Consider the following 57,512-nt stretch of genomic DNA (forward strand, 5'->3'; position numbering starts at 1 on the left):
CCGGGGCGACGCGGCGCGCGATCTCTATTTCGAGATCGAGAACCTGGTGGGCACCCGGTTCGACGACCGGCTGACCGGCAATTCCGGGCGCAACCAGCTGTCTGGGCTGGAAGGCGACGATTTCCTGTTCGGCTACGAGGATGTGGATTACCTCAAGGGCGGCGCCGGCAATGACACGATCGACGGCGGCACCGGCTCGGATTACGCGCTGTTCGACGGCGACCGGGCCGAATACACCCTGACCCGCACCGCCGACAACGCGGTCACCGTTCGCGGCCCCGACGGCACCGACCACCTGATCGACGTCGAGTATTTCCGCTTCGACGACGGAGACGTCCGCATCTGGGACCTGACGATCTGACAGGGCGGCTGCGCTCAGAACAGCGCGGCCAGTTCCATCACATCCGGCGGCGTTGCCGGCCAGTTGCCATCGGCGCAGGCGGCCCGCATCGCCTGGATCCAGGTCAGCCCGGCGCGATAGGTCTGCATCTGCGCCGCATCGAGCAGGCCGGCGCTGGCGGCGGCGGCCAGGTTGATCTGTGCGATTTCATCGCAGACCGCGAAGATCCGCATCCGGCATTCCGCCTTGCGGTCCTGCAACAGGATCTGCTGTTGCAGCGCGGCCTTGTCCTCGGTGGTGACGACGCGCGAAAAGTCGATATTTGCCATGCTCTCAGGCCTCCATTTCATCTGCGGGGTCTCCCGAAAGCGGGACCCGGCCATCCCCGGCCTCGACCGGGGCGGGAAACAGCCGCTCCGGGGTCGCATCGGCCCCATGCGGCAAGATCAGCGTCAGGTGGATCACGCCCCCGATCCGCTCCACATCCGATGTCAGCCAGTCGCAGCTGACCGCATCGCGGGGCAGCACCGCCCCCTCGGGCAGAGCGAAAAAATCGAACTCCTCGCCATTGATCGTCAGGACATCGCCCTGTTTGACAAGCTCCAGCCGGTCGTCCCGGCGCATCGGGGTGAATGAAATATGCATCTTCGCTTCGTCCTTGAGGCATGCGCTCGGACGCGGGACCGGGCATGCGATATCCAGAGGGTTGGAGGGTGGGGCGTGAAGCAGCGTTTGACCGCCGCTAGGTCCAGCGTCCGACCGCGATCAGGGAGATGCCCGCCGATGTGCCGTTGCCATCCTTGTCCCAGACCCGGATGGAGGCATCCTGATAGCTCGAGGACAGGCCGGTGACGATCCGGGCGACGGACACGCTGGTCGAGGTTCCGGTGATGCTGATCGTGGCCTGGCCGCCGCCAAAGACCGCCGGAAAGATCCAGGTTTCCACCCCCGGACCGATCACCCAGTTACGGCGCCAGCAGATCTGGGTGCCATCGGCAAAGCGGGTGTAATAGCCGTTGGCATTCTCACCGTGTTCGAGCACCGCGCCGGTCGGCGCCGTTCCGGTCCCCGATACGGTTCCGACCACGTTGCCGGTGTCGATCACCCGGCGCCAGGTTCCGACCACGCCACCCTGCTTGCCGCCCCACCACAGGGCCTGATCCGGCACCTTGGGAATGGCCAGGGCCACGGCCTCGCCCGCCTGCCGCGCAAGCTTGGCCACATACCAGTCGCCTGACGCGGGTGTGTCGGCGGCCCCGGCATTTGCGACCGGACGCGCGAAATGGAACCCGGTCCGCACCCCGTCGGCAAAGACATCGCCGCTCAGGTCCGGCAGGTGCGCCCCAAGACCGAAACCGCCAACCGTGATCACGCGCCCCGGCGTGCTGTCCTGGGCATCGGCCTGTACCGCGGTTCCGGTCAGCGGCGCATCCAGCTGCAACGCGCTGTCCGACAGCGTGGCCCGGACGGACTCGGACGGGGCCAGGCTGATGGTCCCGGTTCCCGGATCCAGCCGCAGCGTCTCGGACCAGTTGCTGCCATCGGCGCTGGTCTTGATCGCAAAGGCGGTATCGCCTGCCAGCCCCATCTCCGCATGTCCGGTCCAGTCGGACTGGAACAGCAGGCTCGCCGTATCCCCGGCAGATGCCTTGTTGATCTTGAGCTGATGTCCCGCACCCGCATGGGTAAAGAGGCTGCCGGCCGAGGCCACGGCCAGACGGTTGCCGGCATCGGCGGTCGTGGCAACGCCGACCAGATCGGCATTCTGTATCTGGTCCAGTTCGGCGCTCCAGCCGCTGTCGGTATGGACATGCGCCTTCTGAGAGCTCAGGTCATAGGCCCGCCAGCCCTCCGCGGGAAGAATGAACTGCCAGCTGCTTCCGTCCCACAGCGCCAGCTTGCCCTGCTCGCCGGCCCAGGCCCCGGTCGGGCCCGCCCCCAGCGCATGGATATCCCCCGCGGCGGGGTCGGCGGGCGGGGTTTCCGACCCGATCGCCACGACAGTCAGCTGCGCCAGGGCATCCAGCCTTTGCAGGGCTTCGTTGTGAGTGACATGTTTCTGAGCCTGCGACGGTTGCAGATAGGGCAAGCTCAGTCGCGGTGATGTGTCGGGCATGGGCGCATCCTACGTCTCTGATCTGGCGCCGGACTATGCAGGTCAGATTTCAAAGAAACGCCAATGCACCGGTCGCAACCACGCTCAAGGACGCAACACCCGCGGGGAACCCAATATGCCGCGCGACCGCAAACAGCACTGGACTTTCGCCACGACTATTTGCGATGCATGGGGCGCACCCCTTGGACGAGATCAGCAGCCAGGTTCCCGATCCGCCATGATGTCAAACACATCTCCCTCTTTGGAACGGCCCGAAATCTGTATCCTGCTGGCGGTCTATCAGGGGGCCCCCTATCTGCAGACACAGCTGAACAGCTTTGTCGCCCAGACCCATCGCAACTGGTCCCTGATCGCCTCCGATGACGGATCGTCGGATGACAGCCCCGCGATCCTGGAACGGTTCAGAGAGGCGCATGGCACCCACCGGATCAGCCTGCTGCAGGGGCCGGGCAAAGGGTTTGCCCGCAACTTTCTGTTTCTGCTGCGCAAGACCCCGCCAGAGACCGCCTTTGCGGCCCTGTCCGACCAGGATGACATCTGGTTCCCGCACAAGCTGGACCGCGCCGTCCGTCTGCTGTCCGAGCTGCCACCGGGCCAGCCGGGGCTTTATTGCGCGCGCACGATGATCTGCGCCGAAAACCTGGCCCCCATCGGCCTGTCCCAACAGTTCCGCCATGCGCCCGATTTCAGGAACGCGCTGGTGCAGTCGATCGGCGGCGGCAATACGATGGTGCTCAATCACGCGGCGCTGGCCCTGGTGCAGGAAACGCTGGACGAGACCACCGCCCCCGTGGCGCATGACTGGTGGCTCTACCAGATCATCACCGGCTGCGGCGGGCAGGTCATCTACGACCCCGAGCCGATCCTGTCCTATCGCCAGCACGGCGACAACCAGATCGGCGCGAACCTGTCGCTGCGGGCCAAGCTGTTGCGGTTTCTGGCGCTGGCGCAGGGGCGTTTTCAGGACTGGAACGAAATCGGCCTGCAAGCACTCGAGAAATCCGTGCACCGGTTCACACCGCAGGCCCGGGAAACGCTCGATCATTACAAGGCCGCGCGCAGCGGCCCGATCCTGCAACGCCTGAAATCCCTGAAAGACTCCGGTGCCTATCGTCAGAGCGCGGCCGGCACCATCGCGCTCTATATCGCCTGTCTGCTCAACCGGATCTGAGCATCGCCGCAAGGCGACCGATGCCCGGCGACAGCCGGCCCCCGGCAAGGGGCCGCGCCGGTTCACAACAGAAATGTCCGGTTGCCGCGGTCCTGACGGACAGGCTCTAGCCGACGGCGCTCAGCGGCTGGTGCTGCGGCGCATAGGTCGCGGCCTCTATCTCGTTGACGATCGACTGCATCACACCGTTCAGCAGCCCCTCGTCCTCGCTCTCGCCCATTACCCGGATCAGCGGTTCGGTGCCCGATTTGCGGATCAGCAGACGGCCCTTCTTCTGCAACTGGGCATTGCCCTGGGTGATCGCCTGCTGCACGGTCAGCTGTTCCAGCGGTGCGGTCCCGGGCTTGATCTTGATGTTGCGCAGCATTTGCGGAACCGGTTCGAACTGACGGCAGATCTCGCTTGCCTTGCGCCCGCTTTCCTGCAGCGCGGCCAGAACCTGCAGCCCCGCGACCAGGCCATCCCCGGTGGTGGCATAATCGGTCAGCACGATATGGCCGGATTGCTCTCCGCCCATGTTGAAGCCGCCGGCCCGCATCTTCTCGACCACGTAGCGATCCCCGACCGGGGTCCGCTCCAGCCGCAGGCCATGCCGGTGCATGTGCCGCTCCAGCCCCAGGTTGGACATCACCGTGGCCACCAGCGTCTTGTTCCTCAGCCGGCTCGTCGCCGCCCAACTGGTGGCCAGCAAGGCCATGATCTGATCACCATCGACCACGGCGCCGGTCTCGTCGATGATCGACACCCGGTCGGCATCGCCGTCCAGGCAGATACCCACATCGGCCTTGTGCTCCAGCACCGCCCGCGCGGCCCGCGCCGGAGAGGTCGACCCGCAATCCTCGTTGATGTTGTAGCCGTTCGGCGTGACCCCGATCGGGATCACCTCGGCACCCAGTTCCCACAGGACTTCCGGCGCGATCTTGTAGGCGGCGCCATTGGCGCAATCGAGCACGACCTTCAGACCATCCAGGCGCACCCGTTCCGCCAGGGTGGTCTTGACATATTCCACATAGCGGCTGACCGCATCGTTGAGGCGGGTGACGCGTCCGACATATTCGGCATCGACCAGGGGCAGGTCGCGCATCATCAGCTCTTCGATCTCGGCTTCGGCCTGATCGTTCAGCTTGTAGCCATCGGGGCCAAAGAACTTGATCCCGTTATCGTAATGCGGGTTGTGCGAGGCCGAGATCATCACCCCGATATCCGCCCGCATCGAGGGCGTCAGACGGCCCACCGCCGGCGTGGGCATCGGCCCCAGCGCGAACACATCCATGCCTGCGGCGGTGAACCCCGCGGTCAGGGCGTTTTCCAGCATGTAGCAGGACCGCCGCGTATCCTTGCCGATCACCACCCGGTGACGCTTGTGGTCGCGGCCGAAATAATGCCCGACCGCTGTCGCGAGGTGAACAATGGTTGCGGCAGTCATGGGATAAACATTTGCGCGGCCACGCACGCCATCGGTACCGAAAATCTTGCGGTTCATAACAAAAATTCCTTTGATCCAGCTCTTGCAACAAGATCTGACAGTCTATTAACGATAATTATCCGGGTTGTTTGGCACAACGCGTCATGCGTCGTGTATCTTCTTGCCCCCCAGCACTCATGATCCAAAACACCATATTATTCTACACACTTTTTTACGTGACCAAACATAAAGTTTCCACCCCTGGACACAGCAGGGCACCTATCGGCGGATTCACGCGACTTCTGATCATTCGATGGGCACATGTCACCGGGGCCGCTTGGCATCCGTAACGGTCCGACCCCCTAAAGCTTCAACAACCGTTCCGCGCAGCACTCCAGATCGTGACATGCCACCATCCGGGACAAGTCCGCGCGCCGGGCCGGTTCATCCGCATCGGTTGCAAAGGCGATCACCCCGGCGATGGCATCTTCCATCCGCTCATGGACATACCCGTCAAACAGGGACCGCGCGCCGGGCCAGTCATGAACCACCGGCAAACAGCCCGAGGCCATGCCCTCGATCACCGCAGTATGGCAGCCTTCGGTGTCGGAACTGGACAGGATGGTCCCGATGCCGCGATACCATTCCTCCATGTCCGGGCCAGCCGGGTCGAACCGGATCGCCCCGGCCAGATCCGGATCCGCGAAAATGCGCGCGAACTGGGCCTCGAACCGGGCGCGGGTGTCGTCCTGCCGGCTCCAGACCCATTCGATCTCCCATGGCATGGCGCTGCGCACCGCCAGCTGGAACCGGGGGTCGCGGGCCCGCAGGGCCACCAGAAAGTCGATGGCCCGGTCAAAGCGCTTGTGCTCGAACGGGTTGATCCCCACCAGGCCCAGGGTAAAGCGCGCCTCGGGCAGCTTGGGGCGCTGCAATTCATGCCAGTCGATATATTGCGGCATCACATGCACCCGTTCGGGCGCCACGCCGAACCGCGTCACCATCAGGTCGCGGAAATACTCCGACACCACGATCAGCGCGTCGACATTGTCCCACTGCACCCGTTCGGGAAAATCCCGGAAGGCCTCGAACCGGTGCAGCCTGACAAGCAGCCGGGTGCCCGGACGCTTGTTGTGGCTGTGCCAGACGGCGTTTTCGCAGCACCATTCGCACAGGACCGTATCCACATCGGCGGGCACATGCGGCTGCCCCGAGGGCTTGACGCTGCTGGCCCAGGTCTCCCAGCTCAGCCGGATACCCGGATCGGCCAGCAGCCGGTCGGTCATCTGGCGCAGGAATTTCCGCTCGTGGGTGGCGATCAGGATATGGCGCGGCGCGGGGCTCAGGCTGACGCCCGGCCGCCCATGCCCGCGGATCGCGCGCCCCAGCTTGGCGGCCAGCGCCGGAGCCGAGAACCGCCCGGCGATCTGCAAGGCGCGGTCGCGGGCCAGATCATGGGTCGGGGTGCCCCGCTGCTGCACGATCCCGCGGATCCGCGCGACGATATCGCCCTGCGAGATATCGACAAGATAGGGATAATCCGCGCCGAACAGCGACCGGTTGAACTCGCTGTCGTTCAGGATCGGCGGCACCCCCATGGCGCAGAACTCGACAATCTTGGTCGAGATCTCGATCACGTCGTCATAGCGGTTGTGACGCAGGCAAAAGGCGAAATCGGCCCCTGCCATCAGCGCCTTGGCCTGCACATGCGGCAGGTTCGAATGCAACTCGACATGCGCAAGATCGCCCTGGGCGACCCGGGCGCGCAGCCGGTCCATCCCGGCAAAGAAATCGGGATGCGCCTTGCGGCGGGTATCCTTGCCGGCGATCAGGCGCAGGCGGACCTCGCCCTCGGTGGGGGGACGGGTCTCGAGATCGGCGCAGAGATCGAGCAGCCAGTCGAGACCGTATTGCAGATCGATCTTGCCCGAATAGCACAGCGTCGCCGGCCCATCGCGCCGGGCCTCGGGCGCGTCCTCCTGGAACACCACGGGTGGGACCGCATGCACCACATGGGCGGGATAATCCGAAAGCGTTTCAAGCGCCCGTTTGGCGGTTTCGCTCTGCACCACGACCGGCATCCGCCGCTGTCGCCCGAACTGCACCCATTCGGGTTCGGGCTGGGTGACATCCGGGATCGCATTGGGCGCATAGCCCACGATCCGGTCGCAAAAGGCCGGCTCGTCCAGCAGCCGGGTCAAGAGTTCGGTACCGCGCACGAAGATCCGGTCATAGGCGCCGTGCCGCGCCTCCCAGGCCAACACGATCCCGGGCAGATCCGCGATATCGAGCCCGCCTTCGGCCAGCGGTCCGGGCCGCCCCGCCGCCGCGCAAAGCGCCTCTGCATCGCGCAGGGTGATCCCGGCGGGCAGCTCATCCGCCAGCAGCCGGGTGGTCAGCCTGTGCCGCAGCAACAGGTCGGTGTCGAAATCCGGTTGCAGCGCCAGCAGCTTGCAGGTGTTCAACAACCAGATCGTCGAGCCGTCGATCAGGTTGAAATTCTGCTCGGCCAGAACCGCAACCCTCATTGTGCCGCCTCCCGGATATCGGCCTGCCCTTCTTCGGGCAGAACCTCTTCGAAGACCGCGCTCACCGTGCGATAGAGCGGTGCCTGCCCCCGCCGCACCGGCCCGGTGACCTGCAAACGCCAGCCACGGGCCACCGCGATCCGGCAGGCATCCATGATCTGCCGGTTCAGGCGCATGTTCTGCATCGACCACAATCCGTCCCACTCACCGGGTGCCTCCTGCAACCCGCACCAGTCGATGATGAAATGTCCCACCGGCCCGGTGGCCAGCTCGGCCAGCAGCGTGTTCCGGGTCAGACGCCGCAGCTCGCGCCCGGCCAGATGGGCGCAGGGTCCGATCGCGGCGATCGGCCCCGCCAGGACCATATCCCTGAGCGCCGCCTGCGGCACGCTGGCCAGGTCGAAACCGGGCACGCCGCCCGCCAGATTCCTGTCGCCCGTTTCCGGGGCCAGGGGCAACGCCGGCACCGACCGGGCGACGCGTTGCAGATGCCGCGAGATCGGGGCCACCCGGCGCGACCAGAGCAGTTCGGCCGCCAGCGGCTGCGTCCGCGCCGGATGCGCGCCCGTTTCCAGCATCCACTTCACCTGCCCGGCCAGGGTCTCGATATCGCCCTCGGGGAACAGGACCGCGTGAATGTCGCCTGCGATCTCGGCCAGCGGGGCGATATCGCTCATGAAGACCGGCAGCCCATGGCTGGCGGCGGAATAGGGTTTGAGCGGAGCGACCAGTTCGGTCACCGCATGACAGCGGCGCGGCATGATCATGGCATCGGCCAGAGCGTAATACGCGGCCATCCGCTGCTGCGGCACCCGGGGCACCAGATGCAGATGACCGGCAACGCCCAGCGACTGGGCCAGCGCCTTGATCCGGCTCTCGGTCCCTGTCTCGCCAGCACTGTCGATCAGCCCCTTGGCGGCACCCGACCCCACGATCATCATGGCCACATCCACCCCGTCCTGGCGCAGCCGCGCCAGCAGGTGGATCAGGTCCTCGCTGCCCTCATATGCACTCAGCGACCCGAAATAGCCCAGCAGATGGCGCGCGCCGCAGCCGATACTCTCCCGCGTCACCTCGCCGGCCGCGCCCCGGCTCTGAGCCGTCAGCGCCGATACCCCGTTCGGCACCAGCTCGATCCGGTCACCCGGCACGCCCTGCCGCACCATCTCGTCCCGCATGGCCGCGTTCAGGGTGAACACCGCCTCGGCCCGCTGCGCCACGCGCAACTCGTTGCGGCGGTCCCGCTCATAGTCTTCGGTCCGCTCATACCCCGGCTCGCACACGGCGCGCGACAATTCCCAGAATCCGCGCTGCTCGTAGAAGAACGGCACCCCCCAGCGGCGGGCCGCGTTCTGGGCGGGTTCTCCGGTCTGCCAGTTCGATGCCGCCATCACCGCGGCGGGGCGAAATATCCCAAAGGCCTCCATCAGCCCTCGTTCAGCACCGCGCATCCGGTCGCGAAAGCCCCGACCCACCCCCGCGGGCATCGGCAGGAACACATAGCGCACGCCATCGATGACCTGTTCGGGAGAAATCCGCCGGCGCCGGGAAAACCCGTCGATATCCCAGGGACGGCCCGGGCGGTTGATCACCACCACATCATGCCCCAGCTGACCCAGCGCACGCGCCACCTCATGGGTGCGCACCGCATAGCCATTGCTGGAATAGGGGTAGCTGTGACTGACCACATAGGCCAGACGATCCGGCAGTTTCCAGGATGAATTGGCCATCCCTATCCCTCGGACAACATGCCGGGACGGATGGCGCGCTGCTCTTGCCAGCCGACCGTCAGGTAATGCCACAGGGGATTCAGACCGCTGGCGGCGATATCCGGATAGGTCCGCAGATAGAACATCGTGTTGAAATGCGGGCCCGGATCGCGCCCCTCGCGGGCGCCATGTTCCAGGAAATGCGCAACCGGATCGACGCCCGCCGTGCGCACATCCGGGTTGCGGCGCAGATACCAGGGCGCATCGAACAGGCCGCAATCGCGGATCGCCCGTGCCTGATAGCGGCGGCGGTACCCGCCATGCAGGCGCATCAGCGCCCGGGGACCCGGACCCGGCCGGCCCGGACTGCGGCAGATCACCGGATGCATGGCGCCCAGGGCGCCAACCTGCTGCTTGAGATCCTGCTGGGACAGGTAAAGGCGTTCAATGGTGCGCTGCATCTCGGCCAGGATCGCCGGAACAGGCGCAGCCGAACCGGGCCCGTGTTTCGAAGGCGTCATCTCATTCTTCCGTCAATCAACTTCGACACAGGTCAAAACCCCTGAAACCCGAGGTTAAATGACCTTGATTTTCCGCGATGTAAAGTGTGACTGTCCCCATTCCACCCTCTTGCGTTGCCGCGGAGTCCCCCGCCATGACCCGGTGCAAACCCGCCTTTTTCGACCCGGACTGGTACCTGCGCTGCTATCCGGATGTGGCCGCCTCCGGCATCGACCCCCTGCGCCATTACCTGCGCCACGGGCGCCGCGAAGGGCGTCTGCCCTGCGCGGTCTTCGCGGCAACCCGCGAACGGGACCGGCGCCTGGGGTTGCTCGAGGCCGGCCCCCGCGACCTCCGGGCGCTCGCCGCCCATGGCGCACCGGCAGAGCGCGCCTGGGCCCGGATCGCGCAGGCGCGCGAGGCCGCCCGGCACGGAAACTGGGCCGAGGCCGAGGTCCTGCTGCGCCCGCTCGACCCCGAGACAGAACTGATCGGCGGCTTCTGCCTGCCCGATCCGGCCCTGCTTGCGATCGAGGCCGCCCTGGCCACCGGAGACCGGGACCGGGCCGGGACCCTGTTGCGGGTCGCGCGGCACCTGTTGGGCGGGTTCCCCGATCTGCATCTGGCCGCGGCCAATCTGACCGCGGCCCGCGGCGGGCATGGCCTCGGCTGGCGCTGGCGGATGCAGATACTGTTCGCCCGCGCCGGGCTGGGCGGGGTGCGGGTGGCGCCGGGGGATGCTCCGGCCTTCGACAGGCTGCACCGCACGGGCCCTGCCCTGCCCCGCCGTGGTGGTCCGCTGGTCAGCGTGCTGATGCCCGCCCGGGATGCGGGGGCAACCATCGGCACCGCCCTGCGCAGCCTGCGGGACCAGAGCTGGCAGGCACTGGAAATCCTGGTGATCGACAATGGCTCGCGGGATGACACCGCCGCGATCGTGCGTCGCCATGCGGCCGGAGATCCCCGGGTCCGCCTGCTGGACGGCAGTGCCGAACCGGGGGCCTATCCGGCCCGCAACATCGGGCTGGCCGCCGCGCGCGGCGCTTTCGTCACCGTGCTGGACGCCGACGACTGGGCCCATCCCGCCCGCATCGCCCGGCAGGCCGGGGCCCTGCTGCGGGATCCGAACCGGATGGCCAGCATCTCGCACTGGGTACGCGCAACGCCCGATCTGCGCTTTACCCGCTGGTGGGGCGATGCGGGATATGTGCATCGCAACATCTCCTCGCTGATGATCCGGGCCGAGTTGCGCGACACCTTGGGATATTGGGACCGTGTCCGGGCCGGAGCCGATACCGAATATTACGAGCGCATCCTGGCCCTGCACGGGGCCGAGTCCATTGCCGAGGTCTCACCCGGGCTGCCGCTCTCCTTCGGGCGCAGCCATCCGGGGTCGCTGACCCGCAACAGCGAAACCGGCCTGCACAGCCAGCATGCGGGACCCCGCCATAACTATCGCATGGCCGCCCGGCGCTGGCACCACCGGATGCGCGAGGACGGCGCCCTGCCCCTGCCCCGCCTGCCCGACCGGCGCCCATTCCCGGCCCCCACCGCCCTGGCCCTGACCAACACAGCCACCGAAGAGACCGCCCTGCCGCCGCAATTCGACGCCGCCTGGTATCTACGCAGCTATCCCGACCTGCGCGCCCGGGACCTGGAGCCCTGGTCCCATTACCGCGATCAGGGCGCCGCCGAGGGCCGCGACCCCGGCCCGGATTTCAGCACCACCGGCTATCGCATGGCGCAGGGGCTGCAAGAGGGGGACGGCCCGCCGCTCGCCCATTATCTGCGGGTGGGGGCCGCCGCCGGGGCCGACCCCACGCCGGTCTTTGCGGGCGCTCTGCCACCCCCCGCCCCGGGCAAGGCGCTGCTGTTCTTCGGGCACCAGGCCCGGGCCCGGATCTTTGGCGCCGAACGCAGCCTGCTCGATGTGCTCGACCGGGCCGTGGCGGCGGGCTTCACCCCCTCGCTGGTACTGCCGAACCTGGAGAACGAAAACTATCTGGCCGCCCTGCGTCCGCGCCTGCACCGGCTGCATGTGCTGCCGTTCGGATGGCTGTTCGGCGGCGTGGCGCCACATCCCCGCACCCTTGAACGGCTGACCCGGCTGATCCGGGACAGCGGCGCGGTCGAGCTGCACCAGAACACCCTGGTGCTGGACGCCCCCCTGCGCGCGGCCCACGCCGCCGGGGTGCCCACGGTGGTGCATGTGCGCGAACTCCCGGCCCAGGATCCGCGCCTCTGCCTCGATCTGGGGCTCGGCGCGGCGGAATTGCGGACCTATATGCTGGAGCTCGGGGACCGTTTCATCGCCAACTCGCAGGCAGTGATCGACTGGCTCGACCTGCCCGCGACCCGCGTGGCCCTGCTGCCCAACCGGGTGGATTCGGCCCTGGCAGAGCTGCCCTTTGCCCCGCAGGGCCACATCCGCGTTGCGCTCATCGGCAGCCTGAGCGCCCGCAAGGGCGTCGCGGATGCGGTGGCGATCGCGCGCGCCTGCGCGACCCTGCCAGCCCAATTCCTGCTGATCGGCCCCGACAGCACCGATCTCGCCGCACTGGCCCCCCTGCCCCGCAACATGCGTCACGCGGGATATTGCCCCGACCCGGCCGCCGCCCTGGCCCAGGCCGATATCGTGCTCAGCCTGTCTCATTTCGCCGAAAGCTTCGGGCGCACCGTGCTCGAGGCGCTGACCGCCGGGCGCCCGGTGGTCTGTTACGACCTCGGCACGCCGCCGGACCTGCTGGGCGACAGCGGTGCCGGACAGGTGGTGCCCGCCGGCGATACCGCCGCCGCCGCCCGCGCCCTGCGCGGCCTGGTCTCCGACCCCGACCGGCTGCGGGCGATGTCCCAAGCCGCCCGCGCGCGGGGCGCCGCATTGCAGGAGCAGGCGGCGGGAATATCGAATTCAACCCTCTTCGCACGCGCCTCCACAACAAGATAGTCCGTCCTGCGGGGCGCTTGGCGATTGCATTCAATCCTGAAGTTGATAACCAAAACACGCTCGCGCAACCGCCAGTCCAAAGGGTCCCCGCCGTGAAAATCCTCGTCGTCTTCGGAACCCGCCCGGAAGCCATCAAGATGGCCCCGGTGATCGGACAGCTACGGCAGCGCCCCGATGTCCGGGTCGATATCTGCGTCACCGCGCAACACCGGCAGATGCTGGATCAGGTGCTCGACCTGTTCGACATCCGCCCCGATCTGGATCTGAACCTGATGCGCGAGGGCCAGAGCCTGACCGATATCACCACCGGCGTCCTGCAGGCGCTGCGCGCGCCCCTGGCCGAGGGCGGCTATGACCGGGTTCTGGTGCATGGCGACACCACCACCGCCCTCGCCGCGGCGCTGGCCGCCTTCTATGCCCGGATCCCCGTGGGCCATGTCGAGGCCGGGCTGCGCACCGGCAATATTCACGCCCCCTGGCCCGAAGAGATGAACCGCCAGATGATCGGGCGCCTGGCCTCGCTGCATTTCGCCCCGACCGCGACCGCGCGCGACAATCTTCTTGCCGAGAACGTGGCCGACGACACCATCCATGTCACCGGCAATACCGTGATCGACGCCCTGCAGCAGGTGGTCGCCCGGATCGAGGCCACGCCCGATCTGGACAACCACCTCCGTCAGCAGTTCGATTTCCTGTCCCCCGACAGGCCGCTGATCCTGGTCACCGGTCACCGGCGCGAGAATTTCGGCCCCGGTTTCGAAGACATCTGCACCGCCCTGCGCCAGATCGTCGAGCAAAGCCCGGCGCAGATCGTCTATCCGGTGCATCTCAATCCCAATGTACAGGGACCGGTGACCCGGATTCTCGGTGGCGTCGAGAATATCCACCTGATCCCGCCACAGGACTATCTGCCCTTTGTCTGGCTGATGCACCGGTCGCGGCTGGTGATCACCGATTCCGGCGGCATTCAGGAAGAGGCGCCCGCCCTGGGCAAACCGGTTCTGGTCATGCGCGAGACCACCGAGCGGCCCGAAGCGGTCGCGGCGGGCACGGTGCGCCTGGTCGGGACCGGCAGCGACCGGATCCGCACCGAGGCGCTGCGTCTTCTGACCGACCCGGCCGCCTATGCGGCCATGGCCCAGGCCCGCAGCCCCTATGGCGATGGCCACGCCGCCGCCCGGATCGCGGCGCATCTGGCCGCTTGAACCATTCCCGGACACTTATTCACAAGGAACTCGAGACAGAATGTTCGACCGAATTTCCATGATAGGTCTCGGCTATATCGGCCTGCCCACAGCCGCGGTTTTTGCCGCCTATGGCAACCGGGTGATCGGCGTCGATGTCTCTGCCCATGTGGTGGATACGGTCAATGCCGGACAGATTCACATCGTCGAACCCGAACTGGACGGGATCGTGCACAAGGCCGTCAACGACGGCAATCTGCACGCCACCCTGACCCCGGAACCGGCCGACGCGTTCATCATCTCGGTTCCGACCCCGTTCCGGGGCGAGTTCCAGCCCGATCTGAAATATATCGAGGACGCGGCCCACAGCATCGCCCCGGTGCTGGCGCCGGGCAATCTGGTGATCCTGGAAAGCACCTCGCCGGTGGGCGCCACCCGCCAGCTGGCCGAATGGCTGGCCGCGGCCCGTCCCGATCTGAGCTTTCCGCAACAGGCCGGAGACGCCGCCGACATCCAGATCGCCCATTGCCCCGAACGGGTCCTGCCCGGCCATGTGGTGCGCGAACTGGTCGAGAACGACCGCATCATCGGCGGCATGAGCGCCCGCGCCTCGGAGATGGCCATCGCGCTTTACAAGCTGGTGGTGCAGGGCGACTGCATCGCCACCAGCGCCGAAACCGCCGAGATGTGCAAGCTGGTGGAAAACAGCTCGCGCGATGTCCAGATCGCCTTTGCCAACGAGCTGTCGATGATCTGTGACCGGTTCGGCATCGACGTGTGGGAACTGATCGCGCTGGCCAATCGCCATCCCCGCGTCAATATCCTGCAGCCCGGCCCTGGGGTCGGCGGCCATTGCATCGCCGTCGATCCCTGGTTCATCGTCGCCTCGGCCCCCGAAGAGGCGCAGCTGATCCGCGCCGCCCGCGAACGCAACAACGCCAAGCCCGGCTGGGTGCTGGACAAGGGCAAGGCCGCCATCCTCGAGGTGCTGGCCGAGGCCCCCGAACGCGCGATGTCCGATATCCGGGTTGCCTGCCTGGGCCTGGCCTTCAAGCCCGATATCGACGATCTGCGCAAAAGCCCCGCACTTGAGATCACCCGCGCCTTTGGCCAGCTCGGCTGCCAGGTGCTGGCGGTGGAACCCCATATCAAGACCCTGCCCGCGGATCTGTCGGATCTGCCCATTGTCCTGACCGACCTTCAGCAGGCCCTGGATCAGGCCGATCTAATCTGTATCCTGGTGCGCCACAGCGCCTTTGCCGGGGTGCCCGCCCGCCTGCCGGCAACGGCCCGCCTGCTGGATACCGTGGGCCTGTGTGCCGCCCGGCAGGGAAAGTGAACGCGGCCCGCGCCGGGCACCGAACGCGCGGGATCAGTATCCCAGGCCAAAACGCAGCGCGGCACCGGCCCCGCCCAGCCGGTGCCGGTGCCGTATGGCATAAAGCATCCGTATGACCGGCGCCCGGATCCCGAAGACCCGCCGCAACAGGGCCTGCCGGGCCACCAGCAACCTGTCATCCATCCAGTCGTCGCCGGTGCTTTCATGGGGGTGCGAACCGGTCACGATCGGCACCGACTGCCCGCGCAGGCGGGCCTTAAGCATATCGCTCACAAAGGCGTATTCCTCGCCCACCGGGTAACGGGCCCCGATCCCGAAATTGGGATCGAACCAGATCCCAGCCCGCATCACCCTGCGGCGCCTGACCAACAGCTCGGGGGCGCAGATCCGGCCCGAATTGAACAGGCCCAGGCGCCGGATCCCGGCCCGTCGACCGCAGCGCGGCAGGCGCTCGCGCCGCCAGCCCGCCGCAAAGGTCAGGCGCGGATTGGCCACAAGCAGGTCGCGCAGGGCCAGGATGCCTTGCGGGTCCAGCACCAGATCATCATCCGAAAACAGCACGAACGCCCCGTCCGCCAGGGCCAGCGCCGCATTACGGCTGTAGGACAGGCCCACCGTTTCCAGCGTCTCGAACCGGACATCCCCGCGCGCCTGCAGCGCGGTGGTCACCGTCTTGCCCGGACGCTGGATCAGCACCAGATAGGAGATGCCCGCCATCTGCGGCGGCAGGCTCAGGCCGCCCACGCGCGACCCCAGCGTGGAAATCGCCACGGTCACGCCGGTCCCGGTCCCCTCCGTTTCGGCTGCCCTGACCCCAGCCCGCATCATCACCCCCGTATCAGCCGCCTGACCAGATGGTTCGACAAGCACCATGCCGCCTGGGGCGCCGACAGCCCGGCATGATCCCGGTACAGGCGCCAGGTCGCGCCGAGCGCCCGGAACCGCTTGGCCGACAAGGAGCCCGGCGTTCGGTGATATTCGGCAAGCGGCAGGTCCAGGCCCAGGGCAGGTTCCTTCCGGCTCAGCAAATCCAGCCAGAGGGCATAATCCTGCCGCATCGGCAAATCCGGCATCTCGACCGTACCATAGACCTCGCGGTCATAGATAGCCGTGAGGCATCCGATCACATTGCCCCGCAACAGCTGCGCCCGCGTCACCGAACCCGGCACATTCACCTGCCACCGCCGACCGGCCGCGATCCGCCAGAAACCGGTATAGCTGAGCCCCGCGCCGTGTTCGGTCATGAACGCCAGCTGGCGTTCCAGCTTTTCCGGCACCCAGGCGTCATCGGCATCGAGAAACGCGATGAACCGGCCGCGCGCCGCCGCCAGGGCCCGGTTCCGGGCCGTCGCCGGACCGCCGTTGCGGGCCTGGGCCATGACCGTGATGCGCGGATCCCCCGCCGCCAGCGCGCGGGCGATGGCCAGGGTGTCGTCCGTCGACCCGTCATCGACGACCAGCATCTCCCAATCCCGCAGGCTCTGCGCCTGTACCGAGGCGACCGCGCGCGGCAGCACCGCGGCCGCATTATATGCCGGCGTGATCACGGAAACGCGGGGAAAGGGAGACATGTTCACTCGGATGCTCTTCAATGGCTGGCGCGGTCGACAGGTCGCCAACCGGGCAGATGGCCGGGCAATCGCCGAGATGTACAGAACATGCAAGTCGTCATGAGGTGAGTTGGCATAAAATCCCTTGACAACGCAAGCGCAAGCCCGCCAAACCGGACAGCATCGTCAACAACCACCTTGCACAAACGAAATTTCTGTAACAATAGCTGCAACCCGGGCTCCTGCCCCGGCGACCCTAAATGTTGGCTTGGGCTCGAGGCGAACCACTGTTATCAGACACTCAAAATTCAGAATCGAATGGAAACTATTATATGCTGAACAATAAGCGCATCTTGGTAACCGGCGGCACAGGCTCTTTTGGCACCCGTTTCATCAGCAGGGTTCTGCAGGACTACGACCCCTCGGCCGTCATCGTCTACAGCCGTGACGAACTCAAGCAGTTCGAAATGCAACAGAAATTCCCCGGCGAACATCGCATCCGCTATTTCATCGGCGACGTGCGCGACGAACGCCGGATGATGGAAGCGATGGAAGGCGTCGACTATGTCGTGCACGCCGCCGCGCTCAAGCAGGTTCCCGCCGCCGAATACAACCCGATCGAATGTATCCGCACCAATATCACCGGTGCCGAGAACGTCACCCGGGCGGCCATCGCCAACAACGTCAAGAAGGTCGTGGCCCTGTCCACCGACAAGGCAGCCAAGCCGATCAACCTCTACGGCGCCACCAAGCTGGTGTCGGACAAGCTGTTCGTTTCGGCCAACAACACCGTCGGCTCGCGCGACACCCGTTTCTGTGTCGTCCGCTACGGCAACGTGGTCGGCTCGCGCGGCTCGGTGATCCCGTTCTTCCATCGCATGATCGAGGAAGGCACCGATCACCTGCCGATCACCGACGAGCGCATGACCCGTTTCTGGATCACCCTCGACCAGGGCGTCGATTTCGTCCTGAAATCCTTCGAGCGCATGTGGGGCGGCGAGATCTTCGTGCCGCGCATCCCCTCGACCAAGATCACCGACCTGGCCACCGCCATGGCCCCCGATCTGGAACAGCGTGTCGTCGGCATCCGCCCCGGCGAGAAGCTGCACGAGGTGATGTGCCCCGAAGAGGACGCGCACCAGACCTATCAGTTCGACGAGTTCTTCTCGATCATCCCGACCATCAAGTTCACCGATCTCGACGTCGACTTCTCGGTCACCCGCCTGGGTGAAAAAGGCACGCCGACCGGCCCGGATTTCGAATACAACTCGGGCACCAACCCGGTGTTCCTGAACCAGGAAGAGATCATCGACCTCCTCGAAAAGACCGGGTTCGCAAAATGATACCTTACGGTCGGCAGTGGATCACGGACGAGGATATCGCCTCGGTCGTGGACGTGCTGACATCGGACTTCCTGACCCAGGGCCCTGCGGTCGGGAGGTTCGAGGACAGCATCAAGGCCGCGTGCAACATTCCCCACGCCATCGCGGTCAACAGCGCGACTTCGGCCCTGCATATCGCATGCCTGGGCCTGGGTCTGGAACCGGGCAAGCGCCTGTGGACCTCTCCCAACAGCTTCGTGGCCTCGTCCAATGTGGGGCTGCTCTGCGGGGCCGAGGTCAATTTCGTCGACATCGACCTCGACACCCTGTGCATGTGCCCCGACAAGCTGGCCCAGGCGCTGGCCGAGGCCGAGGCGGCGGGCACCCTGCCCCATATCGTGATCCCGGTGCATTTCGGCGGCCAGTCCTGTGACATGAAGGCCATTCACGCCCTGTCGCAGAAATACGGCTTCCACATCATCGAGGATGCCTCGCATGCGATCGGCGCCAGCTATGACGGTGGCCCGGTCGGCGATTGCCGCTATTCGGATGCCTGCGTCTTCTCGTTTCACCCGGTCAAGATCGTCACCACCGCCGAAGGCGGCGTGGTCACCACCGCCTCCGGCGATCTGGCGACCCGTCTGGACCTGCTGCGCTCGCACGGGGTGACCCGGCAGCCCGACCTGATGACCCGCGAGGGCGACGGTCCCTGGTATTACCAGCAGGTGGAGCTGGGGCTGAACTATCGGATCACCGATATGCAGGCCGCGCTCGGCGCAAGCCAGATGACCCGGCTGACCGAGTTCGTGGATATCCGCCATGCCCGGGCCGAGGCCTATGACGCCGCCTTTGCCGACATGGCCGTGCGGATCCAGAAGCGCGAGGCCGAGAACCGCTCGGCGCTGCACCTCTATCCGATCCACCTGGCCGAGGACGGCCCCGACCGCGCCGCCCTGCGCCTGCGCCTGTTCGAGTTCCTGCGGGAACACGGGGTGGGCGTGAACGTGCATTACATCCCGATCCACACGCAGCCCTATTACCAGGGGCTGGGCTTCCGCGAGGGCCAGTTCCCCAATGCCGAGCACTATTATGCCGGCGCCCTGTCGCTGCCGCTGCATCCGCAGCTCAGCGATGCGGACCAGGCCCATGTGATCGCCATGGTCCGGGACGGTCTGAAAGAGATTGGCCAGAGCTGACCCTTCGGGGTCGGCTCCTGCCGCCAATCGCACCTGTCTTTTCAGCGGCCCGCCCGCCACCCTCCGCGGGCGCGCCAACCCGAGGATTTCATGAAGATCGCCCTTCTCCCCGCCCGCGGCGGCAGCAAGCGCATCCCGCGCAAGAACATCCGCGAATTCGGCGGCAAGCCGATGATCGCCTGGCCGGTCGAAGCCGCCCGCGCCTCGGGCCTGTTCGACCACGTGATCGTCTCGACCGATGACGCCGAGATTGCCGATGTGGCCCGCGCCGCGGGGGCCGAGGTGCCCTTCATGCGCCCCGACAATCTGGCCGATGATTTCAGCCCGACCCGGGTGGTGATCAACCATGCCATCCGCGCCATGGAAGACATCCACGGCCGCCCGGTCGAGATGGCCTGCTGCATCTACGCCACCGCCGCCTTCGTACGCCCCGAGGATCTGCGCGCCGCCCATGCCACGCTGACCGAGCGCGACGACACCCGCTTCGTCTTCGCCGCCGCCACCTTTGCGCATCCGGCGCAGCGGGCCATGGTCGAGACCGGCCAGGGCGGGGTCGAGATGCTGTTCCCCGAACATGCAAAGACCCGCAGCCAGGATCTGGCGGAAACCTTTCACGACGCGGGCATGTTCTACTGGGGCCGGCGTGACGCGTTCATCGACGACCACCCGATGTTCGGCTCGCAATCCCGCCCGCATATCATGCCGCGCGCCCGCACCCAGGACATCGACACGCCCGAGGACTGGGAGTTTGCCGAGGCGCTGTTCAGGTTACTCTGATCAGGTCCCGGACCGGCCTCTGCCGGGCGCAGGAACAGGAGACGCTCCATGGATCAGGACCCTTCGGATGACGCGCGGTTCGACGCCGGGTACCAGGCCTGGCTGAAAGACAATCCGGGCAAGCGGTTCTCGAAATATTTCGAGGCCGTCTATGTGCCGAAGATCGACCGGGGCGTCGCGCATGACAGCCTGGGTCAGAACCTGAAACACGCCGATTGGCGCGAGATGGGCAAGGGGCCTTTCAAGCTGATCAACCGGATCCATGATGCCCTCACCGGCAGCACCGGGGGTCTGCCGCAGGACATGACGGTTTGCGATTTCGGCTGCGGCACCCTGCGGGTCGGCGCCCATGTCATGGCCCACCTGGCGCCGGGGCGCTATATCGGCCTGGATATCGCACAGGCGCTGATCGACAATGGCAGCGCGGCCTGGGCCGATCGGGTCGCAGACCGGCAGCCGCTGCTGGGCACTTTCGAGACCACCCTGGACGCCGCCATCGCCGCCGCGCCGGACCTGGTCTTCGCCTTCAACGTGGCCTGTCACATCCATCCCGACGAAGAGGCGGTCTTCTTCGAGCGGATCAAGTCGCTGCTGCACAAACCGGGCGCGCGCGTGTTCCTGCATGTGATCGAAAACGACAAAACACTGCGCTATCAGGAATCCGGCTGGGCACATCCGCGGGCCTATTACATCGCGCAGATGCACCCGCTGAAATTGCGGCCGCACCCGCTGGAATTCCTCAAGACCGTGGAAAAGCCACCTCATGAGATGGCTGCTACCGTGCTGGTGTTTGAACGGGCCTGATCAGGTTCCGGTCTAGGGTTTTGCCCCCGGTTTCGCAGCGGATTTGCGTCTTGTCGCTGTTTTCGTGCGCGCCGAGGCTTGCCGCTTTGCCACAGTTTTCGTACCTGCAGTGGCTTGCCGCTTTGCCGCCGATTTCACCTCCACGGCGGGTTGCGGCGTTTCCGTGGGCGTTGCCTCCGTAGCAGGTTGCTGCTTTGTCTCCACGGCCGGTTGCGGTTTCGCCTTCGCGGAAGAGCTCCGCCTTGTGGTGGGTTTCGCCTTCGTGGCCGCGCGCCGCTTTGCGGCAGGCTTCGGCGCGGGTTTCGGTTTTGCTTTGACTTCGGCCGCCAGCAAGGCCTCGACCTTTTCCAGATGATCGCGATAGGTTGCTTTGTCCGGCTCACGCCGCACGGCACGCTGCAGAAAGACCCGGGCCTGTCTCAAATCGCCATCGACACGATAGGTGAGCGCAAGCGAGACAAGCGTACGCACATGCCCGGGCTGTTTCTCCAGGATGCCGTGGCAGATCGCCTTGGCCCGGTCGGCCCCCCTAGTACGCCGCAGAGCCAAGCATAACAGCAACAGAAGGTCGACATCCTCACCAGCCCCAATCAGCGCCTGCGACAGGATCGGCACCGCCTCTTCCGGGCGGTCCTGCCGCAAGACGGCTTCCCCCAGCAGGGCCTGGGCCGCCTCTCCATTGGGATAAGTTCGAAGCGCCGAGCGCGTCAGAGTTTCCACCGCGGCCCAATCCGGTTTCTTCTTGCGCGCCTCCAGCAACGCCGCGAAACCCTGCTCCACATATCCCTCTGCCAGTAGCGCCCGACCGGTTCCTTCCCTGACCTTGACGCTTTTGCCGTCGATGAAATCGCGCAACATCGGGCCCAGCCGGGCTTGGCGCGACAGGAAGGTCGGCATGATATGGCCGCCACCCACCATCGAGATCGCATTGACCCGGGTGACCTGCATCAGATCCTGCGCCGCCTTGAGATCGGGCAGATCGCGCTCTCCCACGATCAGTGTCAGATTCGGCGGCGCCTCCTGCACCAGCGGGCGCAGGTCGGGGTATGTGGCCGGTTGTGTGCCGGTGAAATGCGCCGCGCTCTGCGATTGGGGGGCATCCAGCACAACATCGGTGGAAAAGGCCAGGATATCGGCGCCAAGCGCGGCCCCGTAGCGGATCGCCGCATAGCCGCCCATCGAGGTTCCGACCATGTAGATCCTGGACGCCTGCAACACATCCCGCCAGCGCGCCAGCAGGTCGATGAATGCCGCGTCGCTGTCGGCGAAACCGGGGATCCCGTATTGATACCAGTGGTTCTCGCCATTGTTGAAGAAGAACCTGTGCGCCTTCAACTCGCGCCCCTGCTGAAAGAAGTTGAAGGTTCCCGCCAGCAGATCCTTGGCCCCGAAGAAGACCACCATCGGGCGAGAGGCTCCACCCTCCATAGGCAGGATGTGGTGGCAGGGACCGGACAGGCTCGACGGATAGGAGACGAGACCTGTCACAGAAAACCTCTCGGATTATCATAAAGTCCAATCATGCGATCACATCTCCCAAATTTTGCCCATAGCAATAGCACTGCGGGAAATCACAACGCCACCTCCAATCAAAGGTTTCAACAGGTTGTATGATGGCTGATGTTCCAAGGGTTTTCGTGATGGGTTGCGGATTCTTACACGATAAGTCCCACACCACATCCTGTGCGAGGCCAGATGGCCTCGCAGCTTTCGTCTTCTGTATGTCTCAGCCCTTGAGCAGGCTTACGCAGGTCGGCACGCGGCCTTCGATCTCGCCGTTCAGGGCCGCAGCACAGATCTTGTCCTCATAGGTGTCGTAGATCAGGCGCAGATGTTCGGGGCGCCAATCCGTCCCGATCCAGATCTTACCCGAAGTTTTCTGGGGCTGGCCTGCAGGCAAGTCCCCCTGCAGCGTCGCCGACAGCAAGGCCGGGATCTCGTCGGCATAGGCCTTGACCGTCCGCGCGGCCAGATCGTGCAGCCCATCTTCGGCATGCATTTGCAGGGCAGCGTTCTGATGGATCACCGCCCCGCCGTCGATATGCGAGGTGGTCTCATGCATGGTCACACCGGTCATCTGCGGTTCCAGCATGTAGCTGGGCCAGAAATGGGTGGTCACCCCGCGATATTGCGGCGAAAATCCGCCATGGGTGTTCCAGAACGTACAGCCCGCCGCAGCAATCAGTTCATCGCTCAGCTTGTGGCAGCCGTAGGAGAGCACCAGGCGCGGGCCGCAGTCACGGATGAAATTCACTGTTGCGGCATCATTCAGCGTCTGGGGTGTGACATCCAGCGTCCGCAGTCCGGCCGGGACCGAAGGGGTACCAAAGAACCGTTCTTCGGCTTCTTCACGGCGTTTGAAATGCAGGTTGAACAGGCGGGTCAGATCGTCCCCCAACCCTGCCGGCGCTTCTGGCATGAAGGGTTTGCGGCGCTCGATCACCCAACCGCTCAGTAAGCCGGCCTCGGCCAACTGGTTCGCAAGGTACTTGTGGCGCGGGTGATCCCCGGTAATGACAATCATCGACATTGATCAGTGGTCCATCTTTTGGGTGACAATAATATTCTGCTTTTCCAACTCTTTCAGGATCGGCAGAAGAGCATCCGGCCCACACCCGATCCGGTCGGCAATCGCGTTCAGCCCATGTGCGCCATCTGCAAGCGAAAGGAGCATCAGCAGCCGGTTTAGGGTCTGACGCTGATCCACAGCATTATCGCTGGAGTTGCCCCGATTCATTGGTGAGTTGATGGTCGGATAAAGGCCCCGGCGCCCCAGCTGCGGCTCACCATAGGGTTGAGTATTGCGCAGCATCAGGCCATCGTAATCGAAAACCTGCAAGAACTCGGCCAAGGCATCGGCAGCACGTTCGACCTGTTCGATCCGCATGAAGCGCTTGTCGTCGCCAGACGTGTGATATTCGACAAACTGCCCATATACGGTTCGTGCGGCCTGGATGATCGGAAAATTGAAACCCGGTGAGCAGAACTGGCGTTCATCCGACCCCGAGGTCGGCGTGAACGGACGCAATTCGAACCGCTCCGGATAGAGCTCGGCAAAACGCCGCGCCAACAGGTCGATAGAACTGGGCTGTTCCAGCCAGTCGCGCCGCGACAGTTTGAAACTCAGCGTCTCCCGGTAACCGCCAAGACAGGTCAGCACCATGCCGCCCCGTAGCCGGGGGCGCAACTCTTCACCGAACTGCGCCAGATAGGCGATCGATCCCAGCGTCTCGGGGCAGAGCAGAAAGCGGTAGGTGAAATGGCGCCGCGGCAGAGCCTTGATATTCTCATAGAGCCGCAACAGCCCCAAGGGGCCCGACAATTCGTTGTTAGCCATGCTGGGATGGCACAGGTAGGATGAAATCAGCACCACCTCTTCGCTCTCACCTGGCAGATCGCAGGTTGCGAAATTCACCTCCCCCTCAGAGAACGTGGTCTGGATATCGACGGTGTATTCCCCTTCCGGCAAGGTCATACGCTGCCGGTGCGGCAGGCAGAACCCCCACCGCGGGTTGTAGTAGCTTGTCACATAGGGAATGGCATCAGGCAGATGAGGCAGCGAATGCAGGTGCTTTTGCAACTCGTCCAGCGACATCTTGCCCTGAAACGGCTGCGAATAATTCACCAGATGCAGGTTGTGATCCCTGAAGTCGCAGACCACCTCACCGTCGGGCCCGATCAGGCGGGCCGCCTGGACGGACCATTCCAGCGGCACGGTCCAGTCCAGCACCTCACTGCCAGTGGCGACACCGTGCATCTCAAGCGGCATGTACTCCGCGAAAATGTTCAGGCTTTCGCGCAGGTCAGGACCGGTAATGCTCCGGCAGAGTGGGAAGAGTCGGTCGAACAGCTTCGACAAGTCAGCATTCATGTTTATGTGGCCTTATCTGTATTTGAGAATTACGTAACTAGAGATTGCATGCTCGCCCAAGAAAACCCTGGCTCGAATCTTTCTCCAAGGGCACGCCCGACCAGTTCTATGACCGCCGGGTCCGGTGCCACCTGGTGTCTTTTGATATCGTCCTGGAACCAGTAAGGCGGGTAGAGCACCTTGTTGGTCACCGGACGAGCATGATACCGGTAGGCTTGGGTAAAGCCCTCGTTCGCCATGTAATCCAGCCAGACCGCCGCCCGCTCGCGCAGATCGGGGGCCACTTTAGTCGGTTTTTCAAAACGCAGATGCGCCTCGAATTCTTCCCGGTCGCGCACAGTCGCATGACCGATCGGATAGTCGATCGGCGCGAAATGGCTGGCAAGGATACAGGGAACTCCCATGATCCCCAGTTCGATCGCCGTGGTCCCGTTATAGACCAGCCCCAGATCCATTCTGCTCTGCATGTCGTGCATGTCGAACCAGCGATGCCCCAGGAACACGGCATTTTCACCCAAGGGTTCTTCTATCAGGTCCCGGAAATACTCGGTCGGGAAAGTGGCGATCTGGTTGTTCAGCTCATGCGGGTGCGGCTTGATCAGCAACAGCGTGTTGCTGCCTTGCACAGCACGGATACAATGATTGACCCAATCCTTCATATTGCCGTGACCCGGACCGCCATCATAGGGCACCCCGCTATCGCACACCACCTTGCCAAAGGCACAGGCGATCTTGCCGCCCTTGGCCCGCCATTCGTTCAGGCGCTTGTCCAGCGCCTGGGCCTCCTTGGGTCGCCCCGAGGTCCCCTCGGTCGAGCGCTTGACCTTGGTCACCCCGATGAAACGCTCCATGATCGCCGGAATATCGTCCTTTTTCTGTTCGTAATAATTCTCGAAGAACTCGGGGATCGGGAAACTGCCCGAGCGCACCTGCGGGTATTGCGTCACGTTGCGCACAACGAACCGCTGCGAGATATTGGTCGAGAAATTGGTGAAATAGTTCTGATACCCGTTGGCGACCTGCAGGCAGAAGAAGTTCTTGGGATCGCCGTGTTTCTCGCAGAAGAAGCGGAACAGCGAATCCGGCAGGCGATAGCTGAACAGCGCGATACAGGTGGCAGGCAGGTTGCGCTCGCGCGTCGTCTTCAGGGCATATTGCAGCACCCGCGCCTCGGCCCGGGTCCATTCGGCCAGTCCGCCCAGATAATGTTGCAGCTCGGGACACTGCCAGTGGATCGAATAGCGGCGCCGGTTGATCGCCGCGTCTTCCCACAGCGAATGCCCCAGGTCGATCTTGCCCCAGCGCAGGGTCGCATTGTCCGGGTCGAAGACGAAATCCTCCACGTCCGGCATCACCTCGACAACCTCGGAACTGAGCACAATGTTCTGGTTGATCGCGCCGTTCATCACGTCGATTTCCCCGATCCCGGTCAGTTCCCGGGGCAACAACCCCTCGACGATCGGCACCACGGCCCAGCCCCTCCGCTTGAGCTCCAGAAGCACCATCAGCGGATTGCGACGCAAGGCATCGATATTGCGAGGCGCGATCAGAACCACCCCTTTGGGATCTTTCGGCTGCGGCACCGATTTGAAATGCTTGGCGGTCTCGATCAGGAAGCGCAGCTCGCCCACCCGCTTGATCAGGCTGTGGCTGGAAAAGGCGTTCACGGTGCTGGGATTGCTCAGCATCTGCCCATAGACTTCCTTGACCAGGTTCAGCGCCTCGTTGAACCGGCCCTGGCGTTGCAGGATGTTGGCGTAATACAGCAAGCCGCTGCGCCGACGCAGGTTCTTGGGCAGGGCCTTGTAGAAGGCATTGGCCTTTTCATATTCCCGCGCGATCATGGTCCAGCGAAAATAGCTCTGCATATCCCGGTTGATCTTGGGCTTGTGCCCCTCGAGCCGCTCCATGACGCGTCTGGACAGCGGAAGCTCGTTGACATCGCGCGCAATGGTAACTGGCACCGACCACAGGAAGGGCAGCATCTCGGCACGTTCAGACAGCGCCTCCATGCGCGCATGCACCCGGTCGATCTCGTCGCTCAACCCCAGTCGGCGGACCAGCAGAAGATAGTCGCACAGCACCAGAACCATATCCGTGTTCTGGTCCGCGGTCCGGGGCGCGCTGTCGTCGAACAGCGGCTTCAGCTCGGCCTTCATCTCCGCCAGCCGGGTCCGGGCCAGCTCGTACGAGCTGCTGTAATCGGGCACGTGCCGCACGCTGGCGCGCACCATGTCCTGGATCGCCTTGATCCGGGCCTGAAGCGTCTCGGCCTCGGCAAAATCCTTGTCGCAGATCTCGAGATAGGTGTCGCGCATCCGGCCTTGTAGCGCCAGTTCCTTGAAATCCTGCATGCCGGCCACGCCAAAGGACTCCTCGGCCGCCGCGCCGCTCTCCTCCGCCTTGGCAGAGGCCTTCTCCGCCTTGCTCTCCTTCTTGCCCGCCGAAGCGACCACCAGGCTGTCGTAATCGCCATCCTCGCTGGCCCAATCCATGGCCTCGCGGGCGATCAGGTCCACCATCCGCAGACTGTCCTGCAGGATCTTGGTGCGCCGCTTCATCAGCAGTTCGGGCGCGGCCTCGAGATTGGCCAGTTCCTTCACGATCCGGCGGGCAGCCGGGTGATAGGCGCCCTTCATCGCCCGGCACAGGGTGATGATATGGACCAGAAAGATGCTGTCGGGATATTTTCTCTGCGTCTTGAGAGCCGCCGACAGCAGACGGCGGCGCCCGGGTTCGGACACCATCTGCTGCCCGATCAGGTAACCGGCCTTGTAGGGAGCCGGACGGCAGGTCCGCTCCATCTCCGCCATCAGGGCGAACAGCTTGGCATAATCCTTCTGCTCGATCGGCTCGGTCATCTTCTGGCGCAGTTGCCGTGCCTTGTATTCGGCCACGCGGTCTGAATCGCCCAGCCCCTCATAGGCCCGCTCCCGCAGCCGCAGGGTCTTGGGACAGTTCGGCTTGTAGCGGCCGGGCAGATAAAGAATCTGGCTCGCCAGCTTGTAGCGATTATAGCGCAACAGCACCTTGCTCAGCCGCAATGGCGCACCATAGGTCAGTTTCCGGACGACCACGCTTTTGACACGATACAAGCTCTCGCGGAGCATAGCGTTCACCCCGCCTTACGATTTGTCGTCCAGAAGATCCCAGCTCATCGGCGTGCCGCGCTTGACATCCTGCCCGACCCGGCGGCCGATCAGCGCATCGAAATGGCGCGGCGCCAGGCCCAGGCCCGGGCGGATACGGCGCAGGTTCTCGGGCGTCAGCACATCGCCGGCCTTGAGATCGGCACCGATATAGAGCGAGCGCCGCTTGCGACGTCCGGCCTGTTCCGAGGCGGTGCCGCCAAAGGTGATCTTGCCCATGCCCGCCGCGGCGCGCTTGACCTCGGTCACCAGCGCGGTGAATTCATCGGGCTCCAGCGAAAAGGCGCTGTCCACACCGCCGGCGGACCGGTCGATGATGAAATGCTTCTCGATCACCGATCCCCCCAGGGCGGTGGCGGCGCAGGACACGCCGTTGCCCATGGTGTGATCGGACAGGCCGTAGTTGCAGCCGAAGGTCTGGCCGATCAGCGGCATGGTCACCAGGTTGGTGTTTTCCGGGCTGGCCGGATAGCTGGACGTGCATTTCAGCAGGGTCAGGTTGGTACAGCCCGCCGAGCGCGCCGCCTCGACCGCCTCGCCGATCTCAACCGCGCTGGCCATGCCGGTCGAGATGATCATCGGCTTGCCGGTCGCCGCCACGCAGCGGATGAGCGGCAGGTCGATCGCCTCGAACGAGGCGATCTTGTAGGCCGGCACATCCAGGCTTTCGAGCAGCTCGACCGCATCCTCGGAAAACGGCGTCGAAAAGGCCAGGATGCCTTTCTCGCGGGCCCGGTCGAAGATCGGCTTGTGCCACTCGGCCGGGGTCTTTGCCTCTTCATAGAGACTGTAGAGCGTGCGCCCGGTCCACAGCGACTTGGGGTCGGTGATGGTGAATTCGCCCTCGCTCAGATCCAGCGTCATGCTGTCGGCGGTAAAGGTCTGGATCTTGAGCGCATCGGCCCCGGTGGCGGCGGCGGCATCGACGATCTCAAGCGCCCGCTCCAGCGACTGGTTGTGGTTGCCCGACATCTCGGCAATCACGAAGGGGCTGCCGTCATTGGCGATGCCGTGGGTTTTGCTAAGTTCTTCTCTCAGTGTGAGCATGGGCGGTCTCTTTTCAAACGGTTGTTTCAATGTGGCCGGTGCGGTCCGAGGCTGTTCGTGTGCAGAAGTTTTTCCAGATTGGCCAGACGGAGCAAAACTTGCTTCTGGTGGGCGCTGGCCGGCATACTACCGCCAACGCGCCCCCGTTTATATGCCTCAAGGCTGGAGGAGTAGATCTCTGAGACATAATCGCGCGCTTGGAGATCCGCCACGCGTCTCAGCACCACAGAGGTTGCAGGATCAAGCTCGTCGACCAACCGCTCCAGGATCGCATCGACACGCTGCCTCGAGCCTGGCTGGGTCGCTTCAAATTGACCGGTCAGCTCTTCGTTCGGGCGGATCATGGTCCGATAGGGCAATCTCGAAAGCTGCTTGGCATAGGCATAGATTTCCCGCTTCGGCTGGCTCGCGTCGGTCAGCCCCCGCGGCCGCCCAAGCATGTAACGGGTGATCGGACCCGACATGGCCAGAAGCAGCGGGCGGACATTCCGCTCGGACCCGAATGTCGCAATCCGCTTGTTTGCCAGGTGCGAGTAGGTCAGGAACCGCATCATATCAAGCGCCATACGGGGCTTCTGTGCGGCTTCTCCGACATAGGCGTCGAATCTGGCAACTTCCTGATTAAGATAGCTGACCTGATCAATCGGCATGCGATTTGGCACCAGCATATTCGGCACCTGCGACGACAGCATCCCCCGCAAAAGCCCTTTTCGACCGAACTCCGGGTCAATTCTGCCCCCGCCATTCAGGCCTGCATAAAAACTGCTCGTCAGCTTCTGGAAATAGACATCCTCCAGGTAGCTGTCCGTCAGCTGGATGTTTCTTAGAAACGCCTCGTGCTGACGCTGCTGGCGATGTTCGGTTTTGGCCGCCCTCAGACCGGCATCTGATAGATACCCTGCTTCCTGGGTCTCGTTCAGAACAACCATATTGATATTGGCCAGCGCATCGAAATTCTGGCCATGAAAAACGATCGTATCCGTGTCCGGACGATTTATCAGAGCCAGGTGGGGGCCGCTGAAGGCAACGATGTCCTTTTCCATATTGGCAATGATGGCATCATAAATCACCCCATCCGCATAGACATCGTTGGGCACCAGTTCGACCTTGGCCCCAAGAGCCGCAGCCGCCGGCAGGGCGCGCTCCGGACCGTTCGAGGCCGAATGCTCCATGGTCATGAGCTTCAGCATGGGCGGGGGCAGGACTTCGCGCAGCCCCAGAAAGACGGCCACGCTGTCCACACCGCCCGAGAACATGACGGCCGCCTTCATATGCGTTTCCCGCAAGAAGTATTGCTGGACGCTCTGGCTGACCTCGGACATGGCACCGTAGAAGGTTTTGGGCCGCTTCCCCCCCTGTTCATCCGCGTTGCACAAATAGCTGCGGAATTGAACGACCTTGCCACCCTGCACCTCAAGAACGCTGCCCGGAGGCAGGCGTGTCACATCCTTGAACATCGTGGTGAAGGGCAATTGGTTGAAATTGCTCTTGGGCGCGTGGGACAGAAACAGGCTCAGGCCGACAGGGTCCATTTCGACCGCGTCTCCGATCTGCTGCAACACCGGGGAAAGCAGAGTTCCGGCGGCAAACTGCCCCTCTGTTTCAGTAAAGTAGCCGCCGCAATATCCCGGCGACGTGATGATACGCAGCAGATCCTTGTCCGCCCTGTGAATAACGACATAATTGCCGATACTGCGGCAGGCTTCTCCCTCCAGGAAGGTGTCCAGGTCCTGTTTCTTGCACTCTTTCGAAATTTTCCGTCGGGTTTTATGGAGCGGATCGCCAAAGACCTCCACGGCTGCTCCTGGACCGGGCTGGGCGGGTGGATACTGAAATACCTCAACAGACTGGCCCGGAATATCCCGGGCCTCGCGCGCAACTGGCCGCCTCTTGCGGACCTGTTTTCTCCAGTTTTCCCGCGCGCGCCACAGAAATTTTCGCGCCGAGGTTACAATCGATTTGCTATCATTGTGTTTCAAAATACCAGCCCATGTTTTTGTTACTTGTTAAATTCAAAACATATCAGTCCGAAACCGCGCGCATAATTCGGCACATATCCTCAAGCCCCGCGCGCAGGGAAAAGCCCGGCGCCCAGCCGAGCATCCGCTCCGCCTCGTCCAGCGCCATCGCCGTTTCTGGCATCGGCGTGTCGCTGTCGGTGTCATAGCGGATATTGCCCGCGTTGCCGAATACCGCATTGACGGTTTCGGCGATCTCGCCCACCGGGATGGCGCGGCCGCCGCCGATATTGCAGACCCCTGTCGCCGCGCCGCGCAGCGCCGCCAGAAACGCCGCCGTGGCATCGCGCACGTAAAGCTGGTCGATGCGGTAATCGGCATTGCCGGTCAGCACGATGGTTTCCCCCGCGCTGGCCTGGCCTACAAACCGCATCAAGGCGGGCGTGCCCTTTTCACCATGACCATAGACCGCCGCCAGCCGCAGCGCCACCGCCGCCGGCCCGCGGGCCCGGGTCAGCATCTCCAGATGCTGCTCGGCCATCAGTTTCGACAAGGCATAGGCATTGATCGGACGCGCCGGCGCGGTTTCGCGATAGGGCAGGCCGCTGGCGGGCGAATAGACCGCGATGGTCGAGGCCAGCACGATCTTTTGCAGCCCGTTTTCGCGCGCGGCATGCACCAGGTCGCCGATCGCCGCGACATTGGGCTCCCAGAACGGGGCCAGCTCCATCGGCGCGTCTTCGCGGGTCATCCGCCGCCCCGCCAGGTGGATCACCGCATCGGCCCCATCCAGCGCCGCCACCAGGCTGTCGCGGCTGTAATCGGTCTGTCGGTCGTCCGGCTGTTCCGCCGGTCCGCGTCCCAACCGGCGCACCTGGTATCCGGCCGCTTCGAGATCGGCGCACAGATAGCGCCCGATGAACCCCGAGGCGCCGGTGACCGCGATCAGGCCGGATGCGACGGCGCCGCTCATGGGGTCTCCCTCACGTAATAGCCCACCACCTCGAGCGTGCCGTTGACCGGGCGCACCTCTTGCCCCGCCTCATAGCGATACTCGTGATAGATCACGCCCTCGGGCTGGGGGAACCGCCCGGGGTCGAAGGCCGCGCCCGGCGCCATCTGCTGGAACATCAGTTCCATGTCGCGCCCGTGGCGGTTGCCTTCGCCATTGTTGGGCAGCGCCTCGGGCGTACCCTCGCCGGTCAGGCAATCCATGGTCATGGCGATCAGGTCGACCCGCTCGGCCGCCCGGATCAGGCGCCACATGTGGCAGCCATCCAGCCGCGGCGCGATCTCCACCACGCGCGGACCCTCCGGGGTCACGATCATCTGGAAATACAGCACCCCGTCCCGGGTTCCCATCGCCGCGATGATCCCGTCGACCAGTTCCAGCGCGGCGCACTGGTTGTCTTCGCTGACATCCTTGCAGGGCACCAGATGCCCGCGCGGCACGCCAAGCGCATGGGGTCCGTGCACCAGACGCTCGGACAGGACCTTCATCCGCACCTGGCCGCCGCAGACCATCACGTTGCACGAGATCTCGACCCCTTCGAGGAAGCCCTCGACAATCGCCTTGCGGCTGCGCGAGAAGCCGATCGCCTGGCTGATCGCGGGTTCCAGATCCTCGGCCCGGTCGATACGCACCACGCCGCGCTGGCCCTGGGCATCGGTGGGCTTGACCATGCAGGGGAAGTGATCCCAGCCCGCCGCCGCCGCCGGATCGCTTACCTCGACAAAGGGCACCGGGCTCAGGTCGTGCTCTTTCAGGAACGCCCTGAGTGCCGCCTTGTTGTCCAGCAGCGCGATGAAATCGCTGTCATAGAAATGCGGCAGGCCCAGGCGCTCGGACAGGGCCACCACCGAGGTCATCGCGATATCGGACGAGATCGAATAGACCAGATCGACCTGATGGCGCTGCGCCGCCTCGGCCAGCGCGTCCAGGTCGACGATGTTGATCGCCTCGACCACATCGCAATAGGCCTGCCCGGACTCGCCGGCGACCGGAGAGACGCCGATCACGAACCAGCCGCGATCCTTCATGTGGCGGATCAGATCGGCCTGACCGGCATTGGTGCCCAGCACCATGATCTTTTTCATCATACTCAACCTTAGTTTTGTGTCTGGCGAGAAGTAGTGTCAACGGTAGCCCGTTTCCGGTAATTTTCATTCTTGGGCTGCAGCGCATAGGCTTGATTGAAGCGGCCCTCGGCCTGTTCACGTTTTCCCATCTTCAACAGGGTGATACCCAAAGCGTAAAGGGCACGGTGATGATTGGGCCATTGCCGGAGCATTTTGACGAATACTTTTCTCGATTCTTCGTATTCGCCGACACCGCGCAATACGCGACCCCAATCGTAGTTCGCTTCGGAAGATGGATACAATGCCAACGCAACAGCGCTCTGCTCTAGCGCTTCAACATTCTTGCCGATCTGCAAAAGCGCGCAAGCCTTCAGACGGCGCACCTCTTCATGGGTGGGATACAAATTGATCGCTCGCGACAACCTGCGGATGGCCATTTCGTATTTCTTGTTCTTGAAGTGAACATATCCATCATAAAATGCCTGATTGAACCCAGCGATCTCCATCGAGCGCCCAAGTTCTGGAAACTCCGGAAGTTCCTTACCCTCAATCCAGGCCCGTAGCACAGGCTCCAGCCGCTCCCGATTGCGCAAGTACCCAGCTGGCCCATGACCAACATGCTTCATTGGAATGATCTTTGCGCCCGGCATCTTCCTGAGATATTCGGCCGATATAATGTCGACCGGATCATTCTCGCCAATAATCAGAGTCGCATCGAAACCTCCGGGGAAAGCATCCGCTATCGACGGATAGAAGAGTTCCGTGTCTTTATCGGCCAGATGATTGAAACGGCTGTGGGGAAGTTGCAGAACCGTTTCTCCGGCAAAGGCAAGCGCTCGCGCCTTCAACAAGCCCCCAAACAGCAATGCACCGTACCCACCCATGGATTGGCCCGTGCAGAGAATATCCGTTACCCCAGCTTCGCTGCACCAAGTCCGGATCCAGTCAATCGTCCCCGCCAGATCCTCTCCCATCCCCTTTACGCCATCCTGATACCAGCTGTTCTTGAAGCCATTCACGAACAAGATATTGTAATCTGAGACGAGTGCATTACCCACACCCCAGAAGTTGAACAATCTCGGGATACGCCCTGTCGCTGTGAAAAAAATCACAAGCTTGTCAGACTGCTCATTCCTCAACAGGTGAAAATGATCTTCCTGGAACGCGGTCTCGGTCGTCGTCTCTGCAATTGCGGCTGTTCCCTTGGGATCCCATCCGGCTGTTTTCGCCATATTCGACTATCTCCTCCGCATGATTTGAGTTCTGGAAAAAGTTTACTTACTCGACCAAGGCCTCGACCAGCCGTCTGGTCCCCTGCCCGTCCACCAAGCGTCGCCCCTCGGCCGCCATCGCGGTCCGTGCGGCATCATCCTCGACCAGCGCGGCCACGGCCGCGTGCAGTTCCAACGGCGTCACCGCCCCGACCTGGCCAAGATAACGGGCCCCGGTCAGTTCCTGCCAGCCCCGGCAGGGCCGTTCCTGATTGGGGGCCAGCCCCATGAACACGATCGGCAGGCCGCAGATCGCCGCCTCGTAGCTCATCGTGCCACCGCCGATCACCGCCAGATCACAGTCCCGCATCAGCCCCGCCATGTCGGGCGGATTGACATGGAACTCGGCCTGGCCCGCGGGCAGGGCCGCCACCTCGGCGGCGACCGCCTCGCGGCGCGGATTGCCCGCCCCCGACACGATCACCAATGTCACATCCGGCCCCAGACGGCCTGCCAGCGCCGCGATCGCGGTGGCGATAGCGCCCCGGTCGTCGCCGCCGCCAAAGGCGACCAGGACGCGCCGCACCGGGCGCCCGTCGGCCCGCGCGGCGATGCCTGCAAAGGCCGGGCGCAGCACCGCGTAGCGCGGCCCGAACAGGGTCCGGGTGCGGGCCGGCTCCTTCAGCCAGGGCAGATATTGTTCGCGCCGCTCATAGGGGCTGGCATTGACCAGCAGGTCGGGCTGAAATTCCCAGGGGGCACTGGCATCAAACTGCTGCAGCCAGCGCAGGCCCGCATCGCGCAGGATCTGCTGATATTCGGGATCGCCGCGATAATCGTCCATCACCGCATAGGGGGTGCCATGGTCCCGGCACAGCGCCACCAGCCGGGCCGCATCCTCGGCCGAGCTGCCGCGTTCGGGCACCTCGATCCAGTCGGCGAACAAGCGCGCATCCTGATCCGAGCGCAGCGTCTCGGGCGGCCCCAGCAGCACCGCCTGCCCGCCCAGGGATTGCAGATATCGCGCCATTTCCCGGCAGCGCATCAGATGCCCGATCCCCACCGCGGCGGATACAGCACAGCGAAATATCACCTTGTCTGTCACGCCTCGTCTCCTTGCGGACGCGGCTCGCGGCTTGGCTGTTCTGACATATCTTACATAATGATCTTAAAATGAAACGTCTGACATCGGCCCTTCGGTAGGCCGATTTCGGCAAGGTTGCAAATAAATAAATGCGGCCTGCGACCCTGCCGACCGGCCCGGTTCAGACCGGGTCAGGATGCCGTCCATTTGAGCTTGTCGCGCTGCACCTGCTCCACCGGCAGGATCTCTGCACGCTTGTAGGCCAGCGCCTGATCGACATTGCGCACATCCCGGCACAACCGGCGCAGCCCGTCGGGTTCCAGGCTGGCGGCGTGGTCGGTGCCCTTCCAGGTGCGGTCCAGGGTAAAGTGGCGTTCGATATGGGTGAACCGGCCCTTGCCCTCGGCCTCCATCCGGCGGCCAAGCGCCAGCGCGGCCACATCCGCGGCAATGCCCAGATGATGCCCGGAAAAGCCGATGCCCTTGACCGTGGAGCCGAACTTTTCCATCAGATTGCAGATTTCGAACAGGCAGATATCCTCGAAGGCCACCGGATAGCCCGAGGTGCAGCTGTAGATCACCAGATCCCCGGCCCGGCCCCGCTCGGCATAGAACTGCACCAGATCGGCGATTTCCTTGCCCGTGGACATGCCGGTCGAGACATGGATCTCCCCGGCGAAATTCTCGCACAGAAAGTTCTGCATCTCGTAATGCAGGTTGGTGGCCGAGGGAATCTTGAGCATGGTCGGGTTCAGCGCCGCCATCTCGCGCGCCGAGGTCAGATCCCAGACGCTGGTGGAATAGGCGATGCCATGGGCCTTGCAGGTCTCGATCAGCTCCTGGTGCTGATCGGTGTCGAATTCCAGGAACTCGCGATGCGCCCCATAGGTGTCGCCATAGGCATTGGCCGGCACCGGATGCGGGGTGTCATAAGCCTCGGGCGACAGCAGCTCTCGGTTATGGCGTTTCTGGAACTTGGCGACATCGGCATTGCACACCGTGGCCGCGACACGGATCAGCTCCTTGGCAATGTCCATGTCCCCTTTGTGATTGCACCCGATCTCGGCGATGATCTGAACGGGTCGGGTCTCTTGCGTCATATTGAAATCCTAAAAGAATTGGGGGCCGGGATTTTCTGTCCGGACTTGAGCCGAGAGTTACCCCGGACCTTCCATATGTGTCAAACACTCCCCTCGGGCCGGGGCGCCGCATCCGCGTCGATCTCGTGCAGGACCCGGGCGCCCAGATCGGGGGGACAGAACATGTCGTCGACCCAGCCGGGATCGGGCGCCCGATAGCGCAGGTGCAGCAGATCGCGCAGCGGGACGACCAGGTTGCTGGCCTCGAACAGGGCGCGCATCGGCGGCACCAGGGGATCGACATAGGCATCGACATAGTCCAGATGCACCATCGTCGGCACCCCTGCCCGCACCAGGTCCATCGCCGCCGTCGAGGTGCAGACGATCCCGATCGCGGCCTGGGCCAGCGCGCTGTCCATGTCGCAGGCGGTCAGGCGCAGATTGTCCGGCACCGCGAGCGCCTTCATCAGGTCCGGATAGCTGAACCGCTCCCTGTGCACATGGGTGGTGTTCTCTTCGGGCAGGTGGCGCAGCTTGATCCACACGGTCCGCTCCGGGTTGGACCGGGCGAGAGCCGCCATCACCCGCAGCATGTGCAGCCGTCCCCGCCGGGTCGAGGGCGACAGCGCCTGGGCAAAGAAATAGATATCCCCGTCGGGCAGCGCGGGTGGCGTGGCCCGCTCGGGGCGCAGACAGGCCGGGTGCCCGAACCCCACCCGCCGGGCCTTTCCCGGCCCGCCCGGATCCTGCGGCGGCAGTTCCGCGGCCTGCAACGCCCGGAACCGTGGCAGGTAATCGCGGGGGAACAGATAGACACTGTCGCAATAGAGCCGGTTGCGCATGCCCCGGTCGGGAAAGAAATCGAGCCCGGGCAGAAAGGCGATGATCCGGGGCCGGGCGCTGCTCTGGCGATAGGCGGGATCCATCAGCAGATCGGTCAGCACCCGGGGCACCTTGCAGACGATGATGGCATCCAGATCCGGCGCCCGCGCCGCCGCCGTCAGCCCGGCAAGATCCAGCACCGTGTAATCCCCCTCGGGCACATGCAGCGCCAGCTGCCGGGGCGACAGGGCCAGCTCGTCGGCAAAGGCGCCCAGCGTCACCTCGGCCGCCGGGTCGGCCGCGCGCAACTGGGCCCGCATCCGGGTGGCAAAGAACAGGGTAGAATCATCGCCGAACAGGATCAGCAGGCGTCGGGGCCGGGTCATGAACTCAGCTGTCTCCGCGTTCGAAATCTTCAAGGATGCGCTGCTGTTCCCGGTTATGGGCACGGTTGGCCGCCTTCAGATGCGCCGGTGACGGGATCCGTTCATAGATCGGCGCCGCCCGTTTGCCCAGCCGCCAGACCGCCCGACGCAGCCGCCACAACGCCCGACCCAGAGACGAGTTCTTGAGCTGCAAAAGCATCCTGCAAAACCGGTAAATCCAAGATCCACGAAGGATTTACACAGCGCCCCCCGGTTTGTAAAGGTAACCGGACTGCGGCGCCCGGACCCCGCGCCCGCCTGCCCGCGGCGCTTGGGCGCGACCCGACCCCGCGGCGCCAAATGCGCAAGACGACAGAGTATCGACATGACCGGCACAGCCCCCGCCCCCGAGGCCACCGCCTGCATCATCCTGGCCCGTGGCGGGTCCAAGGGCATCCCCGGCAAGAACCTGCGCCCCGTCGGCGGCGTCTCGCTGATCGGACGCGCCGTGCGCGCGGGCCGTGCCGCGCCCTCGGTCGAGGCGGTCTATGTCTCGACCGACGATGCCGCCATCGCCGCCGAGGCCCGCCTGCATGGCGCCCGGATCATCCACCGGCCCGCCGATCTGGCCGGCGACACCGCCAGTTCCGAATCCGGCTGGCTGCACGCGCTCGGCCCGGTGCGCGCCGATCTGCCGGCGCTGGAGCGGCTGGTGTTCCTGCAATGCACCTCGCCCTTCACCACCGGCGAGGATATCGAGGCCTGCCTGGCCGCGATGCGGGGCCAGGGCGCCGATTGCGCGATCTCGGTGATCGAGGATCACTCGTTCCTCTGGCGCCCCGATGCCCAGGGGTTCGGCACCGGCATCAATCATGACGAGACCGGCCCCAGGATGCGCCGCCAGGACCTGCCGCCCGCCTTTCGCGAAAGCGGCGCGATCTATTGCGTGCGGGCCGACGCCTTTGAACGGGTGGGCAACCGGTTCTGCGGCCGGGTGGCGCTCTGCCCGGTGGATCACCCGGCGGTCGAGATCGACAGCCTGCGCGATCTCGACCTGTGCAGCCAGCTGGCGCGCAGCCACGGGCTGGACAGCCCGGCGGCGGATCGTCTCGGCCGTATCCGCGCGGTGGTGATGGATTTCGACGGGGTGCATACCGACAATCTGGTGATCACCGACCAGAACGGGGTCGAAAGCGTGCGCACCTCGCGCGGCGATGGCATGGGCCTCTCGCTGCTGCGCGAGGCCGGGCATTGGCGGCTGATGATCCTGTCGAAAGAGCGCAACCCGGTGGTGCTGCGCCGGGCCGAGAAACTGCAGATCGAGGTCCAGAACGCCACCGACGACAAGGTGGCCGCCCTGTCCGGCTGGCTGTCCCGGCACGGGCTGGACTGGGGCCAGCTTCTCTATGTGGGCAACGACATCAACGACCGCGCGGCGATGGAGCAGGCCGGCCTGTCGGCCTGCCCCTCGGATGCCCATCCCGAGATCCTGGGACTGGCCGACTGGATCCTGCCGCATCCGGGCGGGCATGGCGCGCTCCGGGCCATGGCCGACACGCTGCGGGCGGCACCGCGCGCGGGACAGCCGGACGACCGGAAATGACATCCGACACCTTTGTCGTGGCCGGCGGCGGCCTGTCCCTGACCCGGCTGATCCCCGGCCAGGTGCTGGTCACCGACCGGATTGTCCGCACCAACAATTTCTTCTTCGAGCCGATGCACTATCTGGGCCGCCGGGTGGATCTCGCCTTCATGGGCGGCGATCCGCGGGTGGCGCCCTTCATGTTCGAAACCCTCTGGCGATGCCGCGCGGATTACAACCTGACCGCCTGGAGCAGCCACAACCCCGCCGTCATCCGCGCCGGGCAGCGCCGGTTCGGCGCCTGCTACCGGGTGATGCGCTATCGTGACGCCGCGATCGAGGCCGAGGTCGCCGCCCTGATGGCCCGGCACGACCGCAAGCCGACCACCGGCACCTATGCCGCCCTGATGGCGCATGGCATGGGGGCGCGGCGCATCATCCTGACCGGGATCGACTTCTACAATGGCGGCCAGCGCTATCCGTTCGAACCCGGTCGCCACCAGCGCGACCTGATGGGTCAGGATCTCAACCGCCGGGGCATTGATCAGCACCTGCATGCGCCGCAGCTGGATCTGGATATCCTCTCCGCGCTGATCCGCCGGGGCGATGCCGAATTCCTGCGCAGCGGCGCGGGAACGCCGCTGGACAGCCTGATGCCGCAGGCCCCCGTGCGCACGGGGCAGCCGGTGATCCCCACCCCGCGCACGCCGCCCACCGACTGGGCGTCGCGGGCGGGGCTCTATCCGATCGCCTGGCTGAAGCTGATGCGCCGGGCCAGCGCCATGCTGCGCGGCCTGCGCGGCCAGAGCTGAGATCCGGCCGGAAACAGGCTCTATACAGGCCCTATGAAGGGGGTTTCGCTATTCCACGGTCACCGATTTGGCCAGGTTGCGGGGCTGGTCCACATCGGTGCCCTTTTCCACCGCCGTGTGATAGGCCAGAAGCTGCACCGCCACCGCATAGACGATGGGGGCAAAGGGCCCGTCCACCCGCGGCATCGCCACGGTCTGCCAGATGCCACCGCCGGCCTTGTTGATCCCGGCCGGGTCGCTGACCATCACGATCCGCCCACCCCGGGCCATCACTTCCTGCATGTTAGAGACTGTTTTGTCGAACATGTCATCGTCCGGGGCCAGCACCACCACCGGCATTTCGTCGTCGATCAGCGCGATGGGTCCGTGCTTCAGCTCACCGCTGGCATAGCCCTCGGCATGGATATAGCTGATCTCCTTGAGCTTGAGCGCCCCTTCCAGCGCCAGCGGATACATCGCGCCGCGGCCCAGAAAGATCGCATCCTTGAACCGGGCCAGCTGCGAGCTGATCGCATGCACCTGGGGTTCGCAGGTCATCGCATCGGCCACCTGCCCGGGCACCCGCATCAGATGGTCCACATGCACCGCCAGCGCCGCCTGGTCCAGCACGCCGCGCTGCCGCGCCGCCTGCAAGGCCAGCGCCGCCAGCACCACCAGCTGGCAGGTGAACGCCTTGGTCGAGGCCACCCCGATCTCGGGCCCGGCCAGGATCGGCAGCGCCACATCGCTTTCGCGCGCGATCGAGCTTTCGGCGACATTGACGATCGACACGATGCTGCCCGCCTTGCCCGCGCAATAGCGCAGCGCCGCCAGCGTATCGGCGGTCTCGCCCGACTGGCTGACGAACAGCGCCAGCGTGCGGTCGGAAATCGGCGGCTCGCGATAGCGGAACTCCGAGGCGATATCGACCTCGACCGGCAGCTTGGCGATCTGCTCGAACCAGTATTTGGCGGTGAAACAGGCCAGCGAGGCGGTGCCGCAGGCCACCATCACCACCCGGTCGATCCCGGCGAAATCCAGCCGGGTCTCCAGCAGGTGCTGCCCCTCGCGCTTGCTGAGATAGTATTTCACCGCCTCGGCCAGCACGGTGGGCTGTTCGGCGATCTCCTTGGCCATGAAATGGCGATATCCGCCCTTGTCGGCGGCGGTCGCATCCACATGCACGGTCTTGCGCTGGCGCGCGACCGGCTGCTGGTCGGCATCCAGGAAGTCGGCCCCCGCGCGGGTCACGATCGCCATGTCGCCTTCTTCGAGATAGGTGATCTGGTCGGTCATCGGCGCCAGCGCCAGCGCATCCGAGCCGACGAACATCTCGCCCTCGCCCCAGCCCACGGCCAGCGGGCTGCCCTTGCGCGCGGCCACGATCAGGTCTTCCTCGCCATCGAACAGGAAGCACAGCGCATAGGCGCCTTCCAGGCGTGCCACCGTCTTCTTGGCGGCCTCGACCGGGGTCTCGCCCTGTGCCAGATACCAGTCGCACAGCATGGCGACGGTCTCGGTATCGGTCTCGGTCTCGGGGGTGATCTGCTGGTCGGCCAGGAATTCGCGCAGGTCGCGGAAATTCTCGATGATCCCGTTATGGACCACCGCCACCTTGCCCCGGGCATGCGGATGCGCGTTCTGGGTGGTCGCCGCGCCATGGGTGGCCCAGCGGGTATGGCCGATCCCCGAGGTGCCGGCCAGCGGCTCGTGCACCAGCAGGTCGCTGAGATTGATCAGCTTGCCCAGAGCCCGGCGCCGGTCCAGCCGCCCGCCATCGACGGTCGCGATCCCCGCGCTGTCATAGCCGCGGTATTCGAGACGCTTGAGCCCCTCGACCAGGATCGGGGCGGCCTGGTGATGCCCCAATACGCCGACAATTCCACACATCGTCCGTTCTCTCCGGTTGCTTATCCGTTTTTCACTCTGGCGCATGGCCACGCGACTGCCCGTGCCTTTCCAGCCGTATCAGAGCCTGAAAAGCCGTTTCCCCCACCGCGTGCACACAGCGTGGGAAAGGGCCTGCGCACCACATGCAGGGCGCCTGCGATCATGTCTGGAACCTTCGGCATATCCGAACGCATACGCGTCCCTCTACCGGTCGCTGGAACGATCAAAGCGCGTCTCATTACAAATATCTGTCAATCAGTTAACCGATTTCGGTCTTATCCATAAAGCCGCAGTTTGCCAAGCGCGGATCCCCGGGGCTGAAACTATGTTACAACGCGGCCCCGCGCCCGCCCCCGCAGTGTGAAAGACCCGGCGGTTTTCCGCCGGGCCCGGACATCTGAGCAGACCGTTACAGCACGCCCGCGCGGCTGAAGACCCCGAAGAAGTTGCCGATCACGTTCGAGATGGTGAGCACATCGTTGATCGGCGCCTCGGTCGCCAGCACCAGGTCGTTGGGGTTGATCTGGAAGTTGCGCGCCGAGAACAGCCCGTCGAACGTGGTCAGGTCGATCGAGAACACCACCCGCGTGTTGCGCGGCCCGCGGGTGCCCGGGCTGACCGCCGAGGCGGGATATTCCCGCAGGATCAGCAGGCCCTTGGGGTCGGCCCGGCTGTCATTGACACCGCCGATGATCGACACCGCGTCCATCGCCGACAGGTCATCGCGGGTAAAGGGGTGCAGATCCTCCTTGCCGGTGGCGCCGAAGGACAGGAAATAACGCTGGTCCTCCTCGACAAAGACCTGATCGCCGCCGCGCAGCAGCGTGTCATAGGACGGCGTGTCCAGCAGCCGCTCGACCGAGGTGCCATAGATCGCATTGCCGCGCACCAGGCGAATCTGCGGGTTCACCAGTTCCGCCGACACCCCGCCGCCATCCGACAGCAGGCTGCGGACCGTATAGTTGCGGTCGGGCATCGGATAGGATCCCGGCCGGGCGACACCGCCGACCAGCTCGACCGAGTTGCCGCGGCCTTCCTTCATGCTCAGCTGTACCTGGGCCGAGGGCACGATCGCCTCCAGATCGCTCTGCAACCGCTCGCGGGCCAGGTCCGGGGTCATGCCGATCACGCTGATATCGCCGACATAGGGCACGAAGACGGTGCCGTTCGAGGCCACCCGCACCTGTTCCAGCGGCACCGCGCGCTGCGTCTCGGTGGTCAGCAGGGAGTTTTCGCTGCTGTCCCAGATCTGCAGGGTCAGCGTGTCGCCGGGCTGGATGATCTGGGTCTTGGCGCCCTGGCTCCGGCTCAGCCAGGACAGGTGCTCCTGCCGCCCCGTCGCCGGCCATTGCGACACGGTGGGCAAAAAGGCGCGATTGACCAGATACAGTGCGAATTCGCCGCTTTCTTCCTGGACCTGGTTGATGATCTCGCTGCTGGCCGGGGCGCCGGCCGGCAGGCGGCCGCACCCGAAGAGAGTCAGCAGCACCCCCAGAAGGATGGCGGTTTTTGCAACATGCTTCATCTGTCAGATCGGCCTATGTGTAAAGTTAATGGTTTTTGCCATTGGAGTGTGCGCACAATACCGGCATCGAAGGATCCGTCAACGCTTACAAGAACACCCATGCAATTTCCCGATATCTTGGTTCTCGGAGCGACCGGACGGATCGGCAGAATCCTGCGTAGCGTCTGGAAACCGGAAATATCCCAGAACCATATCCTGTGGCATACGCGCAAGCCCGTGACCGCAGAGCGGCACAACTGGGTCAGCTTCGATCCGCTGACGGAACCCGACAGGCTGATCGCCGCCGCCCGCGGCCGCAAGGCCATTCTGTGCCTGTCCGGCGTGATCCCCGGCCGCGAAAGCCCGGGCACGACGCTGGACGACAATATCGACCTTGCCCTGGCGGCGGTCCGGGCCGGCGCGCAGACCGGCGCCCGGGTTCTGCTGGCCTCTTCGGCGGCGGTTTACGGCAATCAGGCCGGTCTGCTGTCCGAACGGGCCTCGACCCGGCCCACCAATGCCTATGGCCGCGCCAAGCTCGAGATGGAACGACGCGCCACCGAGCTGGCCCGGGCAAGCGGGGTGTCCTGCTGCTGTCTGCGGATCGGCAATATCGCCGGAATAGACGCTGTTCTGGGCAAGTGGACGCCAAAGATCGCGCTGGACCGGTTCCCCGACGGGCACACCCCGAGACGCAGCTATATCGGCCCGCGCAGCCTGGCCCGGGTCCTGTTCGATCTGATGTTGGTCCCCGACCTGCCCCCGGTGCTGAATATCGCGGCCCCCGGCATGGTGGAAATGGGCAACCTGCTGGACGCCGCCGGGCTGCACTGGACCCCGCGCCTGCCGCAGCCGGGCACGATCGCCCAGGTTCAGCTTGACACCACCTCGCTGAACCGGCTGTCTCCGGTGGCGGCCGAAGAGGCCTCTCCGGCCTGTCTTGTTGCGCAATGGCGCAGTTTAGAGCCGGATATCGGGAATATTCAGGACTCAAGATGACTTTTGGCAAACGTCTTTTCGATCTGTTCTTCGCCTCCCTGCTGGTGCTTCTGCTCTGGCCCTTCATCATCGCGCTGCTGGTCTGGCTGCTGATCCGCCAGGGGCGGCCGGTCTTTTACGTGGCCGAGCGGATGAAGGGGATGGGAGAGCCCTTTGCGCTGTGGAAACTGCGCACCATGACCGAGGTCGACGAGGATTCGGGCGTCTCGGGCGGCGACAAGGTCAACCGCATCACCCCCACCGGGGCCTGGCTGCGTTCCAAGCGCCTGGACGAGCTGCCCCAGCTGTGGAACATCCTGCGCGGCGACCTGAGCTTTGTCGGTCCGCGCCCGCCCCTGCGCCAGTATGTCGAGCAGTTTCCCGAGATCTATTCCGAGGTCCTGAAATCGCGCCCCGGCGTCACCGGCCTGGCCACGCTGGTCTATCACAAGCACGAAACCATGCTGCTGGCGCGCTGCAAGACCCGCGAGGAGACCGATCTGGTCTATGCCCGCAGCTGTGTGCCGCGCAAGGCCCGTCTCGACCTGATCTATCAGCGGCGGCGCAATGTCTGCTACGATTTCGACCTGGTGTTCCAGACGATCGGTTTCCTGTTCCACCGCCGCTGACCGGCGATATCAGACCCTGTCAAGGGCCGGACAGGCAGGCCGCGTCACTGCCGGGCATAGACATCCTCGTACCGGATGATGTCGTCCTCGCCCAGATAGCTGCCGGTCTGAACCTCGATCAGCACCATCGGCACCTTGCCCGGATTTTCCATCCGGTGGATCGCCCCCAGCGGCACATAGACCGACTGGTTCTCGCTCACCAGGGTGACGGTATCGCCCACCGTAACCTTGGCGGTGCCCTGCACCACGATCCAGTGCTCGGCGCGGTGATGGTGGCTTTGCAGGCTCAGGGCGGCACCGGGATGCACCATGATGCGCTTGACCTGGAACCGGTCCTCGATCACCAGGCTTTCGAACCAGCCCCAGGGGCGGTGATCCTTGGGAAAGGTCTCGGCCTGTTTGACCTGCTTGCGCTTCAGCGCCGCCACCGCCAGTTTCACATCCTGCGTCCGCCCGGCGGCGGCGACCAGCACCGCGTCGGGCATGGCGACAACCACGGTATCCTTCAGCCCGATCCCGACCACCTGAAGGGTATCGTCCTCAGACCGCAGCAGCGAATTCTCGCAATCGATCGCCGTGGCCTGCCCCGACAGGGCGACCCCGCGCGCATCCCGGTCCATCTCGTGCCAGACCGCATCCCACCCCCCCAGATCGGACCAGCCCTGCCCAAAGGGCACAACGCTCAGATTGTCGGCCTTCTCCATCACCGCGTAGTCGATCGAGATATCGGCCAGCCCGGCCCAGGGTTCGGGCGCCAGACGGAAGAAGCCCAAATCCGGGCGCCCCGTCTCGACCGCCTGCCGCACCGGCGCGATCATCTCGGGCGCATGGGTCTCGAAAGCGGCGAGGATCGCCCCCGGCGAAAACAGGAACAGGCCCGCATTCCACAGATGCCGCCCCGTCGCCATCATCCGGGCGGCAGCCTCGGCATCCGGTTTCTCGATGAAGCGGCGCAAGGGCACCGGGCCGGTAACGGCCCCATCGGACACCGGGCCGGTAACGGCCCCATCGGACACCGGGCCGGTAACGGCCCCATCGGACACCGGGCCGGTAACGGCCCCATCGGGTGCCGCCTCCAGCTCCAGATAACCATAGCCCGTCTCGGCCCGCGTTGGCTCGACCCCGAAGGTGACCAGCTGGCCCTCCTCGGCCGCCGCGACGCCCGAGGCGATCATCCGGCGGAACAGTTCGGGGTCGGGCACCACGTGATCCGAAGGGGCGACCAGCATCAGCCCCTCGGGATCCTGCGCCTGCAGCCACAGCGCCGCCGCCAGGATGGCCGGGGCGGTGTTGCGGCCCTCGGGTTCGATCAGCACCGCCGCCGGGTCGATACCGGCCTCGAGCAGCTGCTCGGTCACGATGAAGCGGAAATCGGAATTGGTCAGCACCACCGGAGCGGCAAAGCCCTCGCCGCTCATCCGCCGGACCGAGGCCTGGAACAGCGAACTGTCCCCGATCAGGCGCGAGAACTGCTTGGGATAGCTCTTGCGCGACAGCGGCCACAGCCGCATGCCCGAACCGCCGCACAGGATGACAGGCGTAATCGTCCGCGCAAACTTCATAGCGTCCATCATCTGGCCCTCCTGCCCCGTGATTTCCCGGTGTGGAATTTCCGACGTGATCTTGCCGGTGTGCTCTTTCTCCCGTGATATTTGCCCCGTCTCGAAATCACAACATCCCAGATCGCACAAACCGCCGCGACCGACGGCGCCTGTTTCCCCGCAAGGGTTTGACCGCAATCCGGATTTCCCTCTAGAGATCACATATGCGAACCACCCTCGTCACCGGCGCCGCCGGCTTCATCGGCTATCACCTGAGCTTGCGCCTGCTGGCGGCGGGCTGGCGGGTGGTGGGGCTCGACTCTCTCAACCCCTATTACGACCCGGCGCTGAAACGGGCGCGGCTGGCGCAGCTCGAGGCCCGGCCGGAGTTTGTCCCCGTCATCGGCAAGCTGGAAACCCCCGGCCTGCTGGCCGATCTCTTTGCCGCGCACCGCCCCGCCCGCGTCATCCACCTGGCCGCCCAGGCCGGCGTGCGCCATTTGATCGAGGCGCCGCGCGATTATGTCGAGGCCAATCTGCTGGGCACTTACGAGCTGATCGAGGCCGCCCGCGCCCATCCGCCAGAGCACATGCTGCTGGCCTCGACCAGTTCGGTCTATGGCGCCAATACCGCGATGCCCTATGCCGAGACCGACAAGGCCGACAGCCAGATGTCCTTTTACGCCGCCACCAAGAAGGCAAACGAGGCGATGGCGCATTCCTATGCCCATCTCTATGGCCTGCCGGTGACGATGTTCCGCTTCTTCACCGTCTACGGCCCCTGGGGCCAGCCCGACATGGCCTATTTCAAATTCACCCGCGCCATCCTGAGCGGCGAAACGATCGACGTCTATAACAACGGTCGGATGCGGCGCGACTTCACCTATATCGACGATCTGGTCGGCGCCATCCTGGGCCTGGCCGAGGCCGCACCCGACACGGTGCCGGTGGGCAATCACGACAGCCTCAGCCCGGTGGCGCCGTTTCGCGTGGTCAATATCGGCGCCAGCCAGCCTGTCGAGGTGATGGCCTTCATCCGCGCCATCGAAACCGCCTGCGGCCAGCAGGCCCGGATGCGGATGCTGCCGATGCAGCCCGGCGACGTGCCCGCCACCGGGCCGAGACCCGGCTCTTGCGCGACCTGACCGGCGCCGGGATGGACACGCCGCTGGCCACCGGCATGCAGCATTTCGTCGACTGGTATCGCGACTATTACCGGATCTGAGCCGGCACCGCAGAGGGGCGTTGCAACAGGCGTCGGATCCGCCGATTGTAAACAGGCCGGAAGAGCAGCCCGGCGCGACAAGAGAGGTAGGGGTTATGCGGATCGCCATGATCGGAACCGGCTATGTGGGCCTGGTCTCCGGCATCTGTTTTTCCGATTTCGGACATGACGTGATCTGCGTCGACAAGGACGCGAGCAAGATCGGCCGGCTGAATGCCGGCGAGGTGCCGATCTACGAGCCGGGGCTTGATGCGCTGATGGCCAAGAACGTGGCCGCCGGGCGGCTGAGTTTCACCACCGATCTGGCCGCCGCCGTGGATGGGGCCGAGGCGGTGTTCATCGCGGTGGGCACCCCCACCCGGCGCGGCGACGGCCATGCGGATCTGACCTATGTGATGGCCGCCGCCGAAGAGATCGCGCAGGCCCTGACCGGCTATACCGTGGTGGTGACCAAATCCACCGTGCCGGTGGGCACCAACCGGCAGGTCAAGCAGGCGATTGCCAAGACCAATCCGCAGGCGGAATTCGACGTGGCCTCGAACCCGGAATTCCTGCGCGAGGGCGCGGCCATCGAGGATTTCATGAAACCCGACCGGGTGGTGGTGGGCGTCCAGAACGCCCGCGCCGCCGAGGTGATGGCCGAGATTTATCGGCCGCTCTATCTGCGCGACTTTCCGATCCTGACCACCGATCTGGAAAGCGCCGAGATGATCAAATACGCCGCCAACGCTTTCCTCGCGACCAAGATCACCTTCATCAACGAGGTGGCGGGCCTGTGCGAACGGGTCGGCGCCGATGTCAAGGAAGTGGCACGCGGTATCGGGCTGGACGGCCGGATCGGCAACAAGTTCCTGCATGCCGGTCCCGGTTATGGCGGCTCGTGCTTTCCCAAGGATACCGCGGCGCTGGCGCGGATCGGGCAGGACCATGCCTTTCCGATGCGGATCACCGAAACGGTGATCCGGGTCAATGACGAGGTCAAGAGCCGCATGGTCGAGAAGATCCGCGACGCGCTGGACGGCAGTTTCAACGGCAAGACCATCGCGGTGCTGGGGGTGACCTTCAAACCCAATACCGACGACATGCGCGAGGCGCCGTCGCTCACCATCGTGCCGACCCTGATCGGCGGCGGCGCCCGGGTGCGGGTGGTCGACCCGCAGGGCCAGGCCGAGGGCGAGGCCCTGCTGCCCGGCGTCAAATGGATGGACGACCCCTATCAGGCCGCGCGCAAGGCGGATCTGGTGGTGCTGCTGACCGAATGGAACGAATTCCGCGCCCTCGACCTCAAGCAGATGGCGCGCAAGATGGAGACCCCGCGCATGGTAGACCTGCGCAACATCTATTCGGAAAAGGCCGCGCGCAAGGCCGGGTTCGAGTGCTATATCGGGGTCGGGCGCTAGAGCGCTTGGCTACTGAAATGTTTCGCGCGCGAAACATCGCGGGGCAGGGTGGGGGCTCTGCCCCCGCCGTGCAAAACGCGGCTCTCCCAGGATATCTGGAGCAAGAGAAAAGACCCTGTCAAAGGGATTTTAGCCAGTCTTCCAGCATCTCGGCCAGACGATCCGAGACGCCCTCGCCCACCAGTTCGATACGACCCTGATCGGGGGTGAATCGCATTTCGATGCCCTGCGTCACCCGGGTGACGATCCGCTCGCCGGCTGCCGGGTTCTGCGCGGTCGAGCGCAGCCGGGGCCGGGCAGGGGGCTCGGGATCGGCCGGCGGGGGCGGGGGGGCTTGCCGCTCGGCCAGGGCCTGGGCCAGGATCCGCATTTCGGCCGGGGCGCTGTCGCGGGGACTGTCCTTGAGCAGCGCCTTGAGCAAGTCGGCAAAGCCCGGATCGCGCACCATCTCGCGCGCCAGCGCCAGACCCAGCTTCTCGGAGATCGCCGAAGGGAAGTAGAGCACCGCGTCGAATGCCTCGACCAGCAGGATGAAGGTGCCGATCTTGGAACGGCGCGAGCGGGTGGTATTGCCAAACAGCCCCTGCAAGGCGGCGCGCTGATTGGGGTAGACCCCTTCCTTCATCGCGCGCACCGCGATGCGGGCACGCTCGTAATGGCTGAGGTTCACCCGGATCTCGTTTTCCTCGACCATCGCGACATAGGCGTCCTGCGCGGTCTCAGGCGCGATCACCATGGCGCGCACTGTGGCGAATTTAGGGTCTGAAGTCTCTTTGTAGAGCCTGCGCAGCGCGGTCAGTCGCCGCCAGCCCGAGATCAGGCCATGGGTGCGCCCGCCAGCGGGATCGGGCAGGGGGACCACCTCGACCGGCATCTGCTGGCCGCGCGCGCGCAGACTGTCGGTCAGCGCGGACATTTCCTCTTCGTTCTGCTCCAGCCGGTCGCGCACCAGATGGCGTTCGTCGATCACGTCAAGCGGCAGCAGCTCGATCATCCGACCTTCGGCCCGCGCCGTGGCCATGACCTGGCTCATCTCGTCCAGCGCCGCCCGCGCCGAGGCATCGCCCGCCACCTGGGCGATCGGCGCCTGACCGGCGCCCAGCGGCATCGACTTGGTCTCGGGCGCCCGCTGGCCCGGCACGGGACCGTCCAGGAAAACCGGTTGTGCCGGGCTCAGTCGCTTGCGTTTTGCCATCTCTACTCTCCGGGTTTGCCCTTGTTAGGCCCTGTTATTCCGCTGCCGCCTGTGCGGCCAGTTCGTCACGTCGCCAGACCCCCAGCAACAGCCGCTTGAACGCCGCATAGGTGGCATCAAAGGTCTCGCGCCCCCGGGCATAGGTCTCGCGGTTGAAATCGCGGTAATCGGCCTCGTAGATGCCATGCACCCGTTCGCCCGCCTGACCGATCAGGGCGGTGAAATCCTGTCGGTGGGGTGAGAGCGTCTTGCCCAGATAAGCCTGCATCAGAGCCGAAAGCTCGCCCTGCTGCGCTCCGTCGAACCGGGTCACCACCGCGCGCACCGCATCCCATTCGAACGCCATCTCGGGCCGACCCAGCGCGCGGGCGGCCATGTTCTCGCCATCCTCGATACTGGCGAAAGTCGAATGCAGCATGTCGAAGAAGCGCCCGGTGGAATCGAACTCCAGGAACGAGGCGCCCAGCGGTACCAGCAGGATATCCGCCGCTGCCAGACCGTTGATGGTGAGGTATCCCAGCGCGGGCGGCGTGTCGATGAAGACCAGGTCATAGTCGTCCAGTACTCCGTCGGCGGCCAGCCGGTCGGTCAGCGCGTCCCACAGCTTCCAGCCGCGCGCGGCCATGCGCCAGACCGGGATCTGGAACTCGGCCCAATAGAGGTTCAGCTGCGCGCCGATCAGGTCGATATTGGGCCAATGGGTGGACTGGATCACATCCCCCGCGGTCATCTTCATGGCCGCACTCAGCGCCTCGTCCAGCGGCTGGGGCGCATCGCCCCGATCCAGCCGACGCTGGTTCTCGACCCGCAGATATTCGCCGTAGTGACGCGCCAGCAGCGGGAAGGCGGTCTGCCATTCATCCTCGACCCGGCCGCCAAAGATCGAGGTCATCGAGCCCTGGCTGTCGAGGTCGATCACCAGCACCCGGTAGCCATCGAGCGCGGCCGACATGGCCAGATGCGCCGCCGTGCTGGTCTTGCCCACGCCGCCCTTGAAATTGGCCACAGCGACCAGTTTCGCAGGCTGCCCGGCGGGGCGGTAGGGCAGATAGTTCTTGGCCTTCGATCCCTGCGCCCCGAAATGCGCGCGCAGGCGCAGCACCTCGTCCAGCGTGAACCACTTGGCGCCGCCCTCGGTTTCCGAACGGCCTTGGGGCAGGTCGGGGTTCTGTTTCAGCACGCGGCGGAAATGGGCCTGGGCGACGGGGATCAGATAACGGGTGATCTCCCAAGTGGAAAACAGGCGCAGCGTCTTGCGCCCTTCCTCGTTCATGCCCCGGCTGGCCAGATCGGCGCGCCCGCGAGTGCAGGCCTCGGCAATGGCGGCAAAGCCATGGGTGCCTGTGGGTAAGTCCAGCTCGGCCAGCGCCGCGTCCGGGTCGATGTTGAAATAGGGGGGCAGGGGGGTGCCGTCCTTGGACATGGGAAATCTGCTCGATGTGCTGCGTTTTCCTTATGATACCGAAAAAGGTGTCACATGGAAGAAAAAGGCGCATGTCATGCGGATTTTCTAAGCAAAATAAGGGGGTGGTGCGGCGGTTTTACCGCATTTCCACCGGGTTGGCGATTTTTTTGTAATGTTAGATCTGTGTTATCTATGTGTTACCGGGCAGAGGATTTGTCATTTTTCCCTTTATAATCAATTGGTAAACCAGAAATTCACAAGGACAGGCGACTCTGAACCCCCGAAAGACTGACTCCGAACCCCCGATCAGGCGACTCCGAACCCCCGTTGTGCGGGCTTGTGGATAACTCTAGGTTGGTGTCACTAAAACCACGAAAGAAAACGAGTCGGATACCGACCGCAAAACAGGCACCAAAGGCAGGGCCATGAGCAGGGCAGTGACAGCAATGGGCGCAGGGCTTTTGCCCGATCGCCACCAGCAGGGCGATTTTTTCGTCTGCGACATCTTCGATGCGATCCCCAAGGACGATATCGCCAGCATGGAACATCCGCTGTTCTCGCTGGCAACCCGGCCCGACCGGCGCATCCTGCAATACGACCACAACGGTACCGAGATCACCGTCATCCCCAGCATGCGGGGCCTGGCCACCATCCATGACAAGGATATCCTGATCTTCTGCATCAGCCAGTTGATGGCGGCGCTGAACGCGGGCCGCCGGGTCAGCCGCACGGTGCAGCTCAAGGCGCATGACCTGCTGATCGCCACCAATCGCGAGACCTCAGGCGACGCCTATCGCCGCCTGCGCGAGGCCTTCGAGCGGCTGGCGGGCACCCGCATCACCACCAATATCGTCACCGGCGAGATCGAGACCACCACCGGGTTCGGCCTGATCGAGCGCTGGGAGATCGTGCGGAAAACCCGCGGCGGGCGCATGGTCAGCGTGGCGGTGACGCTCAGCGACTGGCTCTATCGTGCGGTGCTGTCGAAATCGGTGCTGACGCTCAGCCGCGATTACTTTCGCCTGCGCAAACCGCTCGAGCGGCGCATCTATGAGCTGGCGCGCAAACATTGCGGGCGCCAGCCGGCCTGGACCGTCTCGGTCGACACGCTGCTCAAGAAATCCGGCTCGGCCTCGCCCCGCCGGGTGTTTCGCAAGATGCTGCGCGACATGATCGAGGCCGGTCACCTGCCCGATTACGAGATGACCGAGGAACCCGGCGACCTGATCCGCTTTGCCCCGCGCGGCGGGCTGGTCGAGGGCGAGGCCCGCCCGCCGGTGCTGCGCGCCGAGACGCTGGAAGAGGCCCGCCGCCTGATGCCGGGGGCGGATGTCTATGCGCTCGAGGCCGATTGGCGCGGGGTCTGGGCCCGCACCGGCGCACCGCGCCTGCGCAAGCCCGACGCCGCCTTTATGGGTTGGGTCCGGAAACGGGCAGAAGGATGACAGCCGCGGCCCGGTTTTGCTAAGGATCGGAAAACAGTTCCAAAGAGGCGACGTGTACATGCAGGTGGAAAAGACTCCCTTGTCCGGGGTGCTGATACTGACCCCGGCCCGGTTTGGCGACGAACGCGGATTTTTCAGCGAGACCTGGAACCGGGCGCGGCTGGCCGAACACGGGATCGAGATGGATTTCGTGCAGGACAACCATTCGCTGTCCACCCGGGTGGGCTCGGTCCGGGGCCTGCATTTCCAGGCGCCGCCCCATGCCCAGGACAAGCTGGTGCGCTGCGGGCGGGGGGCGCTATTCGATGTGGCGGTCGATATCCGCAAGGGCAGCCCCACCTACGGGCACTGGTTCGGGGTCGAGCTGAGCGCCGAGAACGGCCGCCAGCTGCTGGTGCCCAAAGGCTTTCTGCACGGGTTTGTCACCCGTGCCCCCGATACCGAGATCTGTTACAAATGCACCGATTACTACGCCCCCGAATGTGACGGCGCGGTGCGCTGGGACAGCTGCGGCATCGACTGGGGGATCGATGGCGACCCGGTGCTGAGCGCCAAGGATGCCACGGCCCCCGCCCTGGCCGAGTTCGACAGCCCCTTTGTCTGGGAGGGCGCGGCATGAAACTGCTTGTCACCGGGGGCGCGGGGTTCATCGGCTCGGCAGTGGTGCGCCGGGCCATCGCCGATGGCCATGCGGTGGTCAATCTCGACGCGCTGACCTATGCCGCCTGTCTGGACAATGTGGCCAGCGTTGCGGATCACCCCGATTACACCTTTGTAGAGGCTGATATCCGTGACCGCGCCGCGCTGGATGCGGTGTTTGCCGAACACGGGCCGGACGCGGTGATGCACCTGGCTGCCGAAAGCCATGTGGACCGTTCGATCGACGGGCCGGGTGATTTCATCGAGACCAATATCACCGGCACCTTCAACATGCTCGAGGCGGCGCGGAAATACTGGGTGGGGCAGGGACGGCCCACGGCGTTCAGGTTCCACCATATCTCGACCGACGAGGTCTATGGCAGCCTGCCCGCCGATCCGGCGGTCAGGTTCACCGAAGAGACAGCTTACGATCCGCGCTCGCCCTATTCGGCCTCCAAGGCCAGTTCCGACCACCTGGTGCGGGCCTGGCACGAGACCTATGGCCTGCCGGTGGTGCTGACCAATTGTTCCAACAATTACGGCCCCTATCATTTCCCCGAGAAGCTCATTCCGGTGATCATCCTGAACGCGCTGGCGGGCAAGCCGCTGCCGATCTATGGCGACGGGTCCAATATCCGCGACTGGCTTTATGTCGAGGATCACGCCGAGGCGCTCTTGTTGGTGGTGACACGAGGGGCCGTGGGGCGGACCTATAATATCGGCGGCGAGAACGAGCGGACCAATCTGGAACTGGTCAGGACGCTCTGCGCCATCCTGGATGACCTGCGCCCGCGCGCTGACGGCAAGGCTTATGCCGATCTGATCACCTTTGTCACCGACCGTCCGGGACATGATGCGCGCTATGCGATCGACCCGACCCGCATCCGCGAGGAGCTGGGCTGGCGGCCCAGCGTCACCGTCGAGGAGGGGCTGGAGAAAACCGTCGCCTGGTATCTGGGCAACGAGGCCTGGTGGCGCGCCCTGCAGAGCCGCGACGGTGTCGGCCAGCGGCTGGGGGTGCGGGCATGAGAGATTTTTCGTCGAAAAATCTCGCCTCCGGCGGGAGTATTTGGGGCGGAATGAAGACAGGGGAGGGGGCATGACCGTTCTGGTATTCGGGCAGACCGGGCAATTGGGGCGCGAACTGGCGCGGTTGCCCGGCACCATCTGCCTGGGTCGCGACCTGGCGGATTTCACCGATCCTTTCGATCCGGTGACGCGGATAGAGGATACCGGAGCAGAAGCCGTGATCATCGCGGCGGCCTATACCGCCGTCGACCGGGCCGAGAGCGAGGAGGAACTGGCCACCATCGTCAATGCGCATACGCCCGGCACCATCGCGCGGGCCTGTGCCGCGCGTGGGCTGCCGCTGGTCTACGTGTCCACCGATTATGTCTTTGACGGCAGCGGTGAGGCACCCTGGCATCCGGATGATGCGACCGGGCCGGTGAACGCCTATGGCCGCTCCAAGCTTGCGGGCGAGCAGGCGGTGCGCGCGGCGGGCGGGGTTCATGCCATCCTGCGCACCTCCTGGGTGGTGTCGGCACATGGGGCGAATTTCGTGAAGACCATGCTGCGGCTGGGGCGGGAGCGGGACCGGCTCACCATCGTGGCCGATCAACTGGGCGGGCCGACACCGGCCGGCGCCATCGCGGCAGCCTGCCTGGAGATCGCCGGCCAGTTGGTGGACGATCCTGGCAAGTCGGGCACCTATCATTTCGCGGGCACCCCGGATGTGAGCTGGGCCAGTTTCGCGCGCGAAACATTCGCGCAGGCCGGGATCGCCTGCGAGGTCACCGATATTCCCAGCTCCGATTATCCCACGCCCGCGCGCCGGCCGCTCAATTCCCGCCTCGATTGCGCCTCACTGGAGGCGGTTTTCGGTATTAGACGTCCCGACTGGCGGGCCGGGCTGGCCGGGATATTGAGAGATCTGGGAGAACGGGCATGAGCGGACGCAAGGGGATCATTCTGGCAGGCGGCAGCGGCACCCGGCTTTATCCGATCACCATGGCGGTGTCGAAACAGCTCTTGCCGCTCTATGACAAGCCGATGATCTATTATCCGCTCAGCGTGCTGATGCTGGCGGGGATCCGAGAGATCTGCGTCATCACCACGCCGCAGGACCAGGACCAGTTCATCCGCACCCTGGGCGATGGCAGCCAGTGGGGAATTTCGCTCAGCTATGTGGTCCAGCCCAGCCCCGACGGGCTGGCGCAGGCCTATCTCCTGGCCGAGGATTTCCTGGACGGCGCCCCCAGCGCGCTGGTGCTGGGCGACAATGTCTTCTTTGGTCACGGGTTGCCGAAACTGCTGGCGGCGGCGGATGCGCATGCGACCGGCGGCACCGTCTTCGGCTATCACGTGGCCGATCCCGAACGCTATGGCGTGGTCGCCTTCGAGGCGGGCATCGCCCGCCGCATCGTCGAGAAACCCAAGGAGCCGCCGTCGAACTATGCGGTGACCGGGCTCTATTTCCTCGATGGCACCGCCCCCGAAAGGGCGCGCGCGGTGACCCCCTCGCCCCGGGGCGAGCTGGAGATCACCGATCTGTTGCAGATGTATCTGGAACAGGGCGCGCTCAGGGTCGAGACCATGGGCCGCGGCTATGCCTGGCTGGATACCGGCACCCATGCCAGCCTGCTGGATGCGGGCAATTTCGTGCGCACGCTGGAAGAGCGGCAGGGGCTGCAGACCGGCTGCCCCGAGGAAATCGCCTATGAGGCGGGCTGGATCGACGCCGATCAGGTGCGGGCGCGGGCGGCGCTGTTCGCCAAGAACGCCTATGGCGCCTATCTGGAGAGGCTGATCCGGTGAAGATCCTCTTTGTCCATCAGAACATGCCGGGCCAGTACCGGGAGCTGGTGCAATGGCTGGCCGCCCAGGGCGGGCACGAGCTGGTGTTCCTGACCCAGCGCAGCCCGGCGCCGCGTATCCCCGGTGTCCGGACGGTGGTCTACAAGCCGCATCACAAGCCCGCCAAGGGCGCCTATGGCCTGTCCAAGACCTGGGAAGAGGCCGCCGGTGCCGGCTTCGGCGCCGCCATGGCGGCCCGGGACCTGGAACGCGAGGCCGGGTTCCGCCCCGATATCGTGCTGGGCCATACCGGCTGGGGCGAGCTGCTGTTCTTCAAGCAGATCTGGCCCGACGTGCCGCTGCTGGGCTTCTTCGAATATTTCTACATCAGCGAGGGCGGGTTGGTCGGGTTCGACCCCGATGACAAGCCCTCGGAACATTCGCCTTTCCTGCTCGAGGCGCGCAACGCGGTGCCCTATGCCAATATTCAGCATGTCGATCTGGGGCATGTGCCGACCCGCTGGCAACGGGATGTCTTTCCCGCCAGTTTCCACGACAAGTTCTATACCTGTCACGACGGCATCCGCACCGACCTGCTGCACCCCGATCCGCAGGTGCAGCTGGGCCTGGGGCGGCTGGACCGGCCGCTGACCCGCAATGACGAGGTCTTTACCTATCTGGCGCGCAACCTGGAACATGCGCGCGGCTTCCATATCTTCATGCGCGCGCTGCCAAGGATCCTGTGCGCGCGACCCCAGGCCCGGGTGCTGATCCTGGGCGGCAACGAGGTCTCCTATGGGCGCAAGAGCCCTCACGAGGGCGGTTTGCGCGCCGAGATGGAGGCCGAGGTGGGCGGGGACCTGGATTGGGAGCGGGTGCATTTCCTGGGCCGCGTTCCCTATGACAAGTTCCGCCAGATCGTACAGCTCAGCCGCTGTCAC

General features: G+C 64.8%; 47 protein-coding genes and 1 pseudogene. 21 read left to right on the forward strand and 27 right to left on the reverse strand.

The annotated features are described in order from the left end of the window. The coding region (locus AC2FNA_RS20655; protein ID WP_496829799.1) for a calcium-binding protein at positions 1-361 on the forward strand (361 nt) is incomplete at its 5' end. A 14-nt stretch (positions 362-375) separates the two neighbouring features. Here AC2FNA_RS20655 and AC2FNA_RS20660 read toward each other — a convergent pair. The 3 genes from AC2FNA_RS20660 to AC2FNA_RS20670 all read right to left on the reverse strand — a co-directional run bounded on the left by AC2FNA_RS20660 (position 376) and on the right by AC2FNA_RS20670 (position 2,456). Next, on the reverse strand, positions 376-669 hold the full coding sequence (locus tag AC2FNA_RS20660) for a hypothetical protein (protein ID WP_496829801.1): 294 nt from the start codon (positions 667-669) through the stop codon (positions 376-378). Between the two features lie 4 nt (positions 670-673). Continuing rightward, entirely contained in the window at positions 674-985 is a 312-nt protein-coding gene (locus AC2FNA_RS20665; RefSeq protein WP_496829803.1) for a hypothetical protein, read from the reverse strand. Positions 986-1,082: 97 nt separating this feature from the next. After that, positions 1,083-2,456: a DUF2793 domain-containing protein gene (locus AC2FNA_RS20670; protein WP_496829805.1), complete on the reverse strand. Its 1,374-nt coding sequence runs from the start codon at positions 2,454-2,456 to the stop codon at positions 1,083-1,085. Between the two features lie 220 nt (positions 2,457-2,676). On the opposite strand from AC2FNA_RS20670, the gene AC2FNA_RS20675 reads away from it, so the two are divergent. Then, positions 2,677-3,627: a glycosyltransferase gene (locus AC2FNA_RS20675; protein ID WP_496829806.1), complete on the forward strand. Its 951-nt coding sequence runs from the start codon at positions 2,677-2,679 to the stop codon at positions 3,625-3,627. Between the two features lie 106 nt (positions 3,628-3,733). Here AC2FNA_RS20675 and glmM read toward each other — a convergent pair whose 3' ends face one another. From glmM to AC2FNA_RS20695, 4 genes are all read right to left on the reverse strand, one after another. Continuing rightward, positions 3,734-5,110 carry a phosphoglucosamine mutase gene (glmM, locus tag AC2FNA_RS20680; protein ID WP_496829808.1) on the reverse strand — a complete coding sequence of 459 codons (1,377 nt, stop codon included), beginning with the start codon at positions 5,108-5,110 and terminating at the stop codon, positions 3,734-3,736. Between the two features lie 284 nt (positions 5,111-5,394). Beyond that, positions 5,395-7,560, reverse strand: coding sequence for a glycosyltransferase family 4 protein (locus AC2FNA_RS20685; RefSeq protein ID WP_496829810.1), 2,166 nt, complete (start codon positions 7,558-7,560; stop codon positions 5,395-5,397). Further along, positions 7,557-9,290, reverse strand: a complete 1,734-nt coding sequence (locus AC2FNA_RS20690) for a glycosyltransferase (protein WP_496829812.1) — start codon at positions 9,288-9,290, stop codon at positions 7,557-7,559. Before AC2FNA_RS20690 ends, AC2FNA_RS20685 begins: the two co-directional genes overlap by 4 nt. A gap of 2 nt (positions 9,291-9,292) precedes the next feature. Beyond that, a complete protein-coding gene (locus AC2FNA_RS20695) occupies positions 9,293-9,790 on the reverse strand; it encodes a hypothetical protein (RefSeq protein WP_496829814.1) in 498 nt (165 codons plus the stop codon). A 134-nt stretch (positions 9,791-9,924) separates the two neighbouring features. Here AC2FNA_RS20695 and AC2FNA_RS20700 point away from each other — a divergent pair, with 134 nt between their 5' ends. The 3 genes from AC2FNA_RS20700 to wecC all read left to right on the forward strand — a co-directional run bounded on the left by AC2FNA_RS20700 (position 9,925) and on the right by wecC (position 15,237). Continuing rightward, positions 9,925-12,714 carry a glycosyltransferase gene (locus AC2FNA_RS20700; protein WP_496829816.1) on the forward strand — a complete coding sequence of 930 codons (2,790 nt, stop codon included), beginning with the start codon at positions 9,925-9,927 and terminating at the stop codon, positions 12,712-12,714. 92 nt (positions 12,715-12,806) lie between these two features. Continuing rightward, positions 12,807-13,919 carry a non-hydrolyzing UDP-N-acetylglucosamine 2-epimerase gene (gene wecB, locus AC2FNA_RS20705; protein ID WP_496829818.1) on the forward strand — a complete coding sequence of 371 codons (1,113 nt, stop codon included), beginning with the start codon at positions 12,807-12,809 and terminating at the stop codon, positions 13,917-13,919. Positions 13,920-13,959: 40 nt separating this feature from the next. Next, positions 13,960-15,237: a UDP-N-acetyl-D-mannosamine dehydrogenase gene (gene wecC / locus AC2FNA_RS20710; protein ID WP_496829820.1), complete on the forward strand. Its 1,278-nt coding sequence runs from the start codon at positions 13,960-13,962 to the stop codon at positions 15,235-15,237. Between the two features lie 33 nt (positions 15,238-15,270). On the opposite strand, the gene AC2FNA_RS20715 is transcribed toward wecC, so the two are convergent. Further along, the gene (locus tag AC2FNA_RS20715; protein WP_496829822.1) at positions 15,271-16,065 is read right to left on the reverse strand and encodes a glycosyltransferase family 2 protein; all 795 of its coding nucleotides are present in this window, start codon (positions 16,063-16,065) and stop codon (positions 15,271-15,273) included. Further along, the gene (locus AC2FNA_RS20720; RefSeq protein ID WP_496829824.1) at positions 16,065-16,784 is read right to left on the reverse strand and encodes a glycosyltransferase family 2 protein; all 720 of its coding nucleotides are present in this window, start codon (positions 16,782-16,784) and stop codon (positions 16,065-16,067) included. The genes AC2FNA_RS20715 and AC2FNA_RS20720 overlap by 1 nt, the downstream gene beginning before the upstream one ends. A gap of 335 nt (positions 16,785-17,119) precedes the next feature. Here AC2FNA_RS20720 and pseB point away from each other — a divergent pair, with 335 nt between their 5' ends. From pseB to AC2FNA_RS20740, 4 genes are all read left to right on the forward strand, one after another. Then, positions 17,120-18,130 carry a UDP-N-acetylglucosamine 4,6-dehydratase (inverting) gene (gene pseB, locus AC2FNA_RS20725; protein WP_234145720.1) on the forward strand — a complete coding sequence of 337 codons (1,011 nt, stop codon included), beginning with the start codon at positions 17,120-17,122 and terminating at the stop codon, positions 18,128-18,130. Further along, entirely contained in the window at positions 18,127-19,305 is a 1,179-nt protein-coding gene (gene pseC, locus AC2FNA_RS20730; RefSeq protein WP_496829826.1) for a UDP-4-amino-4,6-dideoxy-N-acetyl-beta-L-altrosamine transaminase, read from the forward strand. Before pseB ends, pseC begins: the two co-directional genes overlap by 4 nt. Before the next feature lie 90 nt (positions 19,306-19,395). Further along, positions 19,396-20,082: a pseudaminic acid cytidylyltransferase gene (gene pseF / locus AC2FNA_RS20735; RefSeq protein WP_496829828.1), complete on the forward strand. Its 687-nt coding sequence runs from the start codon at positions 19,396-19,398 to the stop codon at positions 20,080-20,082. A gap of 48 nt (positions 20,083-20,130) precedes the next feature. Beyond that, entirely contained in the window at positions 20,131-20,886 is a 756-nt protein-coding gene (locus AC2FNA_RS20740; RefSeq protein ID WP_496829830.1) for a class I SAM-dependent methyltransferase, read from the forward strand. A 12-nt stretch (positions 20,887-20,898) separates the two neighbouring features. Here the strand turns inward: AC2FNA_RS20740 and AC2FNA_RS20745 are convergent, their stop codons facing one another. The 13 genes from AC2FNA_RS20745 to AC2FNA_RS20805 form a co-directional block, all read right to left on the reverse strand. Beyond that, the gene (locus tag AC2FNA_RS20745) at positions 20,899-22,374 is read right to left on the reverse strand and encodes an alpha/beta fold hydrolase (RefSeq protein ID WP_496829832.1); all 1,476 of its coding nucleotides are present in this window, start codon (positions 22,372-22,374) and stop codon (positions 20,899-20,901) included. A gap of 238 nt (positions 22,375-22,612) precedes the next feature. Then, complete coding sequence (locus tag AC2FNA_RS20750) at positions 22,613-23,410, reverse strand: formyl transferase (RefSeq protein ID WP_496829834.1); 798 nt, start codon at positions 23,408-23,410, stop codon at positions 22,613-22,615. Between the two features lie 9 nt (positions 23,411-23,419). Then, the gene (locus tag AC2FNA_RS20755) at positions 23,420-24,757 is read right to left on the reverse strand and encodes a DUF4910 domain-containing protein (RefSeq protein WP_496829836.1); all 1,338 of its coding nucleotides are present in this window, start codon (positions 24,755-24,757) and stop codon (positions 23,420-23,422) included. Between the two features lie 29 nt (positions 24,758-24,786). After that, entirely contained in the window at positions 24,787-27,852 is a 3,066-nt protein-coding gene (locus tag AC2FNA_RS20760; protein WP_496829838.1) for a hypothetical protein, read from the reverse strand. Between the two features lie 30 nt (positions 27,853-27,882). Next, a complete protein-coding gene (pseI, locus tag AC2FNA_RS20765) occupies positions 27,883-28,953 on the reverse strand; it encodes a pseudaminic acid synthase (RefSeq protein ID WP_496829840.1) in 1,071 nt (356 codons plus the stop codon). Between the two features lie 26 nt (positions 28,954-28,979). Next, entirely contained in the window at positions 28,980-30,932 is a 1,953-nt protein-coding gene (locus AC2FNA_RS20770) for a hypothetical protein (protein WP_496829842.1), read from the reverse strand. 43 nt (positions 30,933-30,975) lie between these two features. Next, the gene (locus AC2FNA_RS20775) at positions 30,976-31,884 is read right to left on the reverse strand and encodes an NAD-dependent epimerase/dehydratase family protein (RefSeq protein WP_496829844.1); all 909 of its coding nucleotides are present in this window, start codon (positions 31,882-31,884) and stop codon (positions 30,976-30,978) included. Further along, positions 31,881-33,008 carry an ATP-grasp domain-containing protein gene (locus AC2FNA_RS20780; RefSeq protein ID WP_496829846.1) on the reverse strand — a complete coding sequence of 376 codons (1,128 nt, stop codon included), beginning with the start codon at positions 33,006-33,008 and terminating at the stop codon, positions 31,881-31,883. The genes AC2FNA_RS20775 and AC2FNA_RS20780 overlap by 4 nt, the downstream gene beginning before the upstream one ends. A gap of 11 nt (positions 33,009-33,019) precedes the next feature. Further along, positions 33,020-34,222: a tetratricopeptide repeat protein gene (locus AC2FNA_RS20785; protein ID WP_496829848.1), complete on the reverse strand. Its 1,203-nt coding sequence runs from the start codon at positions 34,220-34,222 to the stop codon at positions 33,020-33,022. A 46-nt stretch (positions 34,223-34,268) separates the two neighbouring features. Further along, positions 34,269-35,306, reverse strand: coding sequence for a PseG/SpsG family protein (locus tag AC2FNA_RS20790; protein WP_496829850.1), 1,038 nt, complete (start codon positions 35,304-35,306; stop codon positions 34,269-34,271). A gap of 170 nt (positions 35,307-35,476) precedes the next feature. Next, positions 35,477-36,385 (reverse strand): N-acetylneuraminate synthase family protein, encoded by a 909-nt coding sequence (locus AC2FNA_RS20795; protein ID WP_496829852.1) that lies wholly within the window; start codon positions 36,383-36,385, stop codon positions 35,477-35,479. Between the two features lie 80 nt (positions 36,386-36,465). After that, positions 36,466-37,572, reverse strand: a complete 1,107-nt coding sequence (locus tag AC2FNA_RS20800) for a DUF6716 putative glycosyltransferase (RefSeq protein ID WP_496829854.1) — start codon at positions 37,570-37,572, stop codon at positions 36,466-36,468. 4 nt (positions 37,573-37,576) lie between these two features. Then, positions 37,577-37,771, reverse strand: a complete 195-nt coding sequence (locus AC2FNA_RS20805; protein ID WP_496829856.1) for a hypothetical protein — start codon at positions 37,769-37,771, stop codon at positions 37,577-37,579. A 165-nt stretch (positions 37,772-37,936) separates the two neighbouring features. On the opposite strand from AC2FNA_RS20805, the gene AC2FNA_RS20810 reads away from it, so the two are divergent. Together AC2FNA_RS20810 and AC2FNA_RS20815 are read left to right on the forward strand one after the other, a co-directional pair. Beyond that, positions 37,937-39,154: a cytidylyltransferase domain-containing protein gene (locus AC2FNA_RS20810; RefSeq protein ID WP_496829858.1), complete on the forward strand. Its 1,218-nt coding sequence runs from the start codon at positions 37,937-37,939 to the stop codon at positions 39,152-39,154. Continuing rightward, positions 39,151-39,945 (forward strand): hypothetical protein, encoded by a 795-nt coding sequence (locus AC2FNA_RS20815; RefSeq protein WP_496829860.1) that lies wholly within the window; start codon positions 39,151-39,153, stop codon positions 39,943-39,945. The genes AC2FNA_RS20810 and AC2FNA_RS20815 overlap by 4 nt, the downstream gene beginning before the upstream one ends. A 48-nt stretch (positions 39,946-39,993) precedes the next feature. Here AC2FNA_RS20815 and glmS read toward each other — a convergent pair whose 3' ends face one another. Then, the gene (gene glmS / locus AC2FNA_RS20820) at positions 39,994-41,814 is read right to left on the reverse strand and encodes a glutamine--fructose-6-phosphate transaminase (isomerizing) (protein ID WP_496829862.1); all 1,821 of its coding nucleotides are present in this window, start codon (positions 41,812-41,814) and stop codon (positions 39,994-39,996) included. Positions 41,815-42,223: 409 nt separating this feature from the next. Beyond that, a complete protein-coding gene (locus AC2FNA_RS20825; protein WP_496829864.1) occupies positions 42,224-43,339 on the reverse strand; it encodes a polysaccharide biosynthesis/export family protein in 1,116 nt (371 codons plus the stop codon). Between the two features lie 99 nt (positions 43,340-43,438). On the opposite strand from AC2FNA_RS20825, the gene AC2FNA_RS20830 reads away from it, so the two are divergent. Further along, on the forward strand, positions 43,439-44,317 hold the full coding sequence (locus tag AC2FNA_RS20830; protein WP_496829866.1) for an NAD-dependent epimerase/dehydratase family protein: 879 nt from the start codon (positions 43,439-43,441) through the stop codon (positions 44,315-44,317). Further along, positions 44,314-44,925 carry a sugar transferase gene (locus tag AC2FNA_RS20835; protein WP_234145700.1) on the forward strand — a complete coding sequence of 204 codons (612 nt, stop codon included), beginning with the start codon at positions 44,314-44,316 and terminating at the stop codon, positions 44,923-44,925. The genes AC2FNA_RS20830 and AC2FNA_RS20835 overlap by 4 nt, the downstream gene beginning before the upstream one ends. A gap of 44 nt (positions 44,926-44,969) precedes the next feature. Here AC2FNA_RS20835 and AC2FNA_RS20840 read toward each other — a convergent pair whose 3' ends face one another. Continuing rightward, the gene (locus tag AC2FNA_RS20840) at positions 44,970-46,499 is read right to left on the reverse strand and encodes a mannose-1-phosphate guanylyltransferase/mannose-6-phosphate isomerase (RefSeq protein WP_496829868.1); all 1,530 of its coding nucleotides are present in this window, start codon (positions 46,497-46,499) and stop codon (positions 44,970-44,972) included. A gap of 191 nt (positions 46,500-46,690) precedes the next feature. Between AC2FNA_RS20840 and AC2FNA_RS20845 the strand changes: the two are divergent. Together AC2FNA_RS20845 and AC2FNA_RS20850 are read left to right on the forward strand one after the other, a co-directional pair. Next, a pseudogene (locus tag AC2FNA_RS20845) lies at positions 46,691-47,691 on the forward strand (NAD-dependent epimerase/dehydratase family protein). Between the two features lie 95 nt (positions 47,692-47,786). Further along, entirely contained in the window at positions 47,787-49,091 is a 1,305-nt protein-coding gene (locus AC2FNA_RS20850) for a UDP-glucose dehydrogenase family protein (protein ID WP_234222012.1), read from the forward strand. 118 nt (positions 49,092-49,209) lie between these two features. Here the strand turns inward: AC2FNA_RS20850 and AC2FNA_RS20855 are convergent, their stop codons facing one another. Together AC2FNA_RS20855 and AC2FNA_RS20860 are read right to left on the reverse strand one after the other, a co-directional pair. Continuing rightward, the gene (locus AC2FNA_RS20855) at positions 49,210-50,286 is read right to left on the reverse strand and encodes a ParB/RepB/Spo0J family partition protein (RefSeq protein WP_496829871.1); all 1,077 of its coding nucleotides are present in this window, start codon (positions 50,284-50,286) and stop codon (positions 49,210-49,212) included. A gap of 34 nt (positions 50,287-50,320) precedes the next feature. Beyond that, positions 50,321-51,709 carry an AAA family ATPase gene (locus tag AC2FNA_RS20860; protein WP_496829873.1) on the reverse strand — a complete coding sequence of 463 codons (1,389 nt, stop codon included), beginning with the start codon at positions 51,707-51,709 and terminating at the stop codon, positions 50,321-50,323. A 407-nt stretch (positions 51,710-52,116) separates the two neighbouring features. Between AC2FNA_RS20860 and AC2FNA_RS20865 the strand changes: the two genes are divergently transcribed. The 6 genes from AC2FNA_RS20865 to AC2FNA_RS20890 all read left to right on the forward strand — a co-directional run. Further along, positions 52,117-53,136, forward strand: a complete 1,020-nt coding sequence (locus tag AC2FNA_RS20865) for a replication initiator protein A (protein ID WP_496829875.1) — start codon at positions 52,117-52,119, stop codon at positions 53,134-53,136. Positions 53,137-53,194: 58 nt separating this feature from the next. Then, positions 53,195-53,755, forward strand: coding sequence for a dTDP-4-dehydrorhamnose 3,5-epimerase (gene rfbC / locus AC2FNA_RS20870; protein ID WP_496829877.1), 561 nt, complete (start codon positions 53,195-53,197; stop codon positions 53,753-53,755). Beyond that, complete coding sequence (rfbB, locus tag AC2FNA_RS20875; protein ID WP_496829879.1) at positions 53,752-54,804, forward strand: dTDP-glucose 4,6-dehydratase; 1,053 nt, start codon at positions 53,752-53,754, stop codon at positions 54,802-54,804. Before rfbC ends, rfbB begins: the two co-directional genes overlap by 4 nt. A gap of 70 nt (positions 54,805-54,874) precedes the next feature. Next, the gene (gene rfbD / locus AC2FNA_RS20880; RefSeq protein WP_496829881.1) at positions 54,875-55,726 is read left to right on the forward strand and encodes a dTDP-4-dehydrorhamnose reductase; all 852 of its coding nucleotides are present in this window, start codon (positions 54,875-54,877) and stop codon (positions 55,724-55,726) included. After that, positions 55,723-56,592, forward strand: a complete 870-nt coding sequence (gene rfbA, locus AC2FNA_RS20885) for a glucose-1-phosphate thymidylyltransferase RfbA (RefSeq protein WP_496829883.1) — start codon at positions 55,723-55,725, stop codon at positions 56,590-56,592. The genes rfbD and rfbA overlap by 4 nt, the downstream gene beginning before the upstream one ends. Further along, positions 56,589-57,512, forward strand: a 924-nt coding sequence (locus AC2FNA_RS20890) for a glycosyltransferase family protein (RefSeq protein ID WP_496829885.1), incomplete at its 3' end; no start/stop codon positions are given. The genes rfbA and AC2FNA_RS20890, both read left to right, overlap by 4 nt.

It is taken from the genome of Ruegeria sp. YKSD163 (assembly GCF_059612905.1).

What these genes read in the sequence shown, in the direction of transcription:
- AC2FNA_RS20865 (WP_496829875.1), top strand. Translation starts at nt 52,117, where the DNA reads ATGAGCAGGGCAGTGACAGCAATGGGCGCAGGGCTTTTGCCCGATCGC.
- AC2FNA_RS20835 (WP_234145700.1), top strand. Translation starts at nt 44,314, where the DNA reads ATGACTTTTGGCAAACGTCTTTTCGATCTGTTCTTCGCCTCCCTGCTG.
- AC2FNA_RS20805 (WP_496829856.1), bottom strand. Translation starts at nt 37,771, where the DNA reads ATGCTTTTGCAGCTCAAGAACTCGTCTCTGGGTCGGGCGTTGTGGCGG.
- pseF (WP_496829828.1), top strand. Translation starts at nt 19,396, where the DNA reads ATGAAGATCGCCCTTCTCCCCGCCCGCGGCGGCAGCAAGCGCATCCCG.
- AC2FNA_RS20795 (WP_496829852.1), bottom strand. Translation starts at nt 36,385, where the DNA reads ATGACGCAAGAGACCCGACCCGTTCAGATCATCGCCGAGATCGGGTGC.
- AC2FNA_RS20665 (WP_496829803.1), bottom strand. Translation starts at nt 985, where the DNA reads ATGCATATTTCATTCACCCCGATGCGCCGGGACGACCGGCTGGAGCTT.
- AC2FNA_RS20825 (WP_496829864.1), bottom strand. Translation starts at nt 43,339, where the DNA reads ATGAAGCATGTTGCAAAAACCGCCATCCTTCTGGGGGTGCTGCTGACT.
- pseB (WP_234145720.1), top strand. Translation starts at nt 17,120, where the DNA reads ATGCTGAACAATAAGCGCATCTTGGTAACCGGCGGCACAGGCTCTTTT.
- AC2FNA_RS20855 (WP_496829871.1), bottom strand. Translation starts at nt 50,286, where the DNA reads ATGGCAAAACGCAAGCGACTGAGCCCGGCACAACCGGTTTTCCTGGAC.
- AC2FNA_RS20740 (WP_496829830.1), top strand. Translation starts at nt 20,131, where the DNA reads ATGGATCAGGACCCTTCGGATGACGCGCGGTTCGACGCCGGGTACCAG.
- rfbB (WP_496829879.1), top strand. Translation starts at nt 53,752, where the DNA reads ATGAAACTGCTTGTCACCGGGGGCGCGGGGTTCATCGGCTCGGCAGTG.
- AC2FNA_RS20800 (WP_496829854.1), bottom strand. Translation starts at nt 37,572, where the DNA reads ATGACCCGGCCCCGACGCCTGCTGATCCTGTTCGGCGATGATTCTACC.
- glmM (WP_496829808.1), bottom strand. Translation starts at nt 5,110, where the DNA reads ATGAACCGCAAGATTTTCGGTACCGATGGCGTGCGTGGCCGCGCAAAT.
- AC2FNA_RS20775 (WP_496829844.1), bottom strand. Translation starts at nt 31,884, where the DNA reads ATGAGCGGCGCCGTCGCATCCGGCCTGATCGCGGTCACCGGCGCCTCG.
- AC2FNA_RS20685 (WP_496829810.1), bottom strand. Translation starts at nt 7,560, where the DNA reads ATGAGGGTTGCGGTTCTGGCCGAGCAGAATTTCAACCTGATCGACGGC.
- AC2FNA_RS20755 (WP_496829836.1), bottom strand. Translation starts at nt 24,757, where the DNA reads ATGAATGCTGACTTGTCGAAGCTGTTCGACCGACTCTTCCCACTCTGC.
- AC2FNA_RS20780 (WP_496829846.1), bottom strand. Translation starts at nt 33,008, where the DNA reads ATGAAAAAGATCATGGTGCTGGGCACCAATGCCGGTCAGGCCGATCTG.
- AC2FNA_RS20690 (WP_496829812.1), bottom strand. Translation starts at nt 9,290, where the DNA reads ATGGCCAATTCATCCTGGAAACTGCCGGATCGTCTGGCCTATGTGGTC.
- AC2FNA_RS20750 (WP_496829834.1), bottom strand. Translation starts at nt 23,410, where the DNA reads ATGATTGTCATTACCGGGGATCACCCGCGCCACAAGTACCTTGCGAAC.
- AC2FNA_RS20785 (WP_496829848.1), bottom strand. Translation starts at nt 34,222, where the DNA reads ATGGCGAAAACAGCCGGATGGGATCCCAAGGGAACAGCCGCAATTGCA.
- glmS (WP_496829862.1), bottom strand. Translation starts at nt 41,814, where the DNA reads ATGTGTGGAATTGTCGGCGTATTGGGGCATCACCAGGCCGCCCCGATC.
- rfbA (WP_496829883.1), top strand. Translation starts at nt 55,723, where the DNA reads ATGAGCGGACGCAAGGGGATCATTCTGGCAGGCGGCAGCGGCACCCGG.
- AC2FNA_RS20860 (WP_496829873.1), bottom strand. Translation starts at nt 51,709, where the DNA reads ATGTCCAAGGACGGCACCCCCCTGCCCCCCTATTTCAACATCGACCCG.
- AC2FNA_RS20660 (WP_496829801.1), bottom strand. Translation starts at nt 669, where the DNA reads ATGGCAAATATCGACTTTTCGCGCGTCGTCACCACCGAGGACAAGGCC.
- AC2FNA_RS20830 (WP_496829866.1), top strand. Translation starts at nt 43,439, where the DNA reads ATGCAATTTCCCGATATCTTGGTTCTCGGAGCGACCGGACGGATCGGC.
- AC2FNA_RS20715 (WP_496829822.1), bottom strand. Translation starts at nt 16,065, where the DNA reads ATGATGCGGGCTGGGGTCAGGGCAGCCGAAACGGAGGGGACCGGGACC.
- pseI (WP_496829840.1), bottom strand. Translation starts at nt 28,953, where the DNA reads ATGCTCACACTGAGAGAAGAACTTAGCAAAACCCACGGCATCGCCAAT.
- AC2FNA_RS20675 (WP_496829806.1), top strand. Translation starts at nt 2,677, where the DNA reads ATGTCAAACACATCTCCCTCTTTGGAACGGCCCGAAATCTGTATCCTG.
- rfbD (WP_496829881.1), top strand. Translation starts at nt 54,875, where the DNA reads ATGACCGTTCTGGTATTCGGGCAGACCGGGCAATTGGGGCGCGAACTG.
- AC2FNA_RS20700 (WP_496829816.1), top strand. Translation starts at nt 9,925, where the DNA reads ATGACCCGGTGCAAACCCGCCTTTTTCGACCCGGACTGGTACCTGCGC.
- wecC (WP_496829820.1), top strand. Translation starts at nt 13,960, where the DNA reads ATGTTCGACCGAATTTCCATGATAGGTCTCGGCTATATCGGCCTGCCC.
- rfbC (WP_496829877.1), top strand. Translation starts at nt 53,195, where the DNA reads ATGCAGGTGGAAAAGACTCCCTTGTCCGGGGTGCTGATACTGACCCCG.
- AC2FNA_RS20810 (WP_496829858.1), top strand. Translation starts at nt 37,937, where the DNA reads ATGACCGGCACAGCCCCCGCCCCCGAGGCCACCGCCTGCATCATCCTG.
- AC2FNA_RS20840 (WP_496829868.1), bottom strand. Translation starts at nt 46,499, where the DNA reads ATGATGGACGCTATGAAGTTTGCGCGGACGATTACGCCTGTCATCCTG.
- AC2FNA_RS20815 (WP_496829860.1), top strand. Translation starts at nt 39,151, where the DNA reads ATGACATCCGACACCTTTGTCGTGGCCGGCGGCGGCCTGTCCCTGACC.
- AC2FNA_RS20670 (WP_496829805.1), bottom strand. Translation starts at nt 2,456, where the DNA reads ATGCCCGACACATCACCGCGACTGAGCTTGCCCTATCTGCAACCGTCG.
- pseC (WP_496829826.1), top strand. Translation starts at nt 18,127, where the DNA reads ATGATACCTTACGGTCGGCAGTGGATCACGGACGAGGATATCGCCTCG.
- AC2FNA_RS20850 (WP_234222012.1), top strand. Translation starts at nt 47,787, where the DNA reads ATGCGGATCGCCATGATCGGAACCGGCTATGTGGGCCTGGTCTCCGGC.
- AC2FNA_RS20695 (WP_496829814.1), bottom strand. Translation starts at nt 9,790, where the DNA reads ATGACGCCTTCGAAACACGGGCCCGGTTCGGCTGCGCCTGTTCCGGCG.